Here is a 55,810-nt window from a genome sequence, read left to right on the forward strand (position 1 = left end):
CCGTACAGGTCTTCAATGTGCATGCGAATGTCTTGATAGCTGGTTCCAAGCGAAAACAATGCAATAATTTTACGCTCCAGCTCATCAGTTAAATGCGTCTGATGTTTTTTAACCAGCTGCGGCTCAAATGAGCCGGCTCTGTCACGGGGTGTATCTAGTTCAAAACTGCCGGCAGGACTCTTGACTGTTTTTGACGTCGAGCCGTTCTTGCGGTTAGATTGCTCTTTATCACTGAGGTGCTCTTCAAGCTCAGCCTGCATCGCTGCTTCGGTGAGTTGTTTGATAAGCGGTGTCAGAATGCCGTCTTTGCCCGTGAGGTCTTTGCCTTCACGCAACTGCTTTAAAGCGGCATCCATGTCGAAATTGGTTTTGGTCATATGTCATCTCTTTTTTGCTTAGTTTAACGAAATGACACAGAATTCTGAACACTATCGTGGTTTTATCTGTGATAACAGCATACGCCATTAATTTCGAGCTGGAGGGAGGCGGTATATCCATCCTCATGGCTATCTTGTTTTTATCAACTATTTGGTCAGCTATTTTGCTGCCGCTATTTTTCGCGTTCAAATTTTTTGTGCAAGGTTCTGGTTGTGAGAAAAATACATAACAAGCCGGTCTCATCCATTCCACAATCAAAAGAAGAGTTGGAACTTGCTATCAACTCAATATTTGACAAGCTTATGGCAGATTATCGGACAATACCTGTCGAATTGACACGAGAACGTAATGTTGAGGGAAACATAAAAGGCACGCAAGTAAGCGTCTGTGACACGGTTGCTTACCTTATTGGTTGGGGTAAGTTGGTATTGAAATGGCATAGGTTGAAGGCTCAAGGGCTGCCAGTTGAATTTCCAGAATCAGGTTTTAAATGGAATCAGTTGGGTTTGCTTGCAGAGCATTTCCATGAACAATATGCTGATTGGAAATATGAAGCCCTGCTAAAGGAGCTTGAATCGACAGTTAATGAACTGCTTTCACTGATTTCAAGCTTAAGTAACTATGATCTCTACGAAACTACTTGGTACGATAAATGGACGTTGGGCCGCATGATTCAGTTCAATACATCATCACCAATGAAAAACATGCGTAGTAAGGTTAGGCGGTTTAAGAAAAATAAAGGGTTACTGTGAAGTCTCACATAACCATGCTGTGGGCGTTATATTTCACCAGGAGTCAGCGTTAATGGGTAATTGGGATGGGGCAATATTCCGCAGTATTGGGTGGGTTCTACTTCTCGGAGTGGGCTACTCTTTTTATGAAATTGGTATTCCAGTTTTTATGTATCCAATACAAGATTTCCTGGCATTATTTGGGTGGGTTGCTTCAGTTTACCTTGCTTTATCTGTTGTGGGTTGGCTTACTATTGGTCTCCCGTTTCATTGGGCAATATGTAAGTGGTCAAAGCCAAAATACCTATACTATTTGTTGCCCGGCGCATTGATAGTATTCGCTATAGCAACATTTGGTGGCTTAGAGACGGGTATCGTTTTCGGTGTGGCAGCTACGCTTCAGGCTCTAATATTTAGGTTCTATGTATTTAAATCAAAAAAATATAACAATAGACTGGAATGAATAGCAAAATAGCTCGCGCCAACAAAGCGATAGAAGAATCGGGAGTTCTGATCAAACTCGACGCATATTCGCCGGAAGTTGTTAGTACGATATTTGTTTCTCTGGATACGAAGGAAAGCGACATCGATATCGTTTGTACGTACCAGGAGCAGGAAGCGTTTATCGAGGCATTTGAGTCGGCATATTCCGGCTATGAAGCATACAGCATGCGCCCACGCAAAGATCACGCTTTAGGTCGTTTTCACTGTAACCAATTTTTAATTGAAGTCTATGCGTCAGAAACGCCAGTGGAGTTGCAGACTGCATATCGCCATTATCAGGTGATGAAACGCCTTGTAAAAATCGGGGACAATGAGTTTATCGACAGAATACGGCAGCTTAAAGAAAGCGGTCTCAAAACAGAACCTGCTATTTGTCGGGTTATGGGAATTTCTGGAGACCCCTACGCTGCCGTTCTTGAACTGGAGAACTGGTCCGAAAAGGAGCTTACGAAGTTGCTTAATTTCGCTCAGGCATCTCTTTAGCAGAGCGCTGGTTTTTCCTACAGATACCTTGCTTGCTTCCAAGCCCTATTGTACTCTTTGATGTACATTAAAAAGTACTGAGGTGATTTCCATGTCAAGGGTTAGAGTAGATGAAGATATCCGCCCTCTGTCTGAATTTCGTGCAGGGGTAGCCACATTCGTAAAGCAGCTCCATGAAACCCGTCGTCCTATAGTGCTGACACAAAGAGGTCGAGGCGTTGCAGTACTGGTGGATGTTCACGAATATGAGAAGATGCAACAACGTCTGGAAATACTAGAAGAGGTGTACAAGGCGGAAGAACAGATTGCTTCCGGGAACGGTATTTCGCATGAAGATGCGAAGGCTCGGGTTTTGAGTAGGCTTGCTCAATGAAGATTATCTGATCCCCGCTTGCGCTGGATCGTATCGGGTTATTTACAGCATCAAAGATCAGGTTGATATTCTGACTGTGCGTCGCAGTAGTCAGCTATTGCGGATGTCCGAGCTTGGTGAGGAGTAAGTGGGATGAAAACCGATGATATTGGCTCTAACTCCGATTACGCGGAAGAAGCGTTTACCTTTGAACAAACTGGCGAGTTATCCGGTAACGTTGTACTTGAGTTTGGCGCGCCCTGGTGTGGACATTGTCAGGCGGCAAATCCCGCGATAAAAGAAGCAATAACTGAACGTGCAGGGCTACGTCATATTAAAATATACGACGGCAAAGGCAAACCGCTGGGGCGCGCGTTCAAGGTAAAGCTTTGGCCGACTCTGATACTCTTGCACAATGGCAATGAAGTGGCTCGTCTAGTGAGGCCATTACGTTCTGACGAGGTTCGCGAATTCATTTCGGAAGTCGATTAGAATCTGCTAACAAGTGAAGGCATCGGACGCTGTAAACTGAGCCGCTGTTTAAAGAGCATTACATGTATATAGGATAAAAAGTGGGCTGGATACATTTTCTTGAAGCATATTTCTCAGTCACTTATGTTGGGATGGCGGTGGGTGTATTGTATTCAATTTACACAGCCTATTTTAGCGCGAATTCTCGGACAGGAAGCCTTCTATTAAAAGCAAAGCCACCGCTGTCCGTAGTTTACGAATGCATTTTGAACGCCTTTCGATTCGGGTTCTACACCTTATTAGGGCTCGTGGCCCTGGGCTTTATTGTCAGCATAGTCTTTTCCTTGTGGGCAATAGTAAAAGAGATAAGCATTTAGCAAACATGGCATCAAATGACATGAATTATGATTAGAACGGAAAGACTGATACTTCGGCAATGGGATGACGAAGATCTCCTGCTCTTTTCGCAGATGTGTAGCGATAAGGACGTGATGGAGTTTTTTCCGAAGCTTCTGACAGCGGAAGAAAGTTTTAGTGGAGCGAGACGAATTCAGTCTCTCATTGCTGATCGAGGTTGGGGCTTCTGGGCTGTAGAGCTTCCTGAACAGAGTCAATTTATCGGATTTGTCGGGCTGCACACCCCCAAAGAAAATATGCCGTTCTCACCATGTGTTGAAGTTGGCTGGCGCCTGGCGAAACCATATTGGGGAAAGGGTTATGCGACTGAAGCTGCTAAAGCGTCACTGCACTATGCTTTTACTCACTTGGGTTTAGAAGAGGTGGTCTCTTTTACAACAGCGCAAAACATACGTTCTCAAGCCGTCATGAAAAAAATTGGAATGTCCTATGCCTGTAATTTTAAGCACCCAGACTTAGAACCTTCTCACCCGCTTTGTGAGCACGTTTTGTATAAGATAAACAGAGAGCAGTGGGAGCAACACTCCTTATAATTTAGCCTGTACGGTGACGTTTATTTTCGTCTCCACTTCGCCGATGCGTTTTTAAAAGTAGCAGTAAGGAGGATAATAAATTGGAAGTCATTAGAAGTAAGCAATTCACAGCAGATAAGGCATGGGGTGCAAAAGATATTGCCAACATGAACGGCGTTACCACTCGGTTGCACTGGACAGATCAACCTTATAAGTGGCACGTAAATGACGGCGAAGAGGTTTTCGCTGTAATGGATGGCACTGTAGAAATGCTGTACAAAGAAAATAACGAAGTGAAATCTGCGACACTAAACGCCGGGGACATTTTCTTTGCTTCAATTGGTACCGAGCATGTTGCTCACCCCAAAGGCTCGGCTCGAATTCTGGTGGTAGAACGTGAAGGCAGCGTATAACCAAGCGTTTACTAAGTATGCCGGGGCGCTATACATTTAATGAAACCCAAATATTGGAGTAACAATACTACTACTGTTTTCGTATGGAACACTTCAGCAAAAAGAAGAAGGCATAATAAGCGCTAACATTGCAAGACTCCCATTTTGAATATATGATTCGTATACAAATCATATATTCAGGGGCTGCTATGGGAATTGTCAAAATTGATGACGAACTGCATGGGGAAATTCGCAAGGCGAGTGCAGTTATGGTTCGCTCTATTAATGCTCAGGCCGAGTATTGGATAAAAGTAGGTATGCTTGCTGAGGCGAACCCCAACATGTCTTTTTCGGATATCATGCGCGACCAAATGAAGTTGGCCGACGTAGACATAAGGAAGGCTGTTGGTGGCTAGTGTAAAGCTGAAAAGTACTGACGAATTAAATGTCATGCGTGAGTCAGGCCGTCTTCTTGCAATGGTTTTTGACCATCACTGGCACTGTTAAACTTCGAAGAGACATAAATTTGGATTCCTTAACTAACCAACAATTGCAGGCGGGTATTGCAGAACTTGACCATGCGATTTATCTCCATGATCAGTGGTACAAAAATTTGCTGCGTGTATTGGTTTCTCGGGTATCACCCGAGCAATCAGATTTGATGCCAGATGCACATCTAAAATGCGCTTTCGGGAAATGGTATGAAGACCACTCTGAAAGTTTTTTTATTGAAAGTCAGCAGCTTAAATCACTTTTTGAAGCACATAAAAAAGTACATAGTGGTGCGCGACATTTATTTCAGCGGATTTCGAATGGTTTAGTTATTCCTGTTGATGACTGGGACAATTTCGAAAGTGGTCGAGAAAGAATGCGGCGAGAAATTTGGGCGGCACGACATGAGTTTGCTGAAACCCTTAAAAATAGAGACTCACTGACCGAAGCTCAAACCCGAACCGGCCTGCTTGCAGACCTTCGAAAACAGCACTCTCTTGTTCTTAGGGGAAAGCAAACGTATGCACTGGCTATGTTGGATTTTGATCATTTCAAGAGGATCAACGATTCATACGGCCATGCTGCTGGTGATACGGTGCTAGCCTCAACCGTACAATGCGTAAAGTCCCACCTTCGGCCATACGACAGAATTTATAGATATGGCGGTGAGGAGTTTATTATCTGCATGCCCAGCACAACCCTAGAGCAAGCCGGTGAGATGATGGAGCGACTGCGCTTGGCTATCTCAGAACAGCATTTTGAATTTGGTGATATTCAGGTGACGGCATCCTTTGGGGTCACAGTTCTGAGGGAATCTCAAACCGTTAAAGAGTCAATAAACTGTGCTGATAAAGCGATGTATGAAGCAAAGAGCGCCGGCCGAGATCGTGTGGTGCTCGATGTTTAACATCGCTGTCATGACTTAATCAGGCATTACTATAATTCATTGGCAAAGCGTTCTACAGCGTTGACCACCTGCTTAGCTCCTTCCCGAATCTCGACAATGACGGCTCCCGACTGGTTGGCTAATTCCAGGCCTTGTTCTGCCTCCTCTCGGGTACTGGACATTTGACGCATCACCTCATCAGAGAGAGTTTGGTTTTTCTCGACTACTCTTACAATCTCTTCTGTGGCTTTACTGGTGCGGGCAGCCAGATTCCGAACCTCGTCGGCAACCACGGCAAACCCGCGCCCTTGTTCACCGGCTCTGGCGGCCTCAATAGCGGCGTTTAGTGCCAGCAGGTTTGTCTGCTCTGCGATGCCACCGATGGTTTGTACTATGGCGTTTATCTGCAGGGACTGTTTACCCAGCGCTTCAATGCTTTCGCTCGTCCCTTGCATTTGTCTGGCTATCTGCTGCATGGTTTCGACCGTCTTCTGAACCACAGCGGAGCCTTTTTGAGCGCTTACATCAGTTTGTTGTGAAACGTCGTAGGCGACGCTTGCACCTTCTCTTACCTGAGCTTCCCGTTCCACTTGGTCGGTGACCACGCTGGCAAATTTCACAACCTTAGATAAGTTGTCCTCGGCGTCGTACACCGGGTTATAAGTTGCTTCAAGCCAGACTTCTTGACCTCGGCTGTCGACTCGCTTGAAGCGGTCCGCTACGTACTCACCGTTGTTTAGTTTTTTCCAGAAGGCGGCGTATTCGGGCGACTGAACCTCTTCTGGTGTACAGAATATACGGTGGTGTTTGCCTGCAATTTGTTCGAGCCGATAGCCCATGGCCTGCTGAAACTGTTCGTTTGCGGTAATTACGGTGCCATCAAGGTTGAACTGAATAACCGCAGTGGAGAGGATCAGTGCATCAATGAATGCTTCACTCTCTTTTTTGCCTTCAATTGTTTTGGTTACATCGCGGCCATATCCCTGCACATGGGATAGTTTGCCGTCCGGGTTCTGTATCGGAAGCCAACTGATACGAAGCCAGGCAAGGGAGTCATCAGCGCGCAAGTAGCGGTAGTCATCGCTTATTGGTGCGAGCTTTGCAACGGCCTGATTAAAGTCTCGAAAACAAGCTAGTTTCGGGACGTAAGCTGGTACAATCTCTGACATGGGTCGCCCTAACAGCTGTTCGCGCTGGTAGCCTAGAACATCGGCAAAGCTTTGGTTTACGGCAGATATGCAGAAGTCGGAGTTCAGTGTGATGGACAGCATGCCACGATCCATCTGGCTAGCCAGTTGGCGGAGCATTGCTAATTCTTTACGCTGATCTTCGAGTTCATTTTTGAGGCGGCGATTAAACATCTGGATATTCCAGTCAACAATAATCCATCTTTATCGGCAGGTCTAACCAGCTCTTGAGCTTACGGGCAAGAAAACGCATGAGTATGTAGCCTTTATTGTAAAAGATGTTGCTACTGCGCAGATGACTGCGTACTTTAAAATATTTGAAAATCGGCTACACGGTGTCGAGACCTTATTATGAAACGACTGACAATTTTGACAGCTCTGGCCTCTTTATTGCTCGCTGGTTGCGGGCATTACAACTATGCCGTAAAGCGGGATGGGTCACCTGTTCCCTATAAAAATAAGTATGCTGACAATGATGACAACCCGTACGAGTTTTACAGCACTCTTTATAAAGTAAACGCAGACAGTCGGTTTAGCGATTTGGTCGAGATTACGCATTTGAACGATGTGTACAATAGTCATCAAGGAACGCCAGAGTCGACCCGGAGAAAGTCATTTTTAAGCTTCAACTTGAGTGATGAGTCCGGCGTAGAGCTTATACCCGAGTCGGTGGTTCTGGAGCACTATTCTGAATCGGGTGAACGCATCATACCGTCAAAGGTTGAGTCCACTGTATCTAAATGCGCGGGTAAGGTGGGTTGCCGGGAGTCTGTTGTTATGCACTACGAAAAAGGTATGCCTGAAAAGCTCGTAGAAAAAGTCAGTTTTAAGCTCATCGTTAATAGAAAAGAAAAAACCGTTTCTTATACGCTTCCACTTGAGTACAAATATCAATACTCGTTTTGGGACGTTATGATGGGAGTTTAAATGGGTATGAATGACGTTATTATTTAAACCGCTTACCCGAATACACACCGAAATTGCCCATGCTGGCTTTCGTTGAGGAGTAACAGGTTGCCACCCTGCGATAGCATAAGAGAGCGAGCGAGAGGCAAGCCGATGCCGGTACCGTCTGATTTGGTAGTGAAGAAAGGGACGAAAATGCTGGTGGAGGCTTGTTCGCTAATGCCTGAACCATTATCGATGATATCAAGACAGGCAACCTGATCGATGTGTTGTGCGACTAATCTGATTTGCCGGTGAGCCAGACCTAAGGTGGCTTCGGAGGCGTTCTTAATCAGGTTTATCAGTACTTGCTCGAACAGTCCCTGGTCTACCATTACCTCGAAGGTTGGAGAAATTTCAATACTCACTTCAATGCTGGCGCAGTCCTCTTGCATTAGCAGAAAAACCTCTTCCACTTGAGGTCGTAAATAGGTTGCTTCTAGCCTAGTGTTAACCGGTGTGCTGAGGGCTTTAAACGATTGAATAAACTGCGTTAAATGCTGGCCACGTCGACTCACGGTGGCCAGTGCTTCTACCAAGTCTTCACTGCCTTTGACACCGTTGTTGAGCATGTCAGCACTGATGCCTTCTGCACTTTGAGCCAGTGACACCATGGGGGCAATGGAGTTTGCAATTTCGTGAGTAAGCACTTTAACCAATTGCTGGTGGGCTTTCACCTCGTGCGCAACTAGCTGCTTTTCAATACTTTGCAAAGTGAGTAGGGTGCGTTGCTTACCTTGATTAAAGCTCTGAATAAGGGTGTAGATAAAGGTTTCTTTGTGGTTGGGATAGTGCCAGATGAGTTCACCGCGGCTGCTTGCTTTATGCTGCTGCAGAAGCTTGCGCAGATTGCCGATATTGTGCTGCTCTTGAGTTTGCTCTGCATCTTGGTGGGCTGCTGGCGTTGACACTGAGTTTTCAGTGGTCGATATGCCATTGCCGGAAAGTGTTTCTTGCCAGGCACGAATAAAGCTTAATCCGAGTAAACGTTCTGCCGCTGGATTAGATTGGTCAATGTGGCCTTCGTCGGTGACTTCAAGTACCGCAATATCCAGTTGTGCAATAAGGGCCTTAAGGTAATTGGCCTGAATTTCAGCAGCATTCCGACTGCGGGCCAGTTCTTCCTGTACTTCTGTTAGTAAAGGCTGAATGTTCGGTGCGCTGGCATGGCTCAGACTGGTATCCCGGTTAATTAATGATTTCAGCACCTGGACTATCTGGCTATGCTGTGAGGTAAATTGACGTCGAATCATCACTATTGATGTCAGTGCAATGATTCCAAATAACACAAGTACAGCAGGGCCCGGCAGTAACCACTGCCGGAACATCTGGTTCGGTTCGGCCAATGAATCGTAAAGATTACTGTGTAGCCAGTTTGCCAAGACTCCTGAGACTAACAAGCCAACGGAAATAATGAGCGTCATCAACCATATTATTATGGTCTTCATAAGCCGTATTTCTCCATCCGCCGATACATAGCGCCACGGGTAAGGCCGAGTGCTTTAGCTGTGTGACTGATATTGCCCCGATAGAACTGTAGTGCTTGCTGAATGGTTTTACGCTCAACGTACTCAAGCAGGAATGGGTTGGCTTCGGCGTCGTCGGTAGCTAAAGGTAGGCTATCGTTGGTTTTTGTATTGCCCGCTAAGGGGGCGAACTCAAGATACTTTTCATCGGCGAGTACCACGGCGCGTTCAATGCTATGCGCTAGTTCACGTACATTGCCAGGCCACTGGTAGCTGCGCAGCCATTTGCGATCCGAATCTTTAATACTCAACCCATTGCGGCCGTAGTGGGCGGTATAACGGTCGCAGTACCAGTCGAGCAGTAAGTCAATATCGCTGCCGCGTTCACGCAGCGGTGGTAGCTGTATTTCCACCGTGTTGATGCGGTAGAACAGATCCTGACGAAACAAGCCCTCGGCGACCTGTTGGTGCAGGTTTTCGTTGGTTGCGCTAATCAAACGGATATCAATAGGTGTTGGCGTGCTGGCACCCAATGCAGTAACGGAGCGATTTTGCAGCGCGGTGAGCAGTTTACCTTGCTGAACCAAAGGCAAATTACCCAGCTCATCGAGAAACAACGTGCCCTGACTGGCATGCACCAGACGTCCGGGACTGTCCTGCGTGGCACCGGTAAAAGCGCCTTTTTTATACCCAAACAACTCACTCTCAAACAAGTTATCGGGCAGGGTTCCCATATCGACACTGACAAAATTCTGTTTACTGCGCTGAGACAGGTGGTGGATTTGCTGCGCGACCACTTCTTTACCCGTTCCACTTTCTCCCAGAATCAGTACATTAGCGTCACTGCCTGCCACTTTTTCGATCATTTTCTTAACGGCACGCATCGGCTCGCTGTTACCAATAAATGGCGTTTTATCGTTGGTAGGCGTGGAGGACGAAGATGAATTATCAACGGTTTGAGAATGGGCGCTTTTAAGCGCACTCTCTACCGCCGTAATTAATTGCTGGTTATCCCAGGGTTTGGCAATAAAGTCCTTTGCACCAAGGTGCATAGCTCTGACTGCCAAACTGACATCGGCGTAAGCCGTCATCATTATCACCGGCAACTCAGGGTGAGTTGCTAGGATCTGCTTTAAATAGAAAATACCTTCTTCGCCACTGCTGGAGTCGCGGGTGAAGTTCATGTCGAGCAGCACCAGATCAATTTCATTAACTTTAAGTACACCCATCAATTCGGTTGGGTTCACTAAAGTCAGCACATCATCGACGTGGTGTTTTAGACACAGCCGACACGCAGTAAGAATGTCCTGATTATCATCAACTACTAATACGCGAGGCATACAGGCCCTTATCTTTGACGCCTTTATAAAAGGCTATCTAAGCGGAAATTGGTCAGCGGGTCAAAGAAAGATTTACAGGTATCCATGAATGGACACGTGGGTGTGTCATCAGTGGACACTTGAAATTCGATAAAATATTAACTCATTGATTTTTATAAGGTATTTAATTGGCACGAAATTAGTATAACTCACGGCATGATATAACCGCGAGATAGGCTATGGACAAACAGTTAAAGAAGAAACGATTCCCCCTTAAGATGCTTGGCATGACGAGTCTCATCCTGGTTTTGAGTGTTGCCGTCGCGTGGCAGCTCAACTCTTCAGAAAGTCGTTTACGCAGCACTCTCACGGTGCAGGACATTAGTCTTGCTACTGTCAAGCCTCGCGTATTACGTGAAAGTATCAGTCTGCGTGCCAGTGCCGTACCGCAGCAAACCGTGTTTTTAGATCTCACCGATGGTGGACGAGTAGAAGAGCGGTTTGTGGAGCAGGGCAGCTACGTAGAGAAGGGGGAACCTTTGGTACAACTGAGCAATACTAATTTGCAGTTAGATCTGATTAGCCGGGAGGCTCAGGTCACTGAACAGATGAATTTTCTGCGTAACACCCAAATGACCATGGAAACCAACCGACTCAACTTACAGCGCGATATTCTGGATTTGAAATATCAAATTCAGACGCTAAAACGGCATATTGCTCAAAGCGAAGAATTACACGCTCAGTCGATGGTGTCAGATGAAGATCTGACCAGCCTGCGAGAAAAACTGGATTACCAGCAAAGCCTGCTCGAACTGGCTCGTCAGCGTCAAACCACAGAAGAAAAGATTCGCGAACTGCAATTAAATCAGCTAGAAGACAGTGTCGACATGCTGACACGGAACCTGGAATTTGCCCGCCAGAATGTCAATAACTTACTGATTCGTGCGCCTATTAGTGGCTATTTGAGTGAATTTAACGTGGAAAAGGGAGAAGCTCGAGAAGCGGGCAGCCGTCTTGGTCAGATCGACTTGCCTGAACGCTACAAGCTGGTCGCCAGCATCGACGAGTTTTATCTCAACCGGGTGCAGCTGGGGATGGCTGCCAGCGCAGAGGTTGGAGGAAGAACACTGGATTTACAGGTGGATCGTATCGACAGTCGGGTCACCAGTAGTCAGTTTCAAATCGAGTTTAACCTCACCGACGACATTCAGATGACCCGCGGCCAGTCTTTTAATTTGACGTTGCACCTGGAAAAAAACGAGCAGCAGCGCTTGGCTATTCCGCGCGGCCCGTTTTTACAGGAAGGTGGTGGGCACTTTGTTTACGTGTTTGATGAAGAATCGCTTAGCGCAGTGCGGACTCCAGTGCGCCTGGGGCGTCAGACTCCGCAATGGGTCGAAGTTTTAGAGGGTGTGTCTGAGGGCACCAGAATCATTACATCAAGCTATCGCGACTTCCAACAAGCCGATAGTATTCAGTTACAACAATAAGGATAACCGCCATGAAAGATTCACTCATCAGCCTGAATAAAGTGTCTCGTGTATTTCGTACGGAACAGCTTGAAACCACGGCGTTGAATGCCATTAACCTGAATATCCAGGCCGGTGACTTTGTCGCCATTATGGGCCCTTCAGGTTGTGGTAAGTCGACTCTGCTGAGTATCTTAGGCATGCTGGATTCTCCAACCTCTGGTGCGTATCAGTTTAAAGGCACCGACATTGCTGCTTACAGTGAGCGTAAACTGGCAGATTTGCGTAAATCTGCGCTCGGATTTGTGTTCCAGAGCTTCAATCTGATTGACGAACTGAGCGTACGTGAGAACGTTGAGTTGCCACTGCAATATCTTGGTCAGGCCAGGCAACAGCGACGCGCCCGTGCTGAGGAAATTCTTAAGCGAATGAACATTGATCATCGTGCTGACCATAGGCCGATTCAGCTCTCTGGTGGTCAGCAACAGCGGGTGGCCGTAGCGCGGGCTTTGGTGATTAACCCTGCGGTTATTCTCGCCGATGAACCAACCGGGAACCTTGACTCGAAAAATAGCGACGATGTGATGCAGCTATTACGTCAGCTCAATAAAGAAGGCACCACCATTGTCATGGTGACTCACTCCGAGCATGAAGCCCGCTATGCCAGCCGTATTGTGCGTATGCTGGATGGACGTATTGTCTCTGAAAACGTGAGTGACAACGTGAGCCACAGCAACAATGAAGCTGCTGGTGAGGTGAGCCATGCGTGAGCAAATTTCTATGTTCGCCAGTTATATAAAAACTGGCTTGCGCGCGCTGTTGCGCCAAAAAGTTCACCTCGCACTGAATTTAATTGGGCTATCGGTAGGCTTAGCCGCTGCTGTATTGATATTGCTTTATGTGCAGTTTGAGCGTGGTTATGACCAGATGCACCCACAGGCTGAACAAACCTATCGGGTTGAACAATTCTTTGTGCCGTTAGAGCAGCGCTTTCCTATTAGCAGCCCGGCCATCATTGATCAGTTTCAGGCGTTTGACTCGCGTATTGAAGGCACCCGAATGTTTAAGGATTCGGTGAATGTACGTCCGCAAGACGCACGCTTGCCATTAGAACTTGAGTCCTTAGCCATAGAGCCTAATTTTATCGACTATTTTACCTTTGAAACTATCGCTGGTGATCTTGATAGGGTGCTCAGCGACCCTGGTTATATCGCTTTGTCGCTTGAGCAATCTCGCCGTTTATTTGGGCGTAGCGACAGTGTTGGCGAGATACTGACCAGTGAGAATCGAGTGTTCACGGTAGCCGCTATTATTGAGTTTCCAGAGCAAAGTCACTTCCATGTGGACTCCTTACGTTTAGTCTCTGAGGAGAGTCTGGGCGAACCTTTGAGCCTGAACAACGCTTATGTGTATGTGCGGATTCCGGCTGATGTTCATCTTGAACGGCTACTGGAAAGTGTCTCACAGGCGCTGAATGATAAGGCCTATAACGGTCAGACTATGTCGCATATTCGCTTACGCGCCCTCACCGACATTCACCTGCATTCGCAACTGGCGCATGAATTTAAAACCAACGGTTCGCAGGCGACCTTGCTAACGGCGTCAGTGCTGGCTGGGTTATTGCTGTTGGTCGCGAGTATTAATTTTATCAACATGAGTATTGCCCGCTCGGGGAGCCGTGCTAAAGAGGTTGGTGTAAGAAAAACGTTAGGGGCTAGCCGCTGGCAGTTATTTAGTCAGTTTATGGTTGAGTCGCTGATGGTGACCTTCATTGCAGGTTTTATTGCCGCAGTAATAGTAGAGCTCAGTGTTGGTGCCTTTAGTGGGTTGGTAAACCGACCCATTAATCTTGAGTATTTGGGGAGTTTCGGTGCGCTGTTGTTGCTTTGCAGTACCATGATTGGTTTGTTAGCGGGTATTTATCCGGCGCTGTTTATCTCGGCGTTTAATGCCAAACGGGTACTGAGTGGCGATTTGCAGCGTGGTAGTACCGCGGTGTGGGTGCGCAAGGGGTTGTTGGTGGCGCAGGGGGCTATTACCGTTGCTCTGCTAATTGGTAGCGCGATACTTCAGCAGCAGCTTGATATTTTGCTCAATCAGGACACGGGTTATCAAACCGAAGCACGACTGATGGTGCATGGTATTAATAATGAGCAACTGTTGTGGTCAGATAATCAAAGCTTGATGACAGATATTGCCGCTGTGCCCGGCGTGCTTGCTGCCAGCGCCATAGATATTGACCTTACGGATACCTACTCACAGATAGCAACATTGCGAATTCCGCGGCAGACTGAAGCTGATCGTCTGCCGCCGGTTGCGAGTTTTGGTGCGGGCTATAACATTGTTAAAGCCACCGGTTTAAACTTACGTGCCGGACGAGATTTTGATCCGAACCGGCAGGCCGACTGGTTTACCATGGGCGAAGTGCAAGGTACCGCGTCGGCAATTATCACGACGTCACTGGCGCGTCAGGCTGGCTACAATAACCTGAATGAAGTGATTGGTGAGCACTGGATGGTTGACGACATGATGCCAACAGAGCTTCACATTGTCGGCGTTGTTGATGACTTTCAGGTTGGTACTGCGCTGCGGCGCATGGAACCCGCGATCATTATTGCCGGACGTTCACCGATGGCATTTGGCAATATGATCATTCATCTGGAACCCGCTACGGCGCAGAGTGCACGCGCGGACATTGAAACCATGTTGCAGCAACGACTCAATCGCATGGACATACGTACCTCCTGGCTCGGTGCTGATTTCACTGCCATGTACCACAACCAGCAGCGGCAGCGCACCATTATTATGTTGTTTGCAGGCTTAGCGATACTACTCACCTGCGTTGGACTGTTTGGTCTTGCAGCATTTAGCGCAGAGCAACGCAGCAAAGAAGTTGCGATGAGAAAAGTACTTGGTGCTAAGCGTATGCAAATCGTTAATACGTTAGCTAAAGAGTATATGGTGCTTATGGGCATTAGCGTTCTAGTTGCGTTGCCTGGTACCTACTTTTTAGTTGAGTGGTGGCTCTCTGGGTTTAATGTGCGTGCAAGTCAAAGCGCATTTTTATATATAGGTGCTGCGGCGCTTACTTTTGCTATTTGCTGGCTTACCGTAGCAGGCATTAGTATGCGGGTTGCAAGCCGTAAGCCCGGATTGGTCTTGCGACAGTTTTAATGGTGGTTATTAAGCCGCAGAAATGCGGCTCTTTAGCAGTTTCAATTTAAAAAAATTGTTAATTTTCATTTTTTAACTAAATCTATTAACTGAGCATAAAACCTGAATTAGGGAAATAACCATGCAAGCGCGCACAAGAGTATTGCTGGCTTTATTTTTTCTTATGGCTGCTGTTGCCTGTTACATTTTTGGAATGAACGCTGGTGGCTTCGCATTTATTTTAGTCGGACTGGTTTTTGAAGTATTGTTCTGGGTTGGTGTTTTTACACGAAAAGAGAACTTAAGTTCCGCTATACAACTGTAAGATCAAGCTTTTGAACCTTATCTAAACTTAAATTTTTTCCGGCATGCCATAAGTCGTATGCATCCTGCATCGCTAACCAACTCTCCGGGCTTCTGCCCAAAGCTTTGGATAAACGCAACGCCATTTCAGGGCTTATACCACTTTGGCATTTCAAAACTCTGTTTAAAGTGGATGGAGAAACATTTAACTTTGTAGCTAAATACCGGCAACTCAAGCCAAAAGGCTGCATATAAGTTGCTAGAATAAATTCGCCTGGGTGGGCTGGGTTAAACATAATAGACATCAGTGATAATCCTCGTAATTAAGTAGATATACATGACCATCACGAAACTCGAAGGTTAAACGCCAGTTGCCACTAACCGCTATCGACCAAATATTTTTTCGACTACCTTTTAACGGGTGCAGTTTGTATCCCGGAATGTCGAGATCTGAAACTTTCATAGCTGTATTTAATGCCACTAACTGCATGCGTAACCTTGCTGCATGGTTCGCTTGAATTCCACGAGTACTTCCAATTTCGAAGTAAAGCCTCAGTCCTTTGTGCTTGAAAGTTTTGATCATGAGCTCTTAGTGTAGCGTGTTGCGCAACGTTGTCAATTTGTGGTTTCTTTGTATTTTTTGCATACGCACCGTGTCTAAAAGCTTATTCACCCTCTACAACCTCCCTAATTCGTAAAAAGCTGGCAAAGCGTGGCACGCCATTACTGGTGTAGCCGTGATACTTGTAGGTAATGATACTGCCGACAGGCGGAGGGTTAGCGCGTTCGGCGTCGGTGAAGCCGGTGCCAATAGAAAATTCAATGCCTTGCTGATTGCGCACGCGCAGCGCACCGAGCATGTCGGTGTATTTACCTTTGCCGGGTAAATGCGCGATGACCTCGGCCTCATCGTCGAAATAGGGTTTTAATTTTAATAAAGCATCGCTTCTGCCCGACTGATGAAGCGCCGTTGCTAAGTGCAGCATTAGGCCTTCTGCGCCATGCTCAACCATAGCTTTCAGGTGTTCGCTTAACTCATGATTGGAATGAAACCGTTGCTGCTTAACCGGCCTAATATGCTCAGCGTTTATTTGCTCAATTAAGCTTGAATAATTTTTGTATCGCTCCTCGAAAGGCAGTTGCGCGTCAGGCATATCAAACACCATATATTTCACTTGCCGCCAACGGTTATTCTTTGGTGTTTGGGTTCGCACAATAGAACTTAATTCCTCAAAATTCTGGCGTTTTGTCCACAGCTCACCGTCAAGCCAAACGGCGGGTAGTGGTGCAGTAAACCATTCCGGAGCTGATATCAGATTGCCTTGTCGGGTCAGTAGTTGCGATCCTGTCCAAATGGCCCGGATACCATCGTATTTTTCACTTACTAAGTAGTTGCTAATGGGGATGGTATTGTCCTTTTCATACACTTTTGCCAGCTGAGTTTGCGTTGAGGCCTGCAACGCGGCTGCAGGAAAGGCACAAAAGGCAGCGATAAAAAATACCACTAAATAAACAAGATGAATTCTAGAGAGTTTTGGCATCCTTGCCTCTTATTTTGGAGCGAGTTGCAGCGCGTCTGCGCCAAGTATCATAAAGAGACTAGCACTGCTTACTAAGGTTGGCTGCATGCCAATGTCGCATTGTGAGATAAGCAAACCGATTTTCGCATTACATTATGAGTCAAATACGCAAAAACAGCGTATAAGAAGGTGTAATTCGCAAAACGGTGGTTCTAATGTCAGAGCAAAGTTCGAAACTTGTTATCTTCTTCGACGGTGGATGTCCGTTATGCGTGAAAGAAATGCGCCACTTAAGAAAACTGGATGAACAACGAAACATCCAGTTTGAGAATATTAACGAGCCGGATTTTAATCAGCGCTATCCTGCAGTAGACGTTGCTAAGGCTAACCAGTATTTACACGGGCAGACCCGTTCCGGTGAAATGATTTATGGTCTGGATGTAACCTATGCGGCCTGGTCGCAGGTGGGTAAAGGCTGGATGATCGCGGCTTTACGCTGGCCTGTCATTCGTTGGTTTGCCGATAAAGCCTACTTGTTTTTCGCGCGTTACCGTAACCGTATTTCGAAGCTGCTAACAGGGAAAGAGCGCTGCTCGCAGTGCTCGATTGACTGATATACTCTAACCGAAAAAATGATAACAAGAGTAGTTTCAATATGAAAAAACAATATCTGGCGTTATTGCTGGCGCCAATAATGAGCGTTGCAGCCGATGATCCCCCCAAAGTTAGTGCGCAAGAGTTTGTGAATTTACAGCAGGGAGCAAACGCCCATGAAGGCTTCCGCAGAGCTCACGCAAAAGGTATTTGCCTCAGTGGTGAGTTTCGTTCAAACGGGCAGTTAGCCGGCTATTCAAAAGCGGGACTATTTGAAACGGGCTCCATGCCGTTTATCGGGCGTTTTTCTGTTGCAGGGAATAATCCAACAGCGCCTGACTTAAAAGCACCGGTACGCAGTTTAGCTCTGAGCTTTGCCATGAGTTCGACCGAGCAATGGCGTATTGCAATGAATACGCCGCCGGTAATGGCTGTTAAAGATCCGCATACTTTTTACCAGCAAATTCAGGCGATTCAGGCAGGCCCAAAAGCAATACAAGCGTTTTTTGCCGAACACCCTGAGAGCAGTGAGTTTCTGAGCTGGAAAGCCCAATACCAACCCAGCGGAAGTTTTGCTGCGGAAACCTATAACAGCATTAACGCGTTTTATCTGGTGAATTCAAACGGCGAAAAGCAAGCCGTACGCTGGACTATGCAGCCTACGGTTTCAGTTTCTGCTGACAACTTAGAGGGTGTGGATGCTCTGCACCAGGAAATTACCAACCGGGTAGCGAAAGAAAATATTGTTTTCGACTGGGTCTTTACCTTGGCAAATGAGAAAGATGACGAGAACAATCCAACAAAGGCATGGCCTGACAGCCGTGAGCAGATTACGGCCGGGCAAATTGTTATTACCGGGGTAACGCCGCAGTTACAGGGCGAATGTCACGGTATAAATTACGACCCTCTGGTGTTACCAACCGGTATTGAGGCAACCCGTGACCCCATACTACGGGCTCGTTCCGCAGCTTATGCCGAGTCTTATCGTCGCAGAGCAAAAGAAGCGTTAATGGGCGAGCTGGAGGAGCAGGGTAATGAATAACACACAACAGTTTCCCTTGTCGATGCGCTTGTTCCACTGGGCTATGGCGGCTTTGGTGATTTCGATGCTGGCAGCTGGTTTATTGATGGTTCGTTCTTTAGAGCCTTGGCAGTTAAGCATTTTAACCGTGCACAAAGCCTTTGGTGTCGTGGCTGCCGCACTGGTTATGGCACGTTTAGTTAATCGTTTGTTTCATCAAGTTCCGCCACTACCCGGAGACTTATCAAGCCTGCAGACATTTGTCGCTAAGGCTTCTCACTGGCTGCTTTATTTGCTGTTGTTCGCCATGCCAATTTCAGGGTACTTAATGCAGTACTTTGCCGGGCGACCAATTGACGTATTTGGATGGTTCCGCTTACCGTCGGCACTTACTGTCAATATTGAGAACTATGCCATATTCCGGGAACTGCACGGCTGGCTGGCAATAGCTCTTATGGCACTGGTTGCTTTGCATGTTGCAGCTGCCTTGCATCATCACTTTATTCGCAAGGACACGGTTCTGAAAAGTATGCTTTAGTAGGTTATTGCCTAACGCTGTTTATATTGTGTTGGGCAGTAGCCGCGCGACACTTCCGCGGGGCGCAGTTTACGATGTTTAGTATTGCGCCCCGATACACGTTCCCGCCACAAGCGGAAGCTGCCCGGCTTAAGTTGCGAACGCATAAACTTAATAACCTGCTTTTCCTGCAGGCCAAATTGTTCTTCAATAGCTTCAAATGGCGTGCGATCTTCCCACGCCATTTCAATAACACGTGATACTTCAGATTCAGTCAGGTTCATAAACAGGCTGCCTAAGCGGTTTTATCGAATTACGTTCGCTTGTATTAATCGGATCTTCACAACTACACTGAACCTACTCTATAAACCGTAAAGATGACCTGCGTGTCTTCATTTTAAGATGTGCTGTACTAGGTTTAAAAGTGGAGAAAGCGAAACGCACTGATATTTTACTGATTAAGGGGGCAACTATGCCAGACGTTTGGCGCGACAAAGACGAGCGTATGTATCAGCATATTAAGCAGTCTCAGCTGGATGACGGAAAAAGTGAAGATGAAGCAGAGGAAATTGCCAGCCGCACTGTGAATAAGCAGCGACGCGAAGAGGGGCTTACCGATAACACCACTACTCAGGGGACAGGTAACCCCAATACCCGGCTGGAAGAGCGCACTAAAGATGAGTTATACAATAGGGCGCAACAGCTTGATATTGCTAACCGCAGCGAAATGACAAAAGACGAACTGATTGAGGCAATAAGGCAAAAGCAGTAAGGGATTAAAGCTGACGAATGACGGCTTTGGTGGTTTAATGAAATCATTGTGGCCGAAAGAAGAAATGCTGACTATGCTGGAACGTTTAGTGAAAACATCAAGCTCAAGGATGAGAAACGAAGCATGAACAACAAGCAAGTTCAGATATTTGAGAGTCAGGATGGGCAGGCACAACTGGAAGTGGCTTTGGAACAGGATACGGTTTGGCTGAACCAGACTCAGATGTCATTACTATTCAATACCTCGACTGATAACATCGGTTTGCACCTGAAGAATATTTATAGGGAAGGTGAATTGGAAGCAATGGCAACTACCGAGGATTTCTCGGTAGTTCGGCAAGAAGGTAAACGACAAGTCCGCCGTCGTGTAAAACATTACAACCTTGATGCCATTATTTCTGTGGGCTACCGCGTGAGCTCCAAACGCGCGACACAGTTCCGCCAATGGGCAACCCGAATATTAAAAGAGCACCTGGTTGAAGGCTACACTTTAAACCAACGTCGGCTGCAAGAGCGGGGCGTTGAGTTTGAACAGGCTCTGAATCTACTCAGTCGTACACTGAGCAAACAAGGCTTGGTATCTGAAGCTGGTGAAGCCGTTGCTCAGGTTATAAGTGAGTACGCTCGTTCCTGGTCACTGCTGCAAGGTTATGACGAGCAAGCTTTAGCGGAAATAGGCACCAGACAAAATGGTATGCAGGCTCTGGATCCAGATAATGCAGCCGATGCCATTCAACAGCTTAGAAAAACACTTATAGCTAAAGGCGAAGCCACTGAATTATTCGGACAGGTTCGTGGGAACGGGCTTTCCTCGGCATTAGCGACCATAGAACAAGGGTTTGCAGATGAGCTGTTTTACCCGAACATAGCCAGCCGTGCTGCCCACTTATTGTACTTTGTAATTAAAAACCATCCACTAGCCGACGGCAATAAACGCTCCGGTTCTTTCCTATTTTTGTGGTATCTGCGATTAAATCAGCATTTATTAGCTAAGCCTGTTGAGCGGTTGATTAACGACAACACTCTCGTGGCTCTGGCACTACTGGTAGCTGAGAGCTTACCAAATCAAAAAGAGCTGATGATTCGTTTGATAGAACACTTTATTCTGCTGAAGGAGCCAGCCGATAACTAAGGATTAAAGCTGACGAATGTCTGTTTTGGTGGTTTAATATAGCCACCAGTTTGGGAAATAAAGCAGTCAAATTGTCATGGCCGACACGCAGTACATAACCAAAAATCGTCTTTCGCAAGAAGTGAATAAAGCCCGCGTATGGGTCGCTATTATTGGCGCACCTATTGCGGGCTTTTTAATGTACAAATTACCAAACTTCTGGTGGATTGTCGGACTAAGCTACCTCTTCAGCGTTATTGGTGTGGCATCCACTAAACGTTCAGGCGCCAGAGGCGAATTGAAAACACTGAAGCTACTAAAAAAGCTTCCCGATAGCTATGTGCTGTTTAATCAGGTCGACGTACCCAACCCACGAGCAAAACGAGGCTTTACTGAGCTGGATTTAATCGTGGTGGGCCCTAACGGTGTGTTTGTTGTGGAAGTGAAAAACAACAACTCAAAAGTAACGGGAGATGAGCAATCTCCTAATTGGATAGCCCATAAAGTGGGCCGCAAAGGTGGCCGGTATACAGCCAAAGTTCGGAATCCAATAAAGCAGTTAAAAAAGCAAATACATGTATTGGCAGAGCATTTGAAGAAAAACCGCGCATCTACCTGGATAGACGGAGTTGTGTTTTTTTCACACCGCAGCGCACGGGTTAAGTTGTCTTCACCTCCCAGCGTGCCCGTTCTTGAACGTAAAGGACTGGTCGAGTATATTTTGAACTATCAGCCCAAGCGGGCACCTTCGAATATTGATACCGTCGTGCAGCAGTTAGTAACGCTTAAAAAGTGACAGATAAATGAATAAATACCATAGCTTCAAAGAGAAACTTAATGAGCACATGCTAAAAATTCCTAAATGGATAAGATTGGCTTTGATCTTTCTTCCCTATTTTCTCTTGTTTTATTTTGAGTTGGGATTTTGGGGACAATTGTATGGGGCTATGCTTGTGTTGTTGGCTTTTTATATTACCCCTGACGCTTTTGGGAATCGGTCGCACAACCGAAGCGAAGTAAAAAATATGATGGCGTTGCTGGGTGTACAGGGTGAGCAATTGCGTGTAGGACTTGAGCAGGTGCCGGCTAAAAAGTTAAAGCGAGTGGCTGTTGGTGAATATGATAAAAACTCAGCTATTTTGAGTTTTCCTTTTAACTACCAAATTAGCCATCATTATGTGTTTCCGATTCAGCAATTTGACTCCGTTCAGAACTTCTTTAAGACGAATTACCCCCAAGTTGAGTTGATCACCTAATTCTTCACACCTTCGCCATCATTTGTTAACAAAAGCGTAACAAAGTTCTTTTAATGTGGCCTAGTGTGTGGTACTTATGAGTTGTGGTTTTTTTGTTAACAAACAGATTAACTGCAGCGCTAATACCATAATTAAAAAAGTTGTATCAAAAAAGCAGAGGGTCATAACATGGATCATTCAGAAGAACTGCAAAAGGTTAATGACAAGTCTGGTAAGGGTCGCGCGGCAAAACGTAAATGGCGTGAAATAGAGCAGCTAAAAGAGAAGTACCGGTTGCGGGAAGAACTCTCTGATATGGATTACTCGCTTGAACTCGATTTAGAAGAAATCGAACTATAAAAAAGAACGCCGTCTGGGTTAGCTCAGACGGCGTTCTGCTTTTGGGCTTACTGCTCTCGTTTTTAGAAAGAGCTTAGCGAATTTGTGCCAGCATTTGTTTTAATGCTTTTGGCGCACCGGCTGCTATATTGCCCGATTGAATGTAGTTGTGGCCACCTTGAAAGTCACTGACTATGCCACCGGCTTCGCGAACCAATAATTCGCCAGCCAACATATCCCAGGGCTTAAGACCCATTTCCCAGAAGGCGTCGTGGCGTGCTGCCGCAACGTAAGCTAAGTCTAGTGCTGCTGCGCCTGCACGACGAACATCGGCACAGTGCTCAAACAACTTGCTGAACATTTCCAGGTATTCCGGTAAACGGTTTTTCATTTTGAACGGGAAACCCGTTGCTAAAATAGCGCCTTTTAATTCCACTTTAGGTGAAATACGTAAACGACGACCATTTAGCTGCGCACCGGCGCCGCGGGTAGCGGTAAATAATTCTTCGCGCATAGGATCGTAAACAACGGCCTGTTGAACAGAGCCTTTGTGAAGCAACGCTATAGAGATACAAAAATGGGGGATACCGCGCATGTAATTGGTGGTGCCGTCTAGCGGATCAATAACCCACTGGAAGTCGTTTTCTTTTCCAGCTTGAGTACCGCTTTCTTCTGCGATGATGCCGTGATCAGGGTAAGACTTTTTGATGGTGTTGATAATAGCCTGCTCTGCGGCTTTATCCATATCAGTAACCCAGTCGTTCAAACCTTTTGATTCGGCTTCAACAGGACTGCCCTGGTCGAAATTTTTAACTAAAATTTTGCCGGCCGCACGCGCTGCGCGCACCGCAATATTTAACATCGGATGCATACCAATTACCTGTGCTGTAAAAGAACAATTTTCGGTCGCGGATCATACCAGTGTTACGGTATCATGCCAAACTTTTCCATAAGCCGAGAAAAACTCAAGGGAAACGCCATGCTTGATAACATTCGTATTGTTCTGGTGAATACGTCTCATACCGGAAACATAGGCTCTGTCGCCCGTGCCATGAAGACTATGGGGTTGTCTAAATTAACCCTAGTTGACCCTGTGCAGGAGCCTGACAGTCACGCATCGGCGTTGGCCGCTGGCGCAACCGATATTCTGGCGTCGGCGACTATTGTGGATACTCTGCAGGAAGCTATAGCCGACTGTGGTCTGGTTATTGCCACTAGCGCTCGTAATAGAACATTGGATTGGCCGCTGTTAGGCCCGCGAGAGTGTGCGGCAAAAGTATTGGAGGAGACCAGTCAGCATCAGGTTGCTCTGGTATTTGGCCGTGAAAACAGTGGATTAACCAACGAAGAGCTACAGCAAAGTCAGTTTCATTTACACATACCAACTAACCCCGATTACAGCTCGCTGAACCTGGCTATGGCGGTGCAGACTGTAAGTTATGAGCTACGCATGCAGTGGCTGGAATCGAAACAACGCGCTCCGGAAAATTTACCGGAGTACCCGCGCGCTGAAGATTTAGAACGGTTTTATGAGCATCTTGAAAAGACTCTGGGTCAGACTGGGTTCATTGTTCCTCAGCACCCCGGACAAGTCATGACGAAATTGCGTCGTTTATTTAACCGAGCCCGCCCGGAAGAAAATGAAATTAATATTTTACGTGGCATCTTAGCCTCTGTGGACAAATCAACGGGTAATACTTGACTAAAATAGTCGGGAATGTAGAATCTCAATACATTAACGATGAATTAAACAGCAGAGGAAACCACCATGCGCCTGACGTCAAAAGGTCGATACGCAGTAACAGCTATGCTGGACGTTGCGCTTTTTACGGCAAATGGTCCCGTGCCGTTAGCGGATATTTCTGAGCGTCAGGGAATATCTCTGTCGTATTTAGAGCAGTTGTTTTCGCGCTTACGTAAGCACGGGTTGGTGGACAGTGTGCGAGGTCCCGGTGGTGGTTATCGTCTGGGCTGTGCCGCAAACGATATTTCTGTTGGTGCCGTTATTCACGCGGTGGACGAGTCAATTGATGCAACACGTTGTCAGGGTAAAGCTAACTGTCAGGGCGGCGAACGTTGTCTGACCCACTCTTTGTGGGAAGGGTTAAGCGACAGAATATCCGACTTTCTTGACGGTATTACGCTGGCCGAGTTGATGAAGAAAGAGGACGTCGGTGACGTTCTGAATAGGCAGAATGCGTTGCATAACCACAGTGAAGAAGAGATTAAGTTAAACTCTCACCTATAATATTGCCTTTAAGTTGTCAGGAGCAAGCAAGTGTCTAAGTTACCTCTTTATTTTGATTATGCTGCAACCACGCCGGTAGACCCTGTTGTAGCAGAAAAAATGATGGGATGTTTAACGCAGGATGGCTTGTTTGGTAACCCGGCATCGCGTTCGCATAAGTACGGCTGGCAGGCAGAAGAAGCTGTCGATATTGCCCGGAATCAGGTTGCTGACCTTATTAATGCCGACGCGCGCGAAATTGTTTTTACCTCAGGTGCGACTGAGTCAGATAACCTCGCCATAAAAGGCGCAGCTCAGTATTACTCAGATAAAGGTAAACACGTTATTACACTTAAAACCGAGCACAAAGCGGTTTTAGATACCTGTGCGCAGCTGGAAAAAGAAGGCTTTGAAGTGACGTATCTGGATGTCGGAACAGACGGCTTGCTGGATATGGATTTGTTCCGCTCAGCCTTGCGCGAAGATACGGTGTTAGTGAGCGTAATGCTGGTTAATAACGAAATTGGCGTGCTTCAGGATATAACCACTATAGGTCAATTGTGCCGTGAAAATGGCACAATATTTCATGTTGATGCTGCACAGGCCGCCGGAAAACTTCCGATGAATATGGCCACGTTACCTGTTGATTTAATGTCACTTTCTGCGCACAAGATGTATGGGCCTAAAGGTATTGGCGCATTGTATGTACGCCGCACTCCGCGAGTTCGGCTGCTGGCGCAAATGCATGGCGGCGGTCACGAGCGGGGCATGCGTTCAGGCACGTTACCAACTCACCAGATTGTTGGTATGGGTGTTGCGGCGGAACTTGCCCGTAACGAGCTGGAACTGGAGCCTGCAAGAGTGGAAAACCTGCGTCAGCGACTATGGAAGGGGGTGAACCAGTTAGAAGGTGTAACTTTGAATGGCTCTGAACAGCAACGCGTGCCGCATATTACTAACATCAGTTTTGCCGGGGTTGATGGCGAATTGCTGCTAATGGCGTTAAAAGATCTTGCGCTTTCTTCGGGCTCGGCCTGCACCTCTGCTAGCGTTGAGCCTTCGTATGTCCTTAGTGCTTTAGGGGTTGGGCATGAACTGGCAATGAGTTCACTGCGCTTTAGCATTGGGCGTTACACTTCCGAAGAAGACATTGACAGTGCGATAGAGCTTATCCACCGCACTGTAGGTACTTTGCGAGGCGCTGCTTAGTCCTTAAGCAGGCCAGCAAAGGTTTTACGGAATTTAGCCAGCTTGGGTGAAATTACCGCCTGACAATACGGGTTTTCCGGGTTTCTGGCGTAATAATTTTCGTGATAGTCCTCTGCCGGGTAAAAAGTCCCTAACTCAGTGATTTCCGTTACGATGGGAGCCGCAAATGCTGCATCGGCTTCAAGTTCCGCAATAATATTTTCCGCTTCGCGTTTTTGCGCGTCGTTATGATAGAAAATTGATGTGCGATATTGCGTACCCACATCGTTGCCCTGACGATTGACCTGAGTTGGATCGTGCAGAGTGAAAAAGATTTCTAAGATTTGACGGTAAGAGATCTGCTCTGGGTCGTACTGGAGTTGTGCAACTTCGGCATGTCCTGTTTCGCCACTGCAAACCTGCTCGTAAGTTGGATCGATGGTATGCCCGCCAGTGTAGCCCGATTTAACCGACTGAATGCCTTTTACCTGGAGGAAGGCTGACTCAACACACCAGAAGCAACCTCCGCCCAGGGTGGCTTGTTCATATTCATTGTTCGCCATGTCAGAACTCCTTATCGTCAAATAGACGTCCATATGGCTATATAAGTTCTCTCATCCTAGCTGAGAATAAGTGAAAAAACAATCACTGGGTATTCGATTTCTGCGCTGATCTCACGTATAATCCGCGCGACTAATTTATCCCTTTATTTTATTGGAGTTTATAACCATGGCTTTAGAGCGCACTCTATCAATTATCAAGCCTGATGCAGTTGCAAAAAACTTAATCGGCGCTATCTACAACCGTTTTGAATCTGCTGGCCTACGCATTGTCGGTGCTAAAATGATGCACTTAAGCAAAGAACAGGCGGAAGGTTTCTACGCTGAACACAAAGAACGTCCTTTCTTTGGCGCTTTGGTTGAATTCATGACTTCAGGTCCTATCGTTGTTCAGGTTCTTGAAGGTGAAGACGCTGTGCGTAAAAACCGTGACATTATGGGTGCTACGAATCCTGCAGAAGCACTGGCAGGAACTATCCGTGCCGACTATGCTGAAACTATAGACGAAAATGCGGTACACGGTTCAGATGCAACTGAATCTGCTGCGCGCGAAATCTCTTACTTCTTCAGCGACGAAGAAGTTTGCCAGCGCACTCGTTAAGACGTAAGAAAATATAGCCTGACGGGAACGTCAGGCTACATCAGAACACCGGAGCTTTATGACCAACGCAATAGATAAAAAAGTGAACTTACTCGACCTGAATCGTGAGGGAATTAAAGAGTTCTTTCGTGAGATGGGTGAGAAACCATTTCGTGCTGAACAGGTAATGAAGTGGCTGTATCACTTTTGTGTCGATGACTTTGATGAGATGACGAATCTTAATAAAGCCTTGCGTGAAAAGCTCAAGCAAGTCGCAGAAATACGCGCGCCTGAAGTTCGCGAACAACAGCAGTCATCGGACGGTACGATTAAGTTCGCCATGACCCTGTTCGACGGTCAGGACGTGGAAACAGTATGGATACCCGAAGGGGATCGCGCTACTTTGTGCGTGTCCTCTCAGGTTGGTTGTGCATTAGAATGCACTTTCTGCTCAACCGGGGCTCAGGGCTTTAACCGTAACCTCAGTGTGGCAGAAATCATCGGTCAGGTATGGCGGGTGAATCAGCTGTTAGGGGCTTATGGCAAGACCGGAATTAAACCCGTAACGAACGTGGTTATGATGGGCATGGGGGAACCTTTGCTTAACTTAAACAATGTAGTTCCGGCAATGGAGCTAATGTTAGATGACCTGGGTTTCGGTTTATCCAAACGCCGCGTTACGTTAAGTACTTCAGGTGTTGTTCCTGCGTTGGAAAAACTGCGTGAACGCATTGATGTGATGTTGGCTATTTCGTTGCACGCGCCAGACGATGAGTTGCGCAACGAGATTGTACCTATTAATAAGAAGTACAATATTGAAGAATTTCTGGCATCCAGCCGTCGTTATGTTGAGCAGTCAAAAGCTCAGCGTAAAGTAACGGTAGAGTATGTCATGCTGGACCATGTGAACGATTCAACCGATCAGGCACATGCGCTGGCAAAAACCTTAAAAGATACCCCAAGTAAAATTAATCTTATTCCATTTAATCCTTTCCCGGGTTCGGACTACGGACGCTCCAGTAACTCGCGAATTGACCGTTTTGCCAAAGTGCTTATGGAGTACGGTTTGACGGTAATGGTACGGAAGACTCGTGGGGATGATATCGATGCAGCTTGCGGGCAATTAGTGGGCGATGTCATCGATCGTACAAAACGTATACTGAAACGTCAGCAGAAACAACGTGGTGGGGAAGCAATAGCTGTAAAGACCACGTAAATTAACAGAATCGCAGGCACAAGGAGTGTGATAATGCGAACCGCTTTATTATTGATAGCCGCAGCGCTATATGGTTGTACCGCTAACCCTGAACAGTCGGTATCTGTGGGTAATGATGTACGGTTGCAGCTTGGACTTGCTTATTTGGCGCAAGGGAAATTGAAGCTTGCGCATCCGCATTTGCAAACCGCATTGACGAACAATCCCCGGTCTCTGGATGCCAATCTTGCCTTAGGGCAATGGTATTTAGCGACAAATGACGTTGATTCTGCTTTGTCACTTTACCAACAGACATTATCATGGCAACCTATGAGCGGTGCATTGTACAATAACTATGCGGTTGCACTGTGTGTGGCTGGTGACTGGGAAAAAGCACTCAGGTATTTTGATAAAGTGACATTGGATCCAGCGTATCCACATCATGCCAGAGCTGAGGCCAATAAAGCCGAATGTCTGGCTCGGGTAGGTCACGACGCAGCTCAACCATAACAGGGAAACCCCTTACAATCATGACTGCTGAAAACGAATCAACACAAGATAACAAAAAGCCAGAATCGGAAGCGGCACAAGAAACAGAGCAAAAGCCGAGTAAAGGTCCTGGTGAAATTCTGAGAGAAGCTCGTGAAGCTAAAGGTTTAGAGCAACGCGAGGTTGCAGACCAGTTGCGTTTGCGAAAGCAGATTATTGAATTGCTGGAAGCCGATGATTATTCAACTTTCTCTACGGCAACCTTTATTAAAGGTTATTTACGCTCCTACGCCAAACTGCTTGATTTAGACGATACCGAGCTATTTGAGGCTTATAAAGCCAGAGGCTATAAAGAAGTTGAAAGCAGCCAGATGCAGAGCTTCTCAAGACGTAAAAAGCATGAAGAAAGCGACAACCGCTTAATGTTAATCACTTATGTGGTTATCATTATTGTTGTGGCCTTGGTTATTTGGTGGTGGCAAGAGCCGGATCTTGGTTTTAGTGAAGGCGAAACTGGCACGCAGGAAAGTTCAGAAGTTTCTCCGGTAAATACTGATGATGAAGCTGATAACGTCGGTGATATTGAAATTTCAAACCAGCCGACAGAGCCACAAATTGCGCCGAATGAAGATGAAGCTATATTAGAGTCAGAAGTTGAAGCTGATGACACGAATGTTGCGGTCGAGTCGGTACAAGAACCCGTTAGTGAAAGCGGCGAGAATGACAACGAGAATAACGACGAATCGCAGGCCGCTAACACTGATTCGGCGGCTAATGATGTTAACGATACCCAAGAGTTACCAACTGAAACTGCCGAGCAGACAGATAACCAAGCTGAAACTTCGGTCGAGTCAGAAGCTGTTGAGTCGTCGCCGCAACCAGAAGCGGTTTCAGCCAGCCTGGTGTTAGAGTTTAATGAAGAATGCTGGGTTAAAATTGATGATGCTTCCGGTGAAACTCAGGCTGTTGGTGTAAAGGCTGCAGGCTACCGTATGCCAGTCCCTGGCGAAGCGCCTTTTTCAGTAACACTGTGTAAACCTGAAGCTGTTAATGTCAGCTTTAACGGTAATGCCTTTAATATGGATCAGTTCCGGACTGGTCGCGTCGCGCGCTTTACCGTACCGTCAGAAGAGCAGTAGAGGTCAATTTAAGGTTATGATGCACGAAAATCCAATTAAACGCCGTCCTTCACGCCGCTTGTATGTAGGTAATGTGCCTATTGGCGATGGCGCACCGATTGCTGTGCAGTCCATGACAAATACTGAAACAACCGATGTTGATGCGACCGTAGCGCAAATCGAAGCGCTGGCTCAAGCTGGTGCCGATATTGTTCGTGTGTCTGTACCAACAATGGAAGCCGCCGAAGCTTTTAAGCAAATAAAGCAGCGCAGTCCAGTGCCTTTAGTCACTGACATTCATTTTGATTACCGTATTGCGCTTAAAGTTGCCGAATATGGTGCGGATTGCCTACGTATTAATCCGGGCAATATTGGTCACGAAGACAGAATTAAAGCTGTAGTAGATGCAGCACGTGAGCGTAACATTCCAATTCGTATTGGAGTTAATGGCGGTTCGTTAGAAAAAGATCTACAAGAAAAGTATGGGGAACCCACAGCTGAGGCGTTAGTCGAATCCGCAATGCGGCATGTCAATATTCTCTATAAGCTGGACTTTTACGATTTTAAAGTCAGCGTTAAAGCTTCCGATGTATTTTTAGCCGTTGAATCGTATCGCTTACTGGCACAGAAAATTGATCAACCACTGCACTTAGGTATTACCGAAGCTGGCGGTAAGCGTAGCGGTGCGGTTAAGTCCTCAGTTGGTTTAGGCATGTTGCTGGCAGAGGGTATTGGTGACACGCTGCGAGTTTCGCTCGCTGCCGACCCTGTTGAAGAAATTAAAGTTGGCTTTGATATATTAAAGTCACTGCGTATTCGTGCGCGGGGCATTAATTTTATTGCCTGCCCAAGTTGTTCCAGACAAGAGTTCGATGTTATCAACACCGTTAATGCCTTAGAGGAACGTCTTGAAGATATTACTATTCCCATGGATGTTTCAATTATAGGCTGTGTGGTTAATGGTCCGGGCGAGGCTCTGGTATCGCACGTAGGTCTTGCCGGAGCAAAAAACAAAAGTGGCTTGTACATTGGCGGAGCACGCCAAAAACTCCGGCTGGACAACCAAAATTTAGTGGATGAGCTGGAAGCTCAAATTCGCGAACAGGTTAAGTTCATTGAAGCTAATAAAATTGACGTAAAAGAAATTAACGGTTGATTTTACCCGCATCGACAAAGTCCCTATAATACCCGCTTATTTTCTGTATCGATAACCAGACGAGAAGGTTCCGTGGCGAATACAATCCAAGCAATTCGTGGCATGAATGATTTGTTGCCAGAGCAGAGTCCGGCCTGGCAGCAGGTTGAAGCAGTAATACGGCGTGTTGCTGCAAGCTACGGGTATAGCGAAATCCGTATGCCAGTGCTGGAAAGCACACAACTGTTTAAACGCTCTATTGGTGAAGTTACCGATATTGTCGAAAAAGAAATGTATACCTTTGATGACCGCAATGGCGAAAGCGTAACCTTGCGTCCGGAAGGGACAGCGAGCTGCGTGCGTGCGGGTAATCAGCACGGTTTGTTGTACAACCAAATTCAGCGTTTGTGGTACATGGGGCCTATGTTCCGTTACGAACGTCCGCAAAAAGGTCGTTATCGCCAGTTTCATCAGTTTGGTATTGAAACCTTTGGTTTAGAAAGCGCCGATGCCGACGCGGAAGTTATTCTGCTTTCAGCCAGATTATGGCGTGAGTTTGGTCTTGCCGATCAGGTAGAGCTGCAACTGAACTCTCTGGGGTCTAATGAAGCTAGGGCGAATTACCGCGATGCGTTAAAAGCCTACTTGTCTGACTATGAAAGTGAGCTGGATGAAGACAGTAAACGCAGGCTCGAAAGTAACCCGCTGCGTATTCTGGACAGTAAAGATGAAAATACCCAGAAGATTCTGCAAGGTGCGCCAAGTCTATCCGAATACTGGGACGCTGAGTCAAAAGAGCATTTTGAGCAATTAACCGCTCGCCTGGAAGCTGCCGGTATTTCGTATACCTTAAACGAACGTTTGGTTCGTGGTCTGGATTATTACAACCGTACCGTGTTTGAATGGGTTACCACGGCTCTGGGCGCTCAGGGAACTGTTTGTGCCGGTGGTCGTTATGACGGTCTGGTTGAACAATTAGGCGGTAAGGCTACGCCTGCAGTCGGTTTTGCCATGGGCATGGAACGTTTGGTGCTGTTGCTACAGGAACAAGGTAAGCTCACCCCAAGACGAGTGGTTGATGCTTACTTAATGCCGCTAGGCGAAGAAGCGGAACTAAATGCCCCGCGAATTGCCGAACAGCTGAGAAATGAGTTGCCGGAACTGCGACTGGTAAGCCACTGTGGTGGCGGTTCTATGAAGAAACAAATGAAGAAAGCCGATAAGTCGGGTGCACAAGTGGCACTCATTATCGGTGCGGATGAAATCGCTCAGCAGCAGGTAACCGTAAAACCGTTACGCACTGCTGAAGAACAACAAACTCTGGGCTGGCAGGCACTTATTGAGTTTCTGCAGCCGCTGACAAGAGGGTAGTCAGGTGGATAATACCGAAGAACAACAAGTAGAACGTTTAAAAGAGTTTTGGAAAGAACACGGTAAAGGTATTGTTGCCGGCGTGGTTATTGGCTTTGGTTTGTTTTATGGCTGGCGTTATTATGACCAGCATACGCTGGAAACTCAGCAGCGTGCTTCAGCAAATTACGAGCAATTGACGGCCGAACTCTCTGAAGGTAGCGAGAACGCGGTACTGGAAGCGCAAGAGTTTGTCAGCGAGAACCCCAAAAATGTTTACGCGCAGTTGGTGGCTTTGCAGTTGGCTCAGCACTCGGTGGAGCGCGCTGACTTAGCAACAGCGGTTACTGCGTTACAGTCGGTAGTCGACAGCGCTGAAGACGAAAACATGTCGGCCTTAGCCAGTATCCGGTTAGCTCGGGTATTAATTGCTCAGGAACAGCTTGACGCTGCTTTAAGTCTGGTTAAGAAACCGTTGCCAGAAGCTTATGCGGGCTTTGCCGCAGAGCTTGAAGGCGACATTTTGGCTGAGCAGGGTAATACCGAAGAAGCTCGTGCCGCATACGAACGCGCATTGCAGGCTGGTGAGTCATTGACTCCGGCGCTGCAAATGAAACTCAACAGCCTGGTTAAGTCATAATGCAATTGATTAAACGCTTTACCAAAGGCAGTTTGTTATTGACTGCTGCAGTTCTTGTTAGTGGTTGCTCTATATTCGGCGACGATGATGAAGAGCCTAAGTTTGCTGTACTTCAGCCTATTTCCGAGCAAGTACAAGCAAAAGTTTTATGGGACGCCTCAGTTGGAAGCGGTATAGGTGAGCACTTCTCCCGACTGAATCCTGTGGTTGAATATGGCAAGGTTTTCGCCGCCGACCGAAATGGCATCGTCAGCGCATTTGATAAGTCCACAGGTGAACGCCTTTGGCGAATTGATCTACGTCAGCGCATTACATTTGATGAAGCAACCGACGAAGGCTGGTTCAGCGGCTTATTCGCAAGCCCTTTTCCCGCGCGTATATCGGGTGGCTTAGTTGCTCGCTACGACCGTGTTTTTCTGGGTACTGAAAATGGTGACGTCGTTGCTCTGGATGCTGAAACTGGTGATGTCGTCTGGCATACCGAAGTGAACAACGAAGTCATGTCAGATCCTGCTGTTGGTGAGGGACGTGTGGTTGTGCATACCGGTGGCGGAAAAGTCATTAGCCTGGACGCTGAAACCGGTGAAGAGCAATGGGAATACGAATATCAGACCCCCATGCTGACGGTGCGTGGGGCATCGGCTCCGGCAATTATCAGTGGCGGTATTGTAGTTGGCGACAGCAACGGTTCCGGTATGGTGCTAATTGCTGACAGCGGACAACAAGCCTGGAGTCAGCCTATCGGTAAGCCCAGCGGAAGTACCGAGCTGGAGCGTTTAGCCGACGTTGACGCAAAACCCGCTACGCAGGGAACTACCTTGTATATGGTTGCGTTTAACGGAGAGCTGGTCGCGCTTGAACTCATGAGTGGCGAAGTACGTTGGAAACGCGACTACAAAGCATTTGAAAACATGTTGGTGACTAGTGGCCGAATTTTCTTAACCGATGTGAACAGCCACGTTTACTCACTTGACCAGAGCGGTGGTATTGAGCGTTGGAGTAACACCGAGCTGTTTGGGCGTAAGCTAAGCGCGCCCGCATGGCATCGCGGTAATATTGTTGTTGGTGACTTTGAAGGCTACTTGCATTGGCTGGACAGTGAAACCGGCAACATTGTTGGTCGTTACGACGTTGGCGGCGATGGAGTCTATGTTGCTCCTGTCGTGGATAACAACATTATGTATGTACAAACTCGGGACGGTGATATCATCGCGCTCGATACTCAATCAGGAAATGAATAAGAGATGTTACCTGTTGTCGCGCTCGTCGGGCGCCCAAATGTGGGGAAATCCACGCTTTTTAATCGTTTAACGCGAACTCGCGACGCACTGGTAGCGGACTTTCCCGGGTTAACCCGGGATCGTAAATACGGTCAGGCAAATTACGACGGTTATCAATTTATTGTTATTGATACCGGTGGTATTCATGGTGATGAAGAAGGCATTGACGAAGAAATGGCAAAGCAGTCGCTGCTTGCTGTTGACGAAGCCGATGTGGTTCTTTTCATGGTGGACGCGCGTGACGGTGTTACCGTTGGTGATCAAGCCATTGCTGACCATTTGCGTAAGCAGAATAAGAAAGTTTACCTGGTCTGTAATAAAATTGACGGTATTGATGCCCATTCGGCAATGGCCGACTTCTATTCGTTATCTTTAGGCGAACTTTACGGTATTGCGGCGGCTCATGGCCGTGGTGTTGAGCAGTTACTGGAAATTTGCTTTAAGCCAATAGCGGAAGAATACCCCGATGTTATCGTGCCCAAGGACGTTGAGTCTGAAGAGCTAGAGCATGATGAAATAGACTACGATAAGCTGCCACTTAAACTGGCTATTGTTGGTCGTCCGAACGTCGGTAAATCAACTTTAATCAATCGCATATTAGGTGAAGAGCGGGTTGTCGTTTATGACATGCCAGGCACTACTCGCGATTCCGTGTATATTCCTATGCAGCGGAACGAGCGGGAATATGTTCTGATTGATACCGCAGGAGTCCGTCGGCGTGGGCGTATTGGTGAGGCTATCGAGAAGTTTTCGGTGGTTAAGACCCTGCAGGCAATTGAGGATGCAAACGTTGTCCTTATTGTCGTTGATGCACGTGAAACTATCAGTGATCAGGATCTCAACTTAATTGGCTTTGCATTAAATGCCGGTCGTTCAATTGTTATTGCGGTGAATAAGTGGGATGGTTTGCAAAACGACCACAAAGAAGAGATAAAGCGCGAGCTGGATAGACGCTTAGGCTTCGTTGACTTCGCCCGTTTGCATTTTATTTCCGCGCTGCACGGTACAGGTGTTGGTCATTTATTTGAGTCGGTTGAAGAGGCTTATGCCAGCGCAACACAACGCATTAGTACCTCTAAGCTAACGAAAATAATGGAAATGGCGCAGGAAGAGCATCAGCCGCCACTGGTGAGCGGTCGCCGGGTGAAACTTAAATATGCGCACGCAGGTGGCTATAATCCACCACGTATTATTATTCATGGCAACCAGGTAAAGGATTTACCGGGGGCTTATCAGCGCTATTTAATTAACTACTTCCGGAAATCTCTGGGCGTTATGGGTACGCCAATAAAAGTAGAATTCCGTGAACCGGTTAACCCTTATGAAGGTAAGAAAAACCAACTTACTTTGTCGCAGCAGCGAAAACGCAGACGCTTGATGAAGTTTCTGAAGAAGAAAAAATAGTTTTAAACGAGAAAGCCTGCTAATTGAGCAGGCTTTTCTTTATCTATTAATTAAAGTCTGAGGGGCTAAAACGGTACTCGGTCAGGCAATAATCACAGGTCATCATAATTTCGCCTTCCTCGGCTAAAATTTCCTGAATTTCTTCCGGGCTAACTGAAGCCAATGCCTCTAACGTGCGTTCACGCGAGCAGCCGCAAACAAAGCTGACTTCCTGTGACGGGTACAGATGCACTTGCTCTTCATGATAAAGACGATGCAATAGCTCTTCAGCCGGTAGTGTGAAAATTTCTTTGGCAGTAATCGTATCGGTTAAAGTGGCCAAATGTTCGAACCCGGTTAAGTCCTTCCCTGTTGCGGGCAGGCGTTGTAACAACATGCCTGCGGCGTGTTCGCCATCGGCATATAACCAAACCCGGGTGTGCAATTGCTCTGACTGTTCGAAGTAGTTTTCGAGCATCTCAGAAATGGAATCGGCATCTGCGCCGACAACGCCCTGATAACGTTCACCAGTATCCGGGGTTAAGGTAATGACCAACTGACCTTTTCCTATCATCGATTGTAAATCCGTTGCACCAAGCTCGGATTTTAATCGTGCGATGCCTCTTAACTCCTGATTATGATTGCCATTAACCGCAATAAAGTTAAGTGGCCCATCGCCCTGAAGTTGCACCGCAATATGGCCTTCAAACTTTAAAGTGGCAGTTAGTAGTGATACTGCGGCCATCATTTGCCCAAGTAACTCCTGAACAGGTGCAGGATAGTTATGACCACGGAGCAAAGTTTGATAGCTGCTGGTCAACTGAACGAGCTCACCTCGCACATCTTGCTCTTCAAAGGTGTAGCGTGACAATTGATCAGTTGGGTATTCCATGGGCACTCCTGTTTATCGACAACAAGCGATTTATTCACCGCTATCTTTCATTCTGATAAGTTGACGGCGCTGTTTTTTATCTGGCCGTCCATCCGGGTGCGGATTATACAACGCATTAAGCTTTCTTGCTTCCGCATTTTTCTCGCGCTTTTCTATGCTCTCAGGAGTTTCTCTGTAGAGTAGTTGCGCCTCGCTGGCACCGCGGCGTTGCTCACTTAGCTCCATGACTTCAACTTCTTTTGTATCGAAGCCCTGCCGCAAAGTGATAATAGCGCCAACCTGCACTACCTTAGAAGGCTTGCTACGTTGCCCGTCATAATGTACTTTGCCTGACTGAATCATTTGTCGGGCAAGTGCTCTGGTTTTGTAGAATCTTGCTGCCCACAGCCATTTATCCAGACGAATGGGGCTTTCTTTTCGAGTTTTTGTCATAAAAACGCAACGAATTCGTTATAAACTTTGTGTTAATCGATTGTTGACTCATGTCGCCTGCGCTAGAATGCATGAATCGCCTTTTGTCAGTGTAACAAGAATAAGAATAAAGTGACTGCCCGACTCCAACAAATATTTAAAGATACTCAAATGTGGCGCCGCTTAATGCAAGCGCTAACGGCTTTCGCATGGTTTTTGGTTGCGGTATTGCTGGCCCGGTTTACCTGGTCACTGATTAACCCTGCAGAGCCTGACGACAGCGCGGTGTTACCTATAGTTACGGTTGATTCTACTGCAACTGGTTCGATGAATTTAGAGACTTTAACGACGCTGAATCTTTTCGGAGCAGCAGAGCGGGGGAACCGTCCTAAAAGCGTTCAAAATGCGCCGAAAACATCATTAAACGTCCGTCTGATAGGCGTCTCTGCCAGCTCTAACCCTGAACGTTCAGCAGCTATTATTCAGCAAGGCAGCAAGCAACAAACCTACATTATTGGTGAGAGCCTGGGCAGTTCATCGGTGACTGTAGAAGAGATTCATGCCGATCGCGTTATTCTTGATAATAACGGCCGATTAGAAACGTTGAAAATGGAAGACATTGGTGAGGACAGGCCTGCACTGTCTTTAATTGTAGGTGACTCAGATAACTCTGGTGCGCTGGTACCTGTCGATAGTGATGACAGCAATCCGGTTAATGATGATGCGACTGTTGAACAACAGTTGGCCCAGGTTGCTGATAATCCTTCGTCGTTACTCGATTACGTGAATATTTCGCCAGTACAAATTAATGGCGAGTTAAAAGGATACAAACTGAATTCAGGCAAGAACCCCGAGTTATTTCGGGATGCTGGATTCCAGAATGGTGATCTTGCAGTGGCGATTAACGGCTACGATTTGACCGACATGGAGCAGGCCATGCTTGCTAGTCAGGAACTGTCGGAACAAGAGCGGGTTACCATAGAAATTGAGCGCGGCGGTGAAAGGATGGAACTGTCGTTTGAGCTACCGGTAAAACAGGATAATTGATATGACAGTGGCAAAGAGTGGCTTAAAAGCATGGTTGGGAGCTCTCGGTTTGGCATTAACACTGATGAGTTCACCATTAAGCAGCGAAGAATATGCCGCCAGTTTTAAAAATACTGATATTAACGAGTTTATTCAGGTTGTCGGCCGAAACTTAGGTAAAACCATCATTATCGACCCTAACGTGCGGGGCAAAATAGATGTGCGCAGCTATGATGTGATGGATGAAGAGCAGTACTATCAGTTTTTTCTTAATGTTCTTGAGGTCTACGGATTTGCCACTGTTGAAATGGAGTCCGGTGTCCTGAAAGTCATTCGTGATAAAGACGCAAAAACCTCTTCGCTGCCTGTTATTGGTAGTGACACAAAAATGCTGGGCGACACAATGGTGACCCGGGTTGTGCCGGTAGAGAATGTCTCCGTACGGGAGCTTGCTCCTTTATTGCGTCAGCTAAATGACCAAAGCGGTGGCGGTATGGTCGTCAGTTATGACCCATCAAATGTGATCATGATGACCGGGCGCGCTGAAACCGTGCAGCGTTTAGTAGAGATTATTGAGCGGGTGGACCGGGCTGGCGATCAAGATGTTGATATGATTAGTCTTGAGTATGCGTCAGCCAGTGAAATTGTTCGTATAGCTCAGTCGCTGTTCGAGAAAAATAATGAAGGCGTACCGGCGTTACTTATTCCTAAAATTGTTGCTGATGAGCGCAGTAATAGCGTTATTGTTAGCGGTGAGCCTCGTGCCCGTGCCCGCGTCGTTAAGTTGATTAAACAGCTTGATCAGGACTTAAAAACCGAAGGTAACACTCGTGTTTTCTACTTAAAGTATGCGAAAGCACCTGAAGTAGTTGAGGTGTTGAAAGATGTCAGCCGTTCTATTCAGGCCGAAGTCGAGCAACAGTCCGGTACCGGTAATGCAACTCAGCGCCGTCGTACCGGAGGTGATGAAACGGTCAGTATCAGCCCGCATGAGCCGACAAACTCGGTGGTCATTACCGCTCAAAAAGACATGCTGGCGTCGCTGGAAAAAGTGATTAGGGACTTAGACATCCGCCGTGCTCAGGTTCAGGTTGAAGCTATTATTGTCGAAATTATGGAAGGCGATAACGTTGACTTTGGCGTGCAGTGGATCAGTGAAGACGGCGGTATGGTTCAATATAATAATGGTAATCAGGTACCTATCGGGAGTTTGGCCGCGGGTGCTTATCAAGCACGTGAAAGGGAAGGTACAACGACGACCCGGATAACAGATGGAGGAGTCGAGGTGACGACGACAGAACCGGATGAACCTGGTGATGTCTCGTTGCTGGCGAATTTATTGGGCTCGGTAAACGGTATGATGTTCGGCACCATTCAGAACGACTGGGCAGCGGTGGTTCAGGCCGTTACTCAGGATACTCGCTCAAATATTCTGGCGACGCCCAGTATTGTTACCGTAGATAACGAAGAAGCGAGCTTTTTGGTCGGTCAGGAAGTCCCCACTATTAGTGGCTCTACTACGGGTGATAACAACGACAACCCGTTCCAGACGGTTGATCGTACCGAGATAGGTATTAAGTTAAAGGTAACGCCTCAAATTAACGAGGGGGACGCCGTACAAATGACGATAGAACAGGAAGTGTCCAGTTTAAGCGGCGCTACTGCAGTTGACGTTATTATTAATAAGCGGGAACTGAAAACCACGGTCATGGCTGACGATGGCGAGACCATTGTACTGGGCGGTCTGATTGACGAAGACGTGCAGGAATCTGTATCCAAAGTTCCTATTTTGGGTGACATCCCTATTTTAGGTAAGTTATTTAGCTCTACTTCAACCTCTAAGCAAAAGCGCAATCTGATGGTCTTTATCCGTCCAACCATAGTCCGTGACGGTAACCGCATGCGTGAGTTAAGTTCAGCAAAATACAACTATATGCGGGCGCTGCAACTGGATGAACGTTCGCGCGGTATCTCGCTAATGCCCTCTGAGGATTCACCGTTGCTTAACGACTGGGACAGTGAGCTTACTTTACCGCCAGGCTTTGACGAATACCTGAAAAAGCAGGGTAGCGAGAAGAGCAGCGACGAAAAGGGTAACCAAGAAAGCGACGAACAGAATGAAGAGCCGCAAAATGACTGAAGCCAGTGCCATTGCAACAGCTCGCCTCCCGTTTAGCTTTGCTAAACGCTTTGGCGTGGTGGTTGAGCAGGGTGAGCCGTTAATTTTGCATTGCCGTGCAGGTATTTCGGCTGCTGCGTTAAAAGAAGTTAGGCGCGCGTTGGGTCAGCCGGTCACTCTTCAGGAGCATGCCGCAAGCGACTTTGAAAGCCTGTTAACTCGTGCGTATCAACGAGACTCATCGGAAGCCCAGCAGTTAATGGAAGACATTGGCAATGAGTCCGATTTATTCTCTCTTGCTGATGAGCTGCCGCAGACCGAAGATTTGCTCGAAAGCGAAGACGACGCGCCTATTATTAAGCTAATTAATGCGATGTTGAGTGAAGCGATAAAAGAAGGCGCTTCGGATATTCACATTGAGACTTTTGAGAAAGCTTTGCTTATACGTTTTCGCATAGACGGCGTTTTGCGCGAAGTTTTACGACCAAACCGTAAGTTGTCATCGCTGCTGGTGTCGCGCATAAAAGTAATGGCGCAGCTGGATATCGCCGAAAAGCGTGTTCCACAGGATGGTCGTATTTCTTTGTTGATTGCCGGTCGGGCTGTGGATGTACGGGTTTCTACCATGCCGTCTAATCATGGCGAGCGGGTGGTACTGCGTTTGCTGGATAAGAACAACGCAAGGCTTAACTTGACTGAACTGGGAATGACTGACGGGAACCGAAAAATTTTCCAGGAACTGATTTACAAACCCCACGGCATTATTTTGGTAACCGGCCCGACGGGCTCAGGTAAAAGTACGACGTTGTATGCCGGACTGAGCGAAATTAATTCTAAAGACCGTAATATTCTGACCGTCGAAGATCCTATAGAATACGCCATTGATGGTATTGGGCAGACTCAGGTTAACCCTCGGGTGGATATGACCTTCGCCCGCGGCTTGCGCGCTATTTTGCGCCAGGACCCGGACGTAGTGATGGTTGGTGAGATACGTGATGTCGAAACCGCGCAGATTGCTGTGCAGGCGTCGCTCACCGGTCACCTGGTCTTGTCTACATTGCACACCAATACAGCCGCCGGTGCTATTACTCGTCTGGAAGACATGGGAGTAGAACCTTTCCTGCTTTCATCGAGCTTATTGGCGGTGTTATCACAGCGCCTGGTGCGGACACTCTGTAGCGAGTGCAAACAGCCGCACCAGCCTGATGACGAAGAAAAGAATATGCTGGGCCTTGATGCTTCAGATACGAGTGTGATTTATCGTGCAGGGAGTTGTGAACGATGCAATCACACCGGTTATCGTGGACGAACCGGTATTCACGAACTGCTGCTGGTGGACGACCATGTACGTGAGTTAGTCCATAACGGTCACGGCGAACAGTCTATTGAAAAGTATATTCGCCAGTCGACGCCCGGTATTCGCCAGGACGGATTAGCAAAAGTACTGAAAGGCAAGACAACGCTGGAAGAAGTGCTGCGGGTTACCCGCGAGGAGTAGAGGGTGGCAGCATTTGAATACCAAGCCGTTGAAGCTAGCGGCAGAAAGAAAAAGGGCGTACTGGAAGCCGATACTGAGCGACAGGTACGTCAGTTATTGCGTGAAAAAGGCTTAATGCCTTTAACCATTCAACCTGCCGCTGATCAAGACAGAAAGAAAACCTTACAGCCCCGGTTTGGGCTTCCACAGCGTAAGGTTAAAGCGCAGGACTTGGCATTAATTACCCGTCAGTTATCCACCTTAGTAGGTTCAGCGTTGCCCATTGAGCAGGCATTGTTAGCGGTTGCTGATCAAACCGAAAAGCCGCGCCTGAAAAAGTTACTGATGTCGGTACGCAGTAAAGTGGTTGAAGGTTATGGCCTTGCCGAAGCTATGTCGGAGTTTCCCGGTGTTTTTGATTCTTTATATACCGCAATGGTCGCTGCAGGTGAAAAATCCGGCCATTTAGATACCGTACTGGATGAACTGGCAAACTATACTGAGCAACGTCAACACATGAAAAGCCAGCTGACTCAGGCGCTAATTTATCCGCTTATGCTGACTTTGGTTGCCATTGGCATTGTGGTTTTTCTGTTGGTTTCTATTGTGCCGCAAATAGTGGATAACTTTTCAACCATGGGCCAGGACTTGCCGCCAACCACTCTGGCGATGATAGCCATTAGTGAATTTTTGCAAAACTGGGGGCTGTGGTTACTTATTGGTATTGCTTTGGTATTGGTGGCCTTTAACCAGTGGTTGAGAAATGAAAAGAACCGCCTGAAATATCATCGCAGGCTGTTAAAACTTCCCATGCTGGGTAAGGTCATAAGAGGTGTGAGTACCGCCCGTTTTGCCCGGACTTTAAGTATACTGACGTCCTCGGCGGTACCCTTGCTTGACGGGTTACGCATTACCTCTTCAGTGATTGGTAATTTAGCCATACGCCAGGCGGTAGATGAAGCGGCCGGACGCGTTCGCGAAGGGGCGTCAATGCGCGGTGCGTTGCAGGAAACGGGGTTGTTCCCACCAATGATGCTGCACATGATAGCGGCAGGTGAGAAGTCAGGTGAACTGGAACAAATGTTAAAACGTTCAGCCGATAATCAGGACAAAGAATTTGAAAATCTGGTGTCGGTTAGCTTAAAAGTATTTGAGCCGGTGTTGATAGTGACGATGGCAGGTATCGTCTTCTTTATTGTGCTGTCTATCATTCAACCCATTTTACAATTAAATAATAGTGTAGGGCTTTAGCTATGAGACGTAATCAACAAGGTTTTTCATTGGTCGAAGTAATGGTGGTTATTGCCATTATCGGTATTTTGGCCACTATGGTGTTACCAAATGTACTCGGTAATCAGGAAAAGGCCAACGAGCAAAAAGTGATAGCCGATATTGTCGCTTTAGAAAACGCACTGGCTCAGTATCACTTAGACAACGGTATGTTTCCAACGACCGAGCAGGGACTTGAGGCTTTAGTCAATGAACCGAACATGGATCCGCAGCCTCGCAGCTACCGCAGTGGCGGTTATATTCGTCGTTTACCGCAGGACCCTTACGGCAATGACTATTTACTCCTGAACCCGGGGCAGTACGATGATGTTGATATTTTTTCCCCGGGCCCGGACGGTCAGCCCGGAACAGATGACGATTTTGGCAACTGGATGATTGGCAACAACAATCGTGATCAATAAGCGTTGTTCAGTTGGTTTTACTTTAATTGAAGTCATGCTGGTGATGGCCATTCTTGGTCTCATCGCCAGCGCTGTCATGTTTACACTGCCCGGTGGTGAAAGGGGGCAGGATTCTCCTCAAAATGCGGCCGTGAGTTTACGTCAACAGCTAAACTATGCGCGCGAATACGCCATGGTTCGACAACAACCTCTCGGATTAAAGTTTCAAGAAGATGGCTATCGTTTCTTATTCTGGAAAGATGAGCAATGGCGCGAACAAAACGCTCGTGGCTTGCGGGCGCAGGAAACAGAATGGCCATTACGCTGGCAGTTTACTAGCCGGGGTCTGAAGATATTAGAACAAAACGAATCGCTGAGTAGCGGGTTGTTTGCTGAGGAAAGTGACGAAGACAGCATCATTCCCGATATTCTGATTCTGCCCAGTGGTGAAATGACTTTGTTTGAAGTGCATATTGAGCATTTAAACGACCCCGATGCTGAACGTTGGCTTATTGCTGAAAACAGCTGGCAAGTCAGTATTTCTGCCGAGGCTCCGGAGTAACTATGCGGTGGGTGCGTGGCTTTACCTTAATTGAAGTGATGGTTGCCTTGTCGGTGTTCAGTCTGGCGGCACTTGCTGCACTACAGGCCGCTAGTGGGCATCTAACCGGGTTAAGTGCTTTACAGGATAAAACCTTTGCTCAGTACGTAGCTTCTAACCGCCTCGCAGAATTGTCGCTTGAACAAAAGTGGCCACTTGAAGATAAACGGAGCGGCCAGCAGGAACAGGCCGATGTTACCTGGTACTGGCAGCAACAAGTGACTGAAACCGTCACGCCGAATGTTGTTGCAGTGACGGTGAAAGTGATGAAAAACGAGGACGGTCGTGAGCACTTTCGGCTAACCCGCTATGTGCGTAAACCGGATTCAGCGGGAGGAACGAGCAATGGTCGTTAACTCCGCAAACAAGGGTTTTACCTTAGTAGAAGTGCTGGTGACCATGGTGATATTTGCCATTATCGGTATTGCCAGCTTTCAGGTTCTGAACCAAATGGTCAATACCGAAGAGCAATCTCAAAAACAGCGCGAACAACTGGAACGTTTGCAGTTTAGCCAGTTGCTGATACAGCAGGATATTCGGCAAATGGTCGCTAAACCAACGCGGCCATCTGGTGTCGAGGTTACCCATCAATACCTGAGTAATGATCCGAGTTACTTCGATTCTGACGGCGGTGTGCTGGCCTTTGTCAGAAGTGGTTTTGATAACCCCGGTAATATGATGCCCCGTAGCGAATTGCAGCCGGTAGTTTACCGTTTATGGGATGGGAATTTACAGCGAGTAACCGAGACTTTCGTTAACGATCGCTCCTCAGAGCCATCCGTTCAGACCTTATTAGAAGGCGTTGAAGAACTGTCTTTTCGGTTTTACCGCAGTGATGGCGTGAGTAACGCGAATCAGGGACTAGAACAAGGCTGGAGCGACAACTGGGAAAGCGCAGGTGATTTGCCTCAAGCCGTTGAAGTGACCATTCGTAGCAAAAACTTTGGCACCATCAGACGCGTGTTTTTGATAGCCGCAGTAGGACAGCAAGTGGAAAGTAATAGCGGAGGGCTGCAACGTGCCAATTAGCCCGCGTAAGTCATCACAAGCCGGAGCGGCACTGATAACGGTTTTGCTGGTTATTGCTATTGTGTCGGTTATTGCAGTGAATTTAGGCGGAAAACTGCAGTTGCAAATAACCCGTATGGGCAACTTGCAGCAGGCTGAACAAAGCTACTGGATGTGGTTAAGCGCAGAGGATGTTTTAAAAGAAGTGCTGCAAACTGAGCTGGAAGAAAACGACGGGGTTGCGCACAAAGAGCAAAACTGGGCTCAGCGTAGTGGACCTTTTCCGGTAGAGGGAGGGCAGATTGCGGCAAAAGTCAGGGATTTATACAGCTGCTTTAACCTTAATAGCCTGGTTACTGATGCAGAAGATCCCGGAACTCTGGAAAAGCGCAAACGACAATACAAAGCGCTGCTGGAAGCACTGGAAATTGATAACTATCAGGCCGAAATTTTAACCGACAGTCTGGTAGACTGGCTGGATGAAGACAGTCAGTTGTCGGGCAGTAACGGTGCCGAAGACCCTGATTACGAGAGTCTACCTAAGCCTTATTTGGCCGCAAACAGTCAACTACTTGAGATGAGTGAACTAAGAATGGTGCGTGGATACAGCGCTAAAATTGTCAATTCTTTAAACTCTGTTGCTTGCGTTATTCCCAATGAGACAGACTTAAAAATTAATATTAATACTCTGGAACAGGATCAGGCTGCGGTTTTAACCGGGGTTACCGAAGGTAAGTTAGCACTTGCTGACGCTATGGCGTTGTTGAATAACCGACCACCACAAGGCTACGAATCCGATGAGGAACTCGCTGAGTTGGCTGAGCTTTCGGGAGTAAGGTCGGAATTAGAAGGTGAGTTGCCGGAACTGACCGTGAGTAGTGAGTATTTTCAGCTGGTTGCGATGATTCAGTGGGGCGAGGTAGAAATGAGAGCGCGCTCGGTATTACATTTAAACGAAGGTCGAGTACAAACCCTGTACCGGGCGATGGGAGATTAGTTTATGCATGAAACACTGATTCTGCGGTTACCGGCTTATGGTACCGACGAACCCATACCCTGGTTGGTCTGGCATAAAGGGCAGCAAGAATTAATAGCCAGTGGAGAGCTGAGTTCGGTAGCAGAGCTTGTTCAGTTAAAAGATAAAGCCAACCGTTGCGAAGTCATTGTGGCCTTGCCCGGGCAAGATGTTTCGATGACAAGAGTAACTTTGCCCGCAGGCACAAAAAGGCATCTGCAGCGCATTATTCCTTATGCTCTGGAAGAAGAGCTGGCAAGTGATATTGAGCAGCTGCATTTTGCCTGGCCGGATGTCAAAGGCACAGAGCTGCCAGTTGCTGTAGTTGCTAAAGAACGAATGAATTATTGGTTGCAGGTGTTAGCCGAAGCCGGCATTGATTCGGCTTTCTGGGTACCCGACTGCTTCTTGTTGCCGCATCAGAACGATACCTGGCAGGCGATAGAGCTTGCCGACAGTGTTATTGTCAGAACTGGTGAGTGGCAAGGCTTTACCATAGAAAAAGAGCAGTTTGCTCAGTTAGCACCAGCTTTTGCTGCTGAACAGAACAATCCAACGGAAATTATTCACTATGGCGCGCTCAACTGGCCACAATCGCCAGCGCCTTTAACGCCTGCTGATATTGAGGTGCCTTTTACTATTGCCGTGCAAAGTATCGCGACAGGGAACTGTATTAACTTAAGGCAGGGAACTTATCGCTCACAACGGGCAAAACGTTCAGTTGATTTACCCTGGAAGGGGCTGGCTACTGCCGCGAGTGTACTCTTTGTTTTGGCCGTGTTGTTAAACGGCGTACGCTATTGGCAACTGGAGTCTCAGCGGGACGCCTTAAAAGCGCAGGCTGAGCAACTTTATCGTGACGCCTTTCCAGGCCAGACTCGTATTGTGAATTTAAAAGTACAGTTGCAACGGCAACTGGAAAGCCTTGGACTGGGTAGTGCGGATGAAGCTTCGGTGCTTGCGGTTTTGCAGCAACTGGCGCCTGCGTTTAAGTCGCAGCCTGAGCTGCAGCTTGAGTTACTTCGTTTTCAGAACAATGAGTTGCGCTTACAGGCAACCGCCAGCAGCTTTTCTCAATTTGAGGCTTTTCAACAGGCGGCGAAAGCCGAAGGGTTAACTGTTGAAGCGGGCTCAATGAGTAACCGTGGTGAACAAGTTTCGGGGTCTCTAACCGTGCAACTCGATGCTCAGGGGGCGCAGTCATGAACAGAATTACAGGTCATTTAACGCCTTATCTGGACTTAGGCAAGCAACGCTGGCAACAGTTTAACCAGCGCGAGCAGAGCTTGTTAGCTGTTTTGGCAGGAGTACTGTTTATTGCTTTTCTGTACTTTGTCATTTGGCAGCCCAGCTCTCAGGCAGTAGCCAATGCAGAGCGTCAGCTTGCAGCTCAACAGCAGCAATACCAATGGGTTCAGCAGGCAATAGCGCGCTATAAAAAACTGGAAGAGAGCAGCTCTGAACAACAAAGTGCATCAGGCTCTGTCAGTCAACGTATCAACCGTGCTGCAGCTGCGCAGGATATTCAAATCGCGCGTTTGCAGCCTCAGGGGCAGGAGTATCTGTTAAGTGTTGATGAGGTGGCTTTTTCTGATTTATTAAGCTTTTTAGCCGAACTGGAGCAACGCCAGGGGTTATCACTAAAAGCTGTTGATATTGCGAAATTAAATACGCCCGGACAGGTGCGTTTACGTAAACTATTAGTAAGTGAGGCTTCATGAACTTAAAACGCTGGATACCCTGGTTAGTGGTCGTGTATCTGGTTGCCATGTTGGTGATGTTACCGGCAAGGGTCATCTACTGGTTTCCTTTGCCGGATAACATCAGGCTCTCTCAGGTCAGCGGGAGTTTGTGGAATGGTGTTGCCGGGCAGGTTGCAGTTGACGATATCGTACTGACTAACCTTAGCTGGAATTGGCAGGTGTCGTCGGTATTTCTGGGTGAACTGGTGATGGATGTCAATTTGCCGGCAAAGAACAATCCGTTTGCGCTGAATGGACGTCTGCTGGCGGGGTCCACCAAGGTCGGCGCCAAAGATATAACGGCCAGTGGCGATGTTAATGCTCTGCTGCAGTTGGCAAATACCCGCTTGCCTTTAAAAACCGGAGGGAACTGGCGTTTGTCCTTAGACAGCTTTGTCGTTACTGCGCCCGGTCCGGTACGTTGGTGTGACGAGTTAAAAGGTAAGGCACAAGGCGAGCAAATTCGGGTGTTGGTGAATAATCAATGGCAGTCGTTGGGAGACTTCCCGGTACAACTTAGCTGTAACGAGAATAACTCGGTGGGCTTAGCCATGAATGGCAACAACAGTCTGGGGTTAGATTTTAAAGGCAGCATTAATAGCCAGAGTTTCAGTGCTGAAGGGACGGTTAAGCCGAATTTGGAAACCCCGGAAGGGCTGGCTAAAATGATGGAGTACATGGGAACACCAGATTCGCGCGGACGTTACTCATTTCGCTTGTGATCCCACTTGCGGGCAAAAACGTTTATGATTACTGTAATAATAAGTCACTAATTAAAGTCTCTGCGGAATAAGGAATTTGTATGGATAACATCGTCCAGTGGATTAACGATAATCAGGACATGCTGATCGGTTTCTCGATTAAATTTGTCATCGCTATTGCGATACTTGTCGTCGGTAAGATTGTTGCTAACACCGTGACAGGTGTGATGACCAAAGGCATGAAGAAACGTGAAGTTGACGGTGCCGTTATCAGCTTTGTCGGTGCAATCTTAAAAACGGTGATATTCATTGCCGCTATCATGATGGCGCTGTCGCATGTGGGCGTTGAAACCACTTCCTTCATTGCCATATTAGGTGCCGCAGGTCTGGCAATTGGTCTGGCATTGCAGGGGTCACTGTCTAATATTGCATCAGGTGTTCTGCTTATTATGTTCCGCCCAATTCGCGCGGGTGAATACGTTGATGCCGGCGGTGTTTCAGGAACCGTGGAGCAAATTAATATCTTTCAGACCATTATGAAAACCCCTGACCGTAAAGTGGTTTTTGTGCCCAACTCTGAGATTATCGGTGGTCCTATTGTTAACTATAACCGTGAAGAGCTGCGCCGTATCGACCTGGTTATTGGTGTAAGTTACAGCGCGAATCTACAGCAGACGAAGAAGGCGTTGATGGATGTTATTACCAGCGATGAGCGGGTATTAAAAGATCCTGAACCTGTTGTTACGGTGACCAACCTTGGCGATTCGTCGGTCGACTTTAATGTTCGCCCGTGGACGAAAAACGAGGACTACTGGCCGACCCGCTGGGATTTATTAGAGCGTATTAAAGACCGTCTGGATGAAGAGGGCATTGGTATTCCCTTTCCCCAAATGGACGTTCACCTGAAAAAAGACGATTAACTTATTGTTGTTCTGACAAAAGGCCACTTCAACAGTGGCCTTTTTTGTAGGCGCTTAAGCGAGTGCCTGAAAGATATCGGCAATAATATCTTCCGCATTTTCAATGCCAACACATAAACGAATGGCTTCTGGTTTTACGCCAACAGAGGCCTGCTCTTCGGCAGACAGCTGGCGGTGAGTTGTTGAAGCCGGGTGGCAGGCCAGCGACTTTGCGTCACCAATATTGACCAGTCGTTTAAACAGCTTCAGTTTATCGTAAAACGCAACACCCGCATCGTAGCCGCCTTTAACGCCAAAGGTTAACAGCGATGCGGGAACTCCATTCTTAATATACTTTTTCGCTCGCTCGTAGTTAGTGTGCTCTGGCAGCGCTGCAAAGTTCACCCAATCTACGTTTGGATGCGACTGTAAGTATTCAACCACTTTCAGCGCGTTGTCGCAGTGGCGCTCAATACGCAAGGGTAAAGTCTCTAGCCCCTGCAATAACAGGAAAGCATTAAAGGGGGACAAGCAGGCACCGGTGTTACGTAAGGCGACAGTGCGAACGCGGGCTATGAAGGCCGCCGGACCAAAAGCGTCGGTATAGACTACGCCGTGATAAGCCGGTTCCGGTGAGCTAAACTGAGGAAAGCGTTGTTTTTGCTTAACCCAGTCAAACCGTCCGCTATCGACTATTAAGCCGCCAACTGAATTGCCATGACCCCCAATATATTTGGTCAGTGAATGCACAACAATGTCAGCGCCAAAATCAATGGGTTTGCAAAGTATCGGTGTAGCAACCGTGTTGTCCACGACCAGTGGAACGCCATGCTGGTGGGCGACCTCAGCATAGCCTTCTAAATCGGCGATGTTTCCCGCCGGGTTGCCAATACTCTCGCAGAATACTGCCTTAGTTTTATCGTCTATAAGTTTGCCTATGTCTTCTGCTTTATCCGATTCGGCAAAACGGACTTCAATGCCAAATGAAGGCAACATATGCTGGAATAGTGTGTAGGTTCCGCCGTAGAGTTGTGGTGTCGTCACTATGTTATCGCCCTGACGGGCAAGCGTAATTAATGCGTACTCAATGGCTGCCATGCCTGAGGCTACGGCAAGTGCGGCGACACCATGTTCAAGTTCTGCGACACGTTTTTCCAGAACATCGTTGGTCGGGTTCATAATGCGGGTATAAATATTCCCTTCAACTGCCAGGTCAAACAGGTCAGCGCCATGCTGTGCGTTATCAAACTCGTAGGAAACGGTTTGGTAAATGGGAGTAGCTACTGACTTAGTCGTTGGGTCAGTTTCATAGCCGTGGTGGATGGCCAATGTTTCGTCTTTCATACGGACTCCAGTTCAGATTCAGTTAAAAAATGCGTTAAAGCCGATTGGTACTGTTCAACATTCTTGATAAACCCGTCGTGGCCGAACGGCGTTTCAATAGTGACCCGGCCAAATGGGTTGGGAAGTAAGCTTTCCAGTTCATTCACCAGGCTGGGCGGGGCAATAGCGTCGTTGTTAAAGTCGACTAGCTGCACTTTTGCCTGCACGCGGGTTGGATCAATACTGTAATCGTTGAGTATTGGCGTAAGGTGCGTAAATAAGCTGCGACAGCCGTTGCCATTTTGTTTCAACAGCTTTTCGCCCTGATGCAGTAAGTACTCAAAGGCATCGTCTGCATGATTAAAACGTTGTTCGAATTCTTCGGCGGTGCGATAACTCAGCATGGCCAGCGCCCGCGCCAGAATAATGCCTGACTGTTTATCATCGCATCGTTGAATGAGCGCTTGCTGAAAGTAGCGCAGTAACGCTGAATGCACTGACGGCTTATGAGCGGCGCCAATAGCACTTAAACGCGGCAACTCAGTTGGGTGGTCAGCGGCATACTGAAGTCCCAGAACGCCACCGAAAGACCCCCCGATCCAGGCTTGTAGGTTGTCGGTTTCCTGTTTAAGTGCGTGTCGTATGGCTTCACTGTGTTGCTGCACCGTTAAAGGCACCGACGGACACTCTGATCCTCCTATGCCGCCGGGGTAATCGAAGCTGATGACTTGCACATCAGTCAGCTCTGAAAAGAGCGGATGCAGCGACTGCCACCAGCCACTTTCATCAGCTTTCCAGATTTGGCCACTGGCACTGATCCCGCCCTGAACAACAACGACCGGTTTATCAGGATCGCCATAGCGATAACCTTTAAGACGCGCGAAAGGAGTGTCTGCGTAAAAACTGCGGGCAACTGGCTGAACCATAGTTAACCTCAATATTCTGAGTGAGGTTTTGACTGTAATAAATAGATATCAGGACGTCAAGACATTTAGACGTCCAAATTGGGCAGGCGTATTTGAGTGCGAGCGGAATATGGTATGATTTATCTTTCATTTCGAAATAAGAGTGATGCCCATGGTGTATTCGGTCAGCCAGTTAAATACTGAGATTCGACAACTGTTAGAGCAAGGCTTTGGTCAAATAAGCCTGGTTGGAGAAATCTCAAATTTTGCCGCGCCGGGTTCAGGACACTGGTATTTCACTTTAAAAGACGAGCGGGCTCAGGTTCGCTGCGCTATGTTCCGCAATGCGAATCAGCGTGCAAAGGTTCGGCCGCAAAATGGTATGCAGGTACTGGTACGCGCAAAAGTCACGGTTTACGAACCGCGGGGCGACTACCAACTGATTATTGAGCAGGTTGAAGACGCCGGTCAGGGGCTTTTACAGCAGCGTTATGAGCAACTAAAAGAGAAACTGTCCGCTGAAGGGTTATTTGCGGCGGAACGTAAGCGCTTACTACCCGATCATATTCGCAAAGTCGGCGTGCTGACCTCACCCACCGGTGCTGCGATAAAAGACATACTGGCGGTGATGAAACGCCGGGACCCCGGCGTCGAAGTGGTTATTTATCCGAGCGCGGTACAGGGAGAGGCAGCCGTTCCGCAGTTGCAGGCTATGCTAAAAACGGCATTTGAGCGTAATGAAGTGGATGTCCTGTTAGTCAGCCGTGGCGGTGGTTCACTGGAAGACTTATGGTGTTTCAACGATGAGACTTTTGCGCGTCTTTTGGCAACAGCGCCCATGCCAACCATTAGCGCTGTTGGACATGAAATTGATTTCACTATTGCCGACTTTGTTGCCGATGTTCGTGCTCCGACACCTTCCGCAGCCGCTGAGTTAGTTACCAGAGATCAACAACAACAACAGCAAAAAGCGCAGGCACTGCAACAGCGCTTAGGTCTGGCGCAGCAAAGATTGTTGCAGCGTTTACAGCAGCGTTGGCAATTTTTACAAACTCGGCTGCAACAGCAGCACCCGCAAAGACAATTGCAACAACAGTCGCAATTAGCCGATGAACTGCAAGCCAGAGCTAACCGGGCGTTACAGAACCGCCTGGCGCGGGAAAAGCAGCAAGTGTCATATTTACACGGCCGCCTGCAGGCTATGCATCCGCAAAAAGAGTTACAGCGTTTGCAGCAAAAACTTCAGACGCAGCAGCAACGATTGCCGCAGGTTATGCAACGAGTTTTAAAGGACAAGCGAACTCAGCAGCAACAGTTGATGCAGTCTCTGAACCTTGTCAGCCCTTTGAATACTCTGGAAAGGGGCTACGCTATTGTCCGTACAGAAACCGGCGATGTGGTTCGTAGCGAGAGGCAAGTGGCTGTGGGTGAATCAATAGAAGTTCGTCTGGCTGACGGGAATATTACCGCTAAACGGCAATGATTCTGCGGCTATTGTCATATTCCTGACATTCGCGCTTTGGTATACTGGTTAGGTTATTCACAAAGGAGTGGTGGTATGAAACTCAAAGCATTGGTAGCCGGCATTGGGCTGGCTTTGGCATCTACAATGGTGCAGGCAGAAGAACAGAAACCCAATATTATTTATATTATTGGTGATGGTATGGGGTTTGAATATATTAGCGCGTACCGTTATGCCATGTCTGATTTAGACAGCAAAACGATTGCTAAAACTGAGTTTGATGCCATGCTGAAAGGCGCCGCAACCACCTATCCGGATGATAATACCTGGGTTACCGACTCAGCCGCTGGCGCAACCGCTCTGGCGACAGGCGTTAAAAGCTACAACGGAGCTATTGCCGTCGATTCTGATAAATACCCATTACAGACCATTATGGAACTGGCTCGCGAAAATGGCTGGTCAACCGGCTCGGTGTCTACATCACAAGTTAACCATGCAACTCCGGCATCGTTTTTCACCCATCACCCGTCACGCTATGAATATAATCAAATAGCCGACAAAATTGCGACTCAGGTGGTTGAAGGTCAACCGTCTTTTGACGTGATGTTAGGTGGCGGACAAAGCTATTTTAACCGTGAAGACAAGAATTGGCTGGATGTATTGCCGGAGCACGGCATGCAGGTAGTAACCGATATGCAAATGCTGAACTCGGTTGACACTACGCCAGTAATGGGACTTTTTGCAGAAAAAGGTTTGCCGCACGCGATTGACGGCGATGTTGATGCGCTGGCCAATATGACACGTACCGCTTTGCGCTTATTGGATAAAAAGCAGCAGCCGTTTGCTTTAATGATTGAAGGCAGCGAAATTGACTGGTGTGGTCATGCCAATGACATCGCTTGTGCCGTACACGAAATGGATGGACTAAACCGCGCATTGAAGGTGGTGAGTGAGTACCGCGAGAAGAATCCCAATACCTTGATTGTTATGACGGCTGATCATTCAACTGGTGGCCTGACTCTAGGGCGTGATGGTGACTACGCCTGGTATTCTGATCGTGTGATGGCGATTGAAAATTCAATTGCTTTCATGAGTAAAGAGATGCTTGCCATGGATACAGAGAGCTGGGCGGAGTATGTAGCTGACAAAGTTAACTTTGAGCTGACTCAGGAGTATCTTGATGAGCTTGCTATTGCCGCTGAAGCAGAGGGTGAAGAACAACAAGACGCTTTACATCAGGCACTGGTCTATATAACTGGCGATATTACCGGTACCGGCTGGACAACCAGCGGGCATACAGGTGTTGATGTTCCGGTCTTTGCTGTCGGCCCTTATAGCGAAAACTTCGGCGGCTATATGGATAATACGGACATTGGCAAGCAGCTAATAAAACTCGTCAAATAACCTCTTCTTGTAAGTTTCCCCGACAGTCGCGTTTTATAACGCGACTGTCATATTACTGTCATAAAAATACAGCCCGAGTACGCTAGGCTAGTCGCATGATGTATCTGTTGCCATGTCTACGCTATGAAATTTTTTAATAAAGAACTAAGCTGGCTTTCCTTTAATGAACGGGTGCTGCAAGAAGCTGCTGACAGCACGGTTCCGGCAATTGAACGAATTCGCTTTCTCGGAATTTTTTCCAGCAATATGGATGAGTTTTTTCAGGTGCGTGTGGCTGACGTAAAGCGTCGCATTTTCTTTAGTCAGGCGACAGAAGAGCGAGAACAGTATGAGCAGCTAATGGCACAGTTGCAAAAAAAGGTTGTGTTGCTGCAAAAACGCTTTGATGAAGTACTGGAAGAAGTATTAGCAACCTTAAGAAAAAATGGTATCTCGCTACTAAGTATTGACCAGTTGAACGAGGAAGAAAAGCAAAGGCTGAAGCGCTTTTTCACAGAAAAAGTACAGCGTTTTATTGTGCCTATATGGGTCAATGGTAAAGGGAACCTTTCTAATATTATCCGTGAAGATGAAACCTACCTTTGTGTTGAAATTATAAACTCTGATGACAAACAGTATGCGCTGCTGGAAGTGCCTTCTGATCAGATGGATCGCTTTATTAAGTTGCCTGCTAAGGGGCACAGTAAGAAACATAAGCTCCTCTTTTTAGACGACATTATGCAGTTAAATTTAGAAGTGCTGTTTAAGGGAATTATTCCATTCAAACAACTGCGGGCTTTTTCATTTAAAACCACCCGGGACGCGGAATATCGTCCTTCAGATGATATTGAACAAAGCTTGCTTGAACGTATGGAAGAAGGCTTAAAGCAAAGGGTGAAGGCTGATCCTGTGCGTTTAGTTTATGACCGTGCAATGCCGGAAGAAATGCTCTCTTTTTTGAGTGAAAAGCTGCAGCTAACTCAGTTCGATTCCTTTGTCGCTGGTGGCCGTTATCGTAACACACGGGATTTCGCTAAGTTCCCGCACTTAGGCAAAAAATCACTGACGCACAAAGTTCTGCCTGCGTTGTTTCATCCAAAGTTCTCGCACTTTGATAATGTGTTTGATGCTATTCAGAAAAGCGATATAGCGTTGTATTACCCGTACCATCGATTTTCGCATTTTACGGAATTTGTCCGGCAGGCTGCTTATGACCCTAAAGTGACCCGAATCTCAATGTGTATTTATCGGGTGGCGCCCAATTCACGGGTAATACGTTCCTTGATGGATGCTGTGCAAAACGGTAAGCATGTGACCGTTATGGTTGAGCTTCAGGCTCGGTTCGATGAAGAAGCCAACATTGAATGGGCAAAGGAATTAACCGACTCAGGTGTCCGGGTCAGTTTTGGCATTCATGGGCTTAAAGTGCACTCAAAGCTGGTGCTGATTCATCGCAATGAAGG

At 47.3% G+C, this 55,810-nt stretch carries 64 protein-coding genes (1 of these 64 cut by a window edge); 50 read left to right on the forward strand and 14 right to left on the reverse strand.

Going from position 1 to position 55,810, the window contains the following annotated elements:
* On the reverse strand, window positions 1–377 hold a 377-nt coding region (locus DET62_RS10810; RefSeq protein WP_208294311.1), incomplete at its 3' end, for a transposase.
* Window positions 378–590: 213 nt separating this feature from the next.
* Between DET62_RS10810 and DET62_RS10815 the strand changes: the two genes are divergently transcribed.
* The 9 genes from DET62_RS10815 (at window position 591) to DET62_RS10860 (ending at window position 5,639) form a co-directional block, all read left to right on the forward strand.
* On the forward strand, window positions 591–1,130 hold the full coding sequence (locus DET62_RS10815; RefSeq protein WP_011235300.1) for a ClbS/DfsB family four-helix bundle protein: 540 nt from the start codon (window positions 591–593) through the stop codon (window positions 1,128–1,130).
* Window positions 1,131–1,182: 52 nt separating this feature from the next.
* On the forward strand, window positions 1,183–1,572 hold the full coding sequence (locus tag DET62_RS10820) for a hypothetical protein (RefSeq protein ID WP_016341389.1): 390 nt from the start codon (window positions 1,183–1,185) through the stop codon (window positions 1,570–1,572).
* Window positions 1,569–2,096 (forward strand): DUF4269 domain-containing protein, encoded by a 528-nt coding sequence (locus DET62_RS10825; RefSeq protein WP_011235299.1) that lies wholly within the window; start codon window positions 1,569–1,571, stop codon window positions 2,094–2,096. The genes DET62_RS10820 and DET62_RS10825 overlap by 4 nt, the downstream gene beginning before the upstream one ends.
* A 91-nt stretch (window positions 2,097–2,187) precedes the next feature.
* Window positions 2,188–2,469, forward strand: coding sequence for a type II toxin-antitoxin system Phd/YefM family antitoxin (locus tag DET62_RS10830; RefSeq protein ID WP_011235298.1), 282 nt, complete (start codon window positions 2,188–2,190; stop codon window positions 2,467–2,469).
* 132 nt (window positions 2,470–2,601) lie between these two features.
* A complete protein-coding gene (locus DET62_RS10840; RefSeq protein WP_011235297.1) occupies window positions 2,602–2,940 on the forward strand; it encodes a thioredoxin family protein in 339 nt (112 codons plus the stop codon).
* A gap of 383 nt (window positions 2,941–3,323) precedes the next feature.
* Entirely contained in the window at window positions 3,324–3,869 is a 546-nt protein-coding gene (locus DET62_RS10845; protein WP_011235296.1) for a GNAT family N-acetyltransferase, read from the forward strand.
* A gap of 80 nt (window positions 3,870–3,949) precedes the next feature.
* The gene (locus tag DET62_RS10850) at window positions 3,950–4,261 is read left to right on the forward strand and encodes a cupin (protein ID WP_011235295.1); all 312 of its coding nucleotides are present in this window, start codon (window positions 3,950–3,952) and stop codon (window positions 4,259–4,261) included.
* A gap of 188 nt (window positions 4,262–4,449) precedes the next feature.
* The gene (locus tag DET62_RS10855; protein WP_011235294.1) at window positions 4,450–4,656 is read left to right on the forward strand and encodes a ParD-like family protein; all 207 of its coding nucleotides are present in this window, start codon (window positions 4,450–4,452) and stop codon (window positions 4,654–4,656) included.
* 56 nt (window positions 4,657–4,712) lie between these two features.
* A complete protein-coding gene (locus DET62_RS10860) occupies window positions 4,713–5,639 on the forward strand; it encodes a diguanylate cyclase (protein ID WP_231378589.1) in 927 nt (308 codons plus the stop codon).
* Window positions 5,640–5,668: 29 nt separating this feature from the next.
* Here DET62_RS10860 and DET62_RS10865 read toward each other — a convergent pair whose 3' ends face one another.
* Entirely contained in the window at window positions 5,669–6,979 is a 1,311-nt protein-coding gene (locus DET62_RS10865) for a methyl-accepting chemotaxis protein (RefSeq protein ID WP_011235292.1), read from the reverse strand.
* Between the two features lie 177 nt (window positions 6,980–7,156).
* On the opposite strand from DET62_RS10865, the gene DET62_RS10870 reads away from it, so the two are divergent.
* Window positions 7,157–7,732 (forward strand): hypothetical protein, encoded by a 576-nt coding sequence (locus DET62_RS10870; protein WP_110013908.1) that lies wholly within the window; start codon window positions 7,157–7,159, stop codon window positions 7,730–7,732.
* A 32-nt stretch (window positions 7,733–7,764) separates the two neighbouring features.
* Here DET62_RS10870 and DET62_RS10875 read toward each other — a convergent pair whose 3' ends face one another.
* Both DET62_RS10875 and DET62_RS10880 read right to left on the reverse strand, forming a co-directional pair.
* Window positions 7,765–9,198, reverse strand: a complete 1,434-nt coding sequence (locus DET62_RS10875; RefSeq protein ID WP_110013909.1) for an ATP-binding protein — start codon at window positions 9,196–9,198, stop codon at window positions 7,765–7,767.
* The gene (locus tag DET62_RS10880; protein WP_110013910.1) at window positions 9,195–10,556 is read right to left on the reverse strand and encodes a sigma-54 dependent transcriptional regulator; all 1,362 of its coding nucleotides are present in this window, start codon (window positions 10,554–10,556) and stop codon (window positions 9,195–9,197) included. Before DET62_RS10880 ends, DET62_RS10875 begins: the two co-directional genes overlap by 4 nt.
* A gap of 266 nt (window positions 10,557–10,822) precedes the next feature.
* Between DET62_RS10880 and DET62_RS10885 the strand changes: the two genes are divergently transcribed.
* The 4 genes from DET62_RS10885 (at window position 10,823) to DET62_RS10900 (ending at window position 15,482) form a co-directional block, all read left to right on the forward strand.
* Entirely contained in the window at window positions 10,823–12,025 is a 1,203-nt protein-coding gene (locus tag DET62_RS10885) for an HlyD family efflux transporter periplasmic adaptor subunit (RefSeq protein ID WP_166635834.1), read from the forward strand.
* 11 nt (window positions 12,026–12,036) lie between these two features.
* Window positions 12,037–12,774, forward strand: a complete 738-nt coding sequence (locus DET62_RS10890) for an ABC transporter ATP-binding protein (RefSeq protein ID WP_110013912.1) — start codon at window positions 12,037–12,039, stop codon at window positions 12,772–12,774.
* Window positions 12,767–15,178, forward strand: coding sequence for an ABC transporter permease (locus DET62_RS10895; protein ID WP_110013913.1), 2,412 nt, complete (start codon window positions 12,767–12,769; stop codon window positions 15,176–15,178). Before DET62_RS10890 ends, DET62_RS10895 begins: the two co-directional genes overlap by 8 nt.
* Window positions 15,179–15,299: 121 nt before the next feature.
* Window positions 15,300–15,482, forward strand: coding sequence for a hypothetical protein (locus DET62_RS10900; RefSeq protein WP_110013914.1), 183 nt, complete (start codon window positions 15,300–15,302; stop codon window positions 15,480–15,482).
* Here the strand turns inward: DET62_RS10900 and DET62_RS10905 are convergent.
* The 3 genes from DET62_RS10905 to DET62_RS10915 form a co-directional block, all read right to left on the reverse strand.
* Window positions 15,469–15,765, reverse strand: coding sequence for a HigA family addiction module antitoxin (locus DET62_RS10905; protein ID WP_110013915.1), 297 nt, complete (start codon window positions 15,763–15,765; stop codon window positions 15,469–15,471). The genes DET62_RS10900 and DET62_RS10905 overlap by 14 nt on opposite strands.
* The gene (locus DET62_RS10910; protein WP_011235283.1) at window positions 15,765–16,043 is read right to left on the reverse strand and encodes a type II toxin-antitoxin system RelE/ParE family toxin; all 279 of its coding nucleotides are present in this window, start codon (window positions 16,041–16,043) and stop codon (window positions 15,765–15,767) included. The genes DET62_RS10905 and DET62_RS10910 overlap by 1 nt, the downstream gene beginning before the upstream one ends.
* Window positions 16,044–16,125: 82 nt before the next feature.
* A complete protein-coding gene (locus tag DET62_RS10915) occupies window positions 16,126–17,001 on the reverse strand; it encodes a DNA ligase (RefSeq protein WP_110013916.1) in 876 nt (291 codons plus the stop codon).
* A 194-nt stretch (window positions 17,002–17,195) separates the two neighbouring features.
* Between DET62_RS10915 and DET62_RS10920 the strand changes: the two genes are divergently transcribed.
* From DET62_RS10920 to DET62_RS10930, 3 genes are read left to right on the forward strand one after another with little or no spacing between them, the layout of a single operon-like run.
* Window positions 17,196–17,594, forward strand: a complete 399-nt coding sequence (locus DET62_RS10920) for a DUF393 domain-containing protein (protein WP_110013917.1) — start codon at window positions 17,196–17,198, stop codon at window positions 17,592–17,594.
* A 41-nt stretch (window positions 17,595–17,635) separates the two neighbouring features.
* A complete protein-coding gene (locus DET62_RS10925) occupies window positions 17,636–18,616 on the forward strand; it encodes a catalase family peroxidase (protein ID WP_110013918.1) in 981 nt (326 codons plus the stop codon).
* Window positions 18,609–19,133, forward strand: coding sequence for a cytochrome b (locus tag DET62_RS10930; RefSeq protein ID WP_110013919.1), 525 nt, complete (start codon window positions 18,609–18,611; stop codon window positions 19,131–19,133). Before DET62_RS10925 ends, DET62_RS10930 begins: the two co-directional genes overlap by 8 nt.
* 11 nt (window positions 19,134–19,144) lie before the next feature.
* Here DET62_RS10930 and DET62_RS10935 read toward each other — a convergent pair whose 3' ends face one another.
* The gene (locus DET62_RS10935) at window positions 19,145–19,396 is read right to left on the reverse strand and encodes a TIGR03643 family protein (RefSeq protein WP_011235278.1); all 252 of its coding nucleotides are present in this window, start codon (window positions 19,394–19,396) and stop codon (window positions 19,145–19,147) included.
* A gap of 188 nt (window positions 19,397–19,584) precedes the next feature.
* Between DET62_RS10935 and DET62_RS10940 the strand changes: the two genes are divergently transcribed.
* The 5 genes from DET62_RS10940 to DET62_RS10960 all read left to right on the forward strand — a co-directional run bounded on the left by DET62_RS10940 (window position 19,585) and on the right by DET62_RS10960 (window position 22,589).
* Window positions 19,585–19,884, forward strand: a complete 300-nt coding sequence (locus DET62_RS10940) for a Rho termination factor N-terminal domain-containing protein (RefSeq protein WP_011235276.1) — start codon at window positions 19,585–19,587, stop codon at window positions 19,882–19,884.
* A 123-nt stretch (window positions 19,885–20,007) separates the two neighbouring features.
* Window positions 20,008–21,015 (forward strand): virulence protein RhuM/Fic/DOC family protein, encoded by a 1,008-nt coding sequence (locus DET62_RS10945; protein ID WP_110013920.1) that lies wholly within the window; start codon window positions 20,008–20,010, stop codon window positions 21,013–21,015.
* Between the two features lie 76 nt (window positions 21,016–21,091).
* Complete coding sequence (locus tag DET62_RS10950; protein WP_110013921.1) at window positions 21,092–21,790, forward strand: nuclease-related domain-containing protein; 699 nt, start codon at window positions 21,092–21,094, stop codon at window positions 21,788–21,790.
* 7 nt (window positions 21,791–21,797) lie between these two features.
* Complete coding sequence (locus DET62_RS10955; protein WP_034822364.1) at window positions 21,798–22,250, forward strand: hypothetical protein; 453 nt, start codon at window positions 21,798–21,800, stop codon at window positions 22,248–22,250.
* 168 nt (window positions 22,251–22,418) lie between these two features.
* Complete coding sequence (locus DET62_RS10960) at window positions 22,419–22,589, forward strand: DUF3545 family protein (RefSeq protein WP_011235272.1); 171 nt, start codon at window positions 22,419–22,421, stop codon at window positions 22,587–22,589.
* 73 nt (window positions 22,590–22,662) lie between these two features.
* On the opposite strand, the gene suhB is transcribed toward DET62_RS10960, so the two are convergent.
* Entirely contained in the window at window positions 22,663–23,439 is a 777-nt protein-coding gene (gene suhB / locus DET62_RS10965) for an inositol-1-monophosphatase (RefSeq protein WP_011235271.1), read from the reverse strand.
* Between the two features lie 108 nt (window positions 23,440–23,547).
* Here suhB and trmJ point away from each other — a divergent pair, with 108 nt between their 5' ends.
* The 3 genes from trmJ (at window position 23,548) to DET62_RS10980 (ending at window position 26,004) form a co-directional block, all read left to right on the forward strand.
* Complete coding sequence (gene trmJ / locus DET62_RS10970; protein ID WP_011235270.1) at window positions 23,548–24,270, forward strand: tRNA (cytosine(32)/uridine(32)-2'-O)-methyltransferase TrmJ; 723 nt, start codon at window positions 23,548–23,550, stop codon at window positions 24,268–24,270.
* Window positions 24,271–24,336: 66 nt separating this feature from the next.
* Window positions 24,337–24,816: a Fe-S cluster assembly transcriptional regulator IscR gene (gene iscR, locus DET62_RS10975; RefSeq protein WP_011235269.1), complete on the forward strand. Its 480-nt coding sequence runs from the start codon at window positions 24,337–24,339 to the stop codon at window positions 24,814–24,816.
* A gap of 30 nt (window positions 24,817–24,846) precedes the next feature.
* Window positions 24,847–26,004 (forward strand): IscS subfamily cysteine desulfurase, encoded by a 1,158-nt coding sequence (locus DET62_RS10980; protein WP_110013922.1) that lies wholly within the window; start codon window positions 24,847–24,849, stop codon window positions 26,002–26,004.
* On the opposite strand, the gene msrA is transcribed toward DET62_RS10980, so the two are convergent.
* Window positions 26,001–26,546, reverse strand: a complete 546-nt coding sequence (msrA, locus tag DET62_RS10985; RefSeq protein ID WP_110013923.1) for a peptide-methionine (S)-S-oxide reductase MsrA — start codon at window positions 26,544–26,546, stop codon at window positions 26,001–26,003. The two genes, DET62_RS10980 and msrA, sit on opposite strands and share 4 nt — an antisense overlap.
* A 166-nt stretch (window positions 26,547–26,712) precedes the next feature.
* Between msrA and ndk the strand changes: the two genes are divergently transcribed.
* From ndk to der, 9 genes are all read left to right on the forward strand, one after another.
* A complete protein-coding gene (gene ndk / locus DET62_RS10990) occupies window positions 26,713–27,144 on the forward strand; it encodes a nucleoside-diphosphate kinase (protein WP_011235266.1) in 432 nt (143 codons plus the stop codon).
* A 58-nt stretch (window positions 27,145–27,202) separates the two neighbouring features.
* Entirely contained in the window at window positions 27,203–28,339 is a 1,137-nt protein-coding gene (locus DET62_RS10995; protein ID WP_011235265.1) for a bifunctional tRNA (adenosine(37)-C2)-methyltransferase TrmG/ribosomal RNA large subunit methyltransferase RlmN, read from the forward strand.
* 33 nt (window positions 28,340–28,372) lie between these two features.
* Window positions 28,373–28,828, forward strand: a complete 456-nt coding sequence (locus DET62_RS11000; RefSeq protein ID WP_110013924.1) for a tetratricopeptide repeat protein — start codon at window positions 28,373–28,375, stop codon at window positions 28,826–28,828.
* A gap of 20 nt (window positions 28,829–28,848) precedes the next feature.
* Window positions 28,849–29,946 carry a RodZ domain-containing protein gene (locus tag DET62_RS11005; RefSeq protein WP_110013925.1) on the forward strand — a complete coding sequence of 366 codons (1,098 nt, stop codon included), beginning with the start codon at window positions 28,849–28,851 and terminating at the stop codon, window positions 29,944–29,946.
* Window positions 29,947–29,962: 16 nt separating this feature from the next.
* Entirely contained in the window at window positions 29,963–31,081 is a 1,119-nt protein-coding gene (gene ispG / locus DET62_RS11010; RefSeq protein WP_011235262.1) for a flavodoxin-dependent (E)-4-hydroxy-3-methylbut-2-enyl-diphosphate synthase, read from the forward strand.
* 72 nt (window positions 31,082–31,153) lie between these two features.
* Window positions 31,154–32,431: a histidine--tRNA ligase gene (gene hisS, locus DET62_RS11015; protein ID WP_110013926.1), complete on the forward strand. Its 1,278-nt coding sequence runs from the start codon at window positions 31,154–31,156 to the stop codon at window positions 32,429–32,431.
* A 4-nt stretch (window positions 32,432–32,435) separates the two neighbouring features.
* Window positions 32,436–33,050 carry a tetratricopeptide repeat protein gene (locus DET62_RS11020; protein WP_011235260.1) on the forward strand — a complete coding sequence of 205 codons (615 nt, stop codon included), beginning with the start codon at window positions 32,436–32,438 and terminating at the stop codon, window positions 33,048–33,050.
* Window positions 33,050–34,291, forward strand: a complete 1,242-nt coding sequence (gene bamB / locus DET62_RS11025) for an outer membrane protein assembly factor BamB (protein ID WP_110013927.1) — start codon at window positions 33,050–33,052, stop codon at window positions 34,289–34,291. Before DET62_RS11020 ends, bamB begins: the two co-directional genes overlap by 1 nt.
* Before the next feature lie 3 nt (window positions 34,292–34,294).
* Entirely contained in the window at window positions 34,295–35,734 is a 1,440-nt protein-coding gene (der, locus tag DET62_RS11030) for a ribosome biogenesis GTPase Der (protein WP_034822384.1), read from the forward strand.
* A 46-nt stretch (window positions 35,735–35,780) separates the two neighbouring features.
* Here the strand turns inward: der and hslO are convergent, their stop codons facing one another.
* Window positions 35,781–36,605 (reverse strand): Hsp33 family molecular chaperone HslO, encoded by an 825-nt coding sequence (hslO, locus tag DET62_RS11035; RefSeq protein WP_110013928.1) that lies wholly within the window; start codon window positions 36,603–36,605, stop codon window positions 35,781–35,783.
* Window positions 36,606–36,635: 30 nt separating this feature from the next.
* The gene (gene hslR / locus DET62_RS11040) at window positions 36,636–37,037 is read right to left on the reverse strand and encodes a ribosome-associated heat shock protein Hsp15 (protein WP_110013929.1); all 402 of its coding nucleotides are present in this window, start codon (window positions 37,035–37,037) and stop codon (window positions 36,636–36,638) included.
* 150 nt (window positions 37,038–37,187) lie between these two features.
* Between hslR and gspC the strand changes: the two genes are divergently transcribed.
* The 13 genes from gspC (at window position 37,188) to DET62_RS11105 (ending at window position 49,295) form a co-directional block, all read left to right on the forward strand.
* On the forward strand, window positions 37,188–38,063 hold the full coding sequence (gene gspC, locus DET62_RS11045) for a type II secretion system protein GspC (RefSeq protein WP_011235255.1): 876 nt from the start codon (window positions 37,188–37,190) through the stop codon (window positions 38,061–38,063).
* Window position 38,064: 1 nt separating this feature from the next.
* On the forward strand, window positions 38,065–40,182 hold the full coding sequence (gene gspD / locus DET62_RS11050) for a type II secretion system secretin GspD (RefSeq protein WP_110013930.1): 2,118 nt from the start codon (window positions 38,065–38,067) through the stop codon (window positions 40,180–40,182).
* Window positions 40,175–41,659, forward strand: coding sequence for a type II secretion system ATPase GspE (gene gspE, locus DET62_RS11055; protein WP_011235253.1), 1,485 nt, complete (start codon window positions 40,175–40,177; stop codon window positions 41,657–41,659). The genes gspD and gspE overlap by 8 nt, the downstream gene beginning before the upstream one ends.
* A 3-nt stretch (window positions 41,660–41,662) precedes the next feature.
* The gene (gene gspF / locus DET62_RS11060) at window positions 41,663–42,889 is read left to right on the forward strand and encodes a type II secretion system inner membrane protein GspF (protein ID WP_110013931.1); all 1,227 of its coding nucleotides are present in this window, start codon (window positions 41,663–41,665) and stop codon (window positions 42,887–42,889) included.
* Between the two features lie 2 nt (window positions 42,890–42,891).
* Window positions 42,892–43,329, forward strand: coding sequence for a type II secretion system major pseudopilin GspG (gene gspG / locus DET62_RS11065; protein WP_011235251.1), 438 nt, complete (start codon window positions 42,892–42,894; stop codon window positions 43,327–43,329).
* Window positions 43,304–43,870, forward strand: a complete 567-nt coding sequence (gene gspH, locus DET62_RS11070) for a type II secretion system minor pseudopilin GspH (protein WP_228757973.1) — start codon at window positions 43,304–43,306, stop codon at window positions 43,868–43,870. The genes gspG and gspH overlap by 26 nt, the downstream gene beginning before the upstream one ends.
* A 2-nt stretch (window positions 43,871–43,872) precedes the next feature.
* Entirely contained in the window at window positions 43,873–44,265 is a 393-nt protein-coding gene (gspI, locus tag DET62_RS11075) for a type II secretion system minor pseudopilin GspI (RefSeq protein WP_011235249.1), read from the forward strand.
* Entirely contained in the window at window positions 44,255–44,938 is a 684-nt protein-coding gene (gspJ, locus tag DET62_RS11080; protein ID WP_011235248.1) for a type II secretion system minor pseudopilin GspJ, read from the forward strand. Before gspI ends, gspJ begins: the two co-directional genes overlap by 11 nt.
* On the forward strand, window positions 44,928–45,914 hold the full coding sequence (gene gspK, locus DET62_RS11085) for a type II secretion system minor pseudopilin GspK (protein WP_110013933.1): 987 nt from the start codon (window positions 44,928–44,930) through the stop codon (window positions 45,912–45,914). The genes gspJ and gspK overlap by 11 nt, the downstream gene beginning before the upstream one ends.
* Window positions 45,915–45,917: 3 nt before the next feature.
* The gene (gene gspL, locus DET62_RS11090; RefSeq protein ID WP_110013934.1) at window positions 45,918–47,138 is read left to right on the forward strand and encodes a type II secretion system protein GspL; all 1,221 of its coding nucleotides are present in this window, start codon (window positions 45,918–45,920) and stop codon (window positions 47,136–47,138) included.
* Window positions 47,135–47,653 carry a type II secretion system protein M gene (locus DET62_RS11095; RefSeq protein WP_110013935.1) on the forward strand — a complete coding sequence of 173 codons (519 nt, stop codon included), beginning with the start codon at window positions 47,135–47,137 and terminating at the stop codon, window positions 47,651–47,653. The genes gspL and DET62_RS11095 overlap by 4 nt, the downstream gene beginning before the upstream one ends.
* Window positions 47,650–48,396 carry a type II secretion system protein N gene (locus DET62_RS11100; RefSeq protein ID WP_110013936.1) on the forward strand — a complete coding sequence of 249 codons (747 nt, stop codon included), beginning with the start codon at window positions 47,650–47,652 and terminating at the stop codon, window positions 48,394–48,396. Before DET62_RS11095 ends, DET62_RS11100 begins: the two co-directional genes overlap by 4 nt.
* A gap of 80 nt (window positions 48,397–48,476) precedes the next feature.
* Window positions 48,477–49,295 (forward strand): mechanosensitive ion channel domain-containing protein, encoded by an 819-nt coding sequence (locus DET62_RS11105; RefSeq protein WP_110013937.1) that lies wholly within the window; start codon window positions 48,477–48,479, stop codon window positions 49,293–49,295.
* Window positions 49,296–49,349: 54 nt separating this feature from the next.
* Here the strand turns inward: DET62_RS11105 and DET62_RS11110 are convergent, their stop codons facing one another.
* Together DET62_RS11110 and DET62_RS11115 are read right to left on the reverse strand one after the other, a co-directional pair.
* Window positions 49,350–50,618 (reverse strand): O-acetylhomoserine aminocarboxypropyltransferase/cysteine synthase family protein, encoded by a 1,269-nt coding sequence (locus DET62_RS11110; RefSeq protein WP_110013938.1) that lies wholly within the window; start codon window positions 50,616–50,618, stop codon window positions 49,350–49,352.
* Window positions 50,615–51,523, reverse strand: a complete 909-nt coding sequence (locus DET62_RS11115; protein WP_110013939.1) for an alpha/beta fold hydrolase — start codon at window positions 51,521–51,523, stop codon at window positions 50,615–50,617. Before DET62_RS11115 ends, DET62_RS11110 begins: the two co-directional genes overlap by 4 nt.
* A 151-nt stretch (window positions 51,524–51,674) precedes the next feature.
* On the opposite strand from DET62_RS11115, the gene xseA reads away from it, so the two are divergent.
* The 3 genes from xseA to ppk1 form a co-directional block, all read left to right on the forward strand.
* Window positions 51,675–52,985, forward strand: coding sequence for an exodeoxyribonuclease VII large subunit (xseA, locus tag DET62_RS11120; protein ID WP_110013940.1), 1,311 nt, complete (start codon window positions 51,675–51,677; stop codon window positions 52,983–52,985).
* A 75-nt stretch (window positions 52,986–53,060) separates the two neighbouring features.
* On the forward strand, window positions 53,061–54,368 hold the full coding sequence (locus tag DET62_RS11125; protein ID WP_110013941.1) for an alkaline phosphatase: 1,308 nt from the start codon (window positions 53,061–53,063) through the stop codon (window positions 54,366–54,368).
* 123 nt (window positions 54,369–54,491) lie between these two features.
* Window positions 54,492–55,810, forward strand: the 5' portion of a protein-coding gene (gene ppk1 / locus DET62_RS11130) for a polyphosphate kinase 1 (RefSeq protein WP_110013942.1). The gene runs 772 nt beyond the window's last position; the window shows 1,319 of its 2,091 coding nt (coding positions 1–1,319); its start codon is at window positions 54,492–54,494; its stop codon lies off the right edge, out of view.

It is taken from the genome of Idiomarina sp. H2 (genome assembly GCF_004364275.1).
GTDB classification, from domain to species: domain Bacteria; phylum Pseudomonadota; class Gammaproteobacteria; order Enterobacterales; family Alteromonadaceae; genus Idiomarina; species Idiomarina loihiensis.

Bases quoted from the DNA above. Each gene is read 5' to 3' on its own strand.
- DET62_RS10820 (WP_016341389.1), top strand. From the start codon at position 1,183: ATGGGTAATTGGGATGGGGCAATATTCCGCAGTATTGGGTGGGTTCTA.
- DET62_RS10825 (WP_011235299.1), top strand. From the start codon at position 1,569: ATGAATAGCAAAATAGCTCGCGCCAACAAAGCGATAGAAGAATCGGGA.
- DET62_RS10830 (WP_011235298.1), top strand. From the start codon at position 2,188: ATGTCAAGGGTTAGAGTAGATGAAGATATCCGCCCTCTGTCTGAATTT.
- DET62_RS10840 (WP_011235297.1), top strand. From the start codon at position 2,602: ATGAAAACCGATGATATTGGCTCTAACTCCGATTACGCGGAAGAAGCG.
- DET62_RS10845 (WP_011235296.1), top strand. From the start codon at position 3,324: ATGATTAGAACGGAAAGACTGATACTTCGGCAATGGGATGACGAAGAT.
- DET62_RS10855 (WP_011235294.1), top strand. From the start codon at position 4,450: ATGGGAATTGTCAAAATTGATGACGAACTGCATGGGGAAATTCGCAAG.
- DET62_RS10865 (WP_011235292.1), bottom strand. From the start codon at position 6,979: ATGTTTAATCGCCGCCTCAAAAATGAACTCGAAGATCAGCGTAAAGAA.
- DET62_RS10870 (WP_110013908.1), top strand. From the start codon at position 7,157: ATGAAACGACTGACAATTTTGACAGCTCTGGCCTCTTTATTGCTCGCT.
- DET62_RS10875 (WP_110013909.1), bottom strand. From the start codon at position 9,198: ATGAAGACCATAATAATATGGTTGATGACGCTCATTATTTCCGTTGGC.
- DET62_RS10880 (WP_110013910.1), bottom strand. From the start codon at position 10,556: ATGCCTCGCGTATTAGTAGTTGATGATAATCAGGACATTCTTACTGCG.
- DET62_RS10885 (WP_166635834.1), top strand. From the start codon at position 10,823: ATGACGAGTCTCATCCTGGTTTTGAGTGTTGCCGTCGCGTGGCAGCTC.
- DET62_RS10890 (WP_110013912.1), top strand. From the start codon at position 12,037: ATGAAAGATTCACTCATCAGCCTGAATAAAGTGTCTCGTGTATTTCGT.
- DET62_RS10895 (WP_110013913.1), top strand. From the start codon at position 12,767: ATGCGTGAGCAAATTTCTATGTTCGCCAGTTATATAAAAACTGGCTTG.
- DET62_RS10900 (WP_110013914.1), top strand. From the start codon at position 15,300: ATGCAAGCGCGCACAAGAGTATTGCTGGCTTTATTTTTTCTTATGGCT.
- DET62_RS10905 (WP_110013915.1), bottom strand. From the start codon at position 15,765: ATGTCTATTATGTTTAACCCAGCCCACCCAGGCGAATTTATTCTAGCA.
- DET62_RS10910 (WP_011235283.1), bottom strand. From the start codon at position 16,043: ATGATCAAAACTTTCAAGCACAAAGGACTGAGGCTTTACTTCGAAATT.
- DET62_RS10915 (WP_110013916.1), bottom strand. From the start codon at position 17,001: ATGCCAAAACTCTCTAGAATTCATCTTGTTTATTTAGTGGTATTTTTT.
- DET62_RS10920 (WP_110013917.1), top strand. From the start codon at position 17,196: ATGTCAGAGCAAAGTTCGAAACTTGTTATCTTCTTCGACGGTGGATGT.
- DET62_RS10925 (WP_110013918.1), top strand. From the start codon at position 17,636: ATGAAAAAACAATATCTGGCGTTATTGCTGGCGCCAATAATGAGCGTT.
- DET62_RS10930 (WP_110013919.1), top strand. From the start codon at position 18,609: ATGAATAACACACAACAGTTTCCCTTGTCGATGCGCTTGTTCCACTGG.
- DET62_RS10935 (WP_011235278.1), bottom strand. From the start codon at position 19,396: ATGAACCTGACTGAATCTGAAGTATCACGTGTTATTGAAATGGCGTGG.
- DET62_RS10940 (WP_011235276.1), top strand. From the start codon at position 19,585: ATGCCAGACGTTTGGCGCGACAAAGACGAGCGTATGTATCAGCATATT.
- DET62_RS10945 (WP_110013920.1), top strand. From the start codon at position 20,008: ATGAACAACAAGCAAGTTCAGATATTTGAGAGTCAGGATGGGCAGGCA.
- DET62_RS10950 (WP_110013921.1), top strand. From the start codon at position 21,092: ATGGCCGACACGCAGTACATAACCAAAAATCGTCTTTCGCAAGAAGTG.
- DET62_RS10955 (WP_034822364.1), top strand. From the start codon at position 21,798: ATGAATAAATACCATAGCTTCAAAGAGAAACTTAATGAGCACATGCTA.
- DET62_RS10960 (WP_011235272.1), top strand. From the start codon at position 22,419: ATGGATCATTCAGAAGAACTGCAAAAGGTTAATGACAAGTCTGGTAAG.
- suhB (WP_011235271.1), bottom strand. From the start codon at position 23,439: ATGCATCCGATGTTAAATATTGCGGTGCGCGCAGCGCGTGCGGCCGGC.
- trmJ (WP_011235270.1), top strand. From the start codon at position 23,548: ATGCTTGATAACATTCGTATTGTTCTGGTGAATACGTCTCATACCGGA.
- iscR (WP_011235269.1), top strand. From the start codon at position 24,337: ATGCGCCTGACGTCAAAAGGTCGATACGCAGTAACAGCTATGCTGGAC.
- msrA (WP_110013923.1), bottom strand. From the start codon at position 26,546: ATGGCGAACAATGAATATGAACAAGCCACCCTGGGCGGAGGTTGCTTC.
- ndk (WP_011235266.1), top strand. From the start codon at position 26,713: ATGGCTTTAGAGCGCACTCTATCAATTATCAAGCCTGATGCAGTTGCA.
- DET62_RS10995 (WP_011235265.1), top strand. From the start codon at position 27,203: ATGACCAACGCAATAGATAAAAAAGTGAACTTACTCGACCTGAATCGT.
- DET62_RS11000 (WP_110013924.1), top strand. From the start codon at position 28,373: ATGCGAACCGCTTTATTATTGATAGCCGCAGCGCTATATGGTTGTACC.
- DET62_RS11005 (WP_110013925.1), top strand. From the start codon at position 28,849: ATGACTGCTGAAAACGAATCAACACAAGATAACAAAAAGCCAGAATCG.
- ispG (WP_011235262.1), top strand. From the start codon at position 29,963: ATGATGCACGAAAATCCAATTAAACGCCGTCCTTCACGCCGCTTGTAT.
- bamB (WP_110013927.1), top strand. From the start codon at position 33,050: ATGCAATTGATTAAACGCTTTACCAAAGGCAGTTTGTTATTGACTGCT.
- der (WP_034822384.1), top strand. From the start codon at position 34,295: ATGTTACCTGTTGTCGCGCTCGTCGGGCGCCCAAATGTGGGGAAATCC.
- hslO (WP_110013928.1), bottom strand. From the start codon at position 36,605: ATGGAATACCCAACTGATCAATTGTCACGCTACACCTTTGAAGAGCAA.
- hslR (WP_110013929.1), bottom strand. From the start codon at position 37,037: ATGACAAAAACTCGAAAAGAAAGCCCCATTCGTCTGGATAAATGGCTG.
- gspC (WP_011235255.1), top strand. From the start codon at position 37,188: ATGTGGCGCCGCTTAATGCAAGCGCTAACGGCTTTCGCATGGTTTTTG.
- gspD (WP_110013930.1), top strand. From the start codon at position 38,065: ATGACAGTGGCAAAGAGTGGCTTAAAAGCATGGTTGGGAGCTCTCGGT.
- gspE (WP_011235253.1), top strand. From the start codon at position 40,175: ATGACTGAAGCCAGTGCCATTGCAACAGCTCGCCTCCCGTTTAGCTTT.
- gspG (WP_011235251.1), top strand. From the start codon at position 42,892: ATGAGACGTAATCAACAAGGTTTTTCATTGGTCGAAGTAATGGTGGTT.
- gspI (WP_011235249.1), top strand. From the start codon at position 43,873: ATGCGGTGGGTGCGTGGCTTTACCTTAATTGAAGTGATGGTTGCCTTG.
- gspJ (WP_011235248.1), top strand. From the start codon at position 44,255: ATGGTCGTTAACTCCGCAAACAAGGGTTTTACCTTAGTAGAAGTGCTG.
- gspL (WP_110013934.1), top strand. From the start codon at position 45,918: ATGCATGAAACACTGATTCTGCGGTTACCGGCTTATGGTACCGACGAA.
- DET62_RS11095 (WP_110013935.1), top strand. From the start codon at position 47,135: ATGAACAGAATTACAGGTCATTTAACGCCTTATCTGGACTTAGGCAAG.
- DET62_RS11100 (WP_110013936.1), top strand. From the start codon at position 47,650: ATGAACTTAAAACGCTGGATACCCTGGTTAGTGGTCGTGTATCTGGTT.
- DET62_RS11105 (WP_110013937.1), top strand. From the start codon at position 48,477: ATGGATAACATCGTCCAGTGGATTAACGATAATCAGGACATGCTGATC.
- DET62_RS11110 (WP_110013938.1), bottom strand. From the start codon at position 50,618: ATGAAAGACGAAACATTGGCCATCCACCACGGCTATGAAACTGACCCA.
- DET62_RS11115 (WP_110013939.1), bottom strand. From the start codon at position 51,523: ATGGTTCAGCCAGTTGCCCGCAGTTTTTACGCAGACACTCCTTTCGCG.
- xseA (WP_110013940.1), top strand. From the start codon at position 51,675: ATGGTGTATTCGGTCAGCCAGTTAAATACTGAGATTCGACAACTGTTA.
- DET62_RS11125 (WP_110013941.1), top strand. From the start codon at position 53,061: ATGAAACTCAAAGCATTGGTAGCCGGCATTGGGCTGGCTTTGGCATCT.